The sequence below is a fragment of the Chryseobacterium rhizosphaerae genome (genome assembly GCF_003385455.1).
GTDB lineage: Bacteria > Bacteroidota > Bacteroidia > Flavobacteriales > Weeksellaceae > Chryseobacterium > Chryseobacterium rhizosphaerae.
Genome location: NZ_QNUF01000001.1, coordinates 288357 through 346027 on the forward strand (window position 1 = coordinate 288357; position 57671 = coordinate 346027).

The following is a 57671-nucleotide window of genomic DNA, read 5'->3' on the forward strand; positions in this document are numbered from 1 at the left end:
GGTCGCTTTTATTCTCAGATTCTGAAATCTTTTTTCGTCTTCATCCTTAAGAAAAGCATTGATAAAAGGAACTTTTCCTTCCGGCATGGTCCCAAATCCAATGTTTACTGAAAACCACTGGTTAATGGCTCTTTCATAGGACAGGTTAATATTTCTGAATGCATAGGCGGTTACATTCGTTTTGATAATATTCATTTTTTCTGCTGAGATGTTTTGATCTTCCTGAGCTGTTGCTTCTGAAAACACTAGACCAAGGAGGAGTATAACTGCTTTTTTCATGATCTTATATTTTGTGGTGTAAGGTACTACCAGCAAAAAACGGGCTGAATTTAACATAATAATGTCGATTATTAGAAAAAACATAACAGATTGTAATGATTTAGTTAATTATTGGTTCTGATACAGAATATAAATGTAATAAATGTAATACTTGTGCTGTCTTATCTGTATTATTGCATTTCTGATATGAAAAAAACTATATATACCGTGTTTATACTTTGTGGAACTTTTATGTTTTCGCAGGAGAAGGTGAATGATACTGTTAAGGGAGCGAAGACCGAAGAGATTCAGGAAGTGATTGTAAAGGCACAACGTAAAAAGCAGTTTGCAGATAAAGCAGTCTATACTTTTGACAAAGAAGCCCTGGAAAGAGCGCGTTATGCAAAAGATCTGCTTCGTACACTCCCGGAGCTGCAGCTTGATCCTGTAGCCAATACGATTACCAGTACAAAAGGAGGAAGTATATTATTTCTTATTAACGGAATTGAAGCTACGGATTTACAGATCCGCAGTGTAGCCCCCAGTGAGGTGGTAAAAGTGGAGTATTATGATATTCCACCGGCAAGATGGGCAACAAGAGCAGATACCGTTGTTAATATTCTGACAAGATCTACGGAAACGGGTTATGTTTTTGGAGCTGATGTATCTTCAGCCTTGAATACGGGGTTTGTAAATGGCGCTGCCTATGCCAATTATACCAAAGGGAAAAATAATTTCGGCCTTGAATATTCCCTGAATTTAAGAGATTACGATGACAGAAGAGTAAACAGTATTTATGACTATCAGCTGAATGGAAAGCATTACCGTTCTGATGAAAACAGAACGGATCATTTTGGATATACTTTTCAGAATGTAGCATTACGTTACACCAGACTGGTTCCTGATCAGTATGCTTTCCAGGCGAAGTTGAATATGGATATTTTCAGCAGGTTTTCAAAAGGGGTAGGACAAAGTATTTTTACAGAAGATCATGCAAGTGAAGAACATGCCATGTTTAAAAATAACGGTTCAGATTATGTGATTCCTAAACTGGATTTATATTATTCAAAGAAAATAGGGGAAAAGGATGAGCTGAGTATTAATGTGGTAGGATCTCACTATACTACCAATACATCAGAAACGGCAAAAGAATGGATCGTAGGTTCCGGGCTTTCGGTATATGACAATGATATGACACTGAAAGCCAGGCAAACAAGCATTGTGGGAGAGCTTGCCCATGCTCATGATTTTGCAGCAGGAAAGCTTTCATCAGGATATCGTATTTCAAGATCTTCCATTTCCAATGACCTAAATAATCTTGCCGGCTATTCTCAGTATAGTGTTACCTATCTTGAACAGTATTTTTACACTGAGTTTTCAGGAAAAATTGAAAAGTTTACTTACCGCCTTGGTGCCGGGCTTACCAATATTCACAATAAAAGTGCTGAAAATACCTTTGATGAATGGACTTTTACTCCCAAAGTGATTTTAGGGTATCAGTTGAAAAACAATCAAAACCTCCGTTTTACAGGAAGCTACAGCCCAGTAAGTCCTTGGAGTAATGCATTGAGCAGTAATGTGGTACAGTTGGCTCCGAATATTGTACAAAGGGGAAATCCTTTTTTACAATCTCAGCAGGTTTTTTCGAATACATTAACGTATTCTTTTAATAATAAGCATTTCGATTTTAATGCGGCTTTATTTTACCGGTATACAGATAGGGTGATTAACCAATATTATGTTCACGATACAGTTTTGGGTGGATATGCACTGACTTATGAGAATGGAAAAAACGGACAAAGGTATGGTGTACAGCTGACAGGATCTTATAAACCATTTGGCAATAGTCTGCTTGTCATAAAAGCAGTGATAACGCCCACTTCTGAAACGATAAAAACAAGTGCAGGCGCTTTGATTAAAAATAATTATTTAGGAAACTATTTTGTGCTGTCTTCGGAGTATAAAGCTTTTTCACTTCAATATCAGTTCAATATTCCTGTGTACAGTCTTAGTGGAGCTTTCCTCAATACCAATGAAAACCAGAATAATATTTTTGTAAGCTATAAGCATAAGAACTGGACCTTCTCTACAGGGATGTACTGGATGGGAATGCCTTCAGAATATAAAACGAAAAGCCTTCCGGAAAGTCTTGTAGACTACAGGGTTCATACACAGATTATGAATAATAAATCGATGTTTGTTTTGGGGCTGAGCTATGATTTCTCAACAGGAAAGAAAACTGAGCTTCAAAGAAAACTTAATAATGAAACAGCTCCGGCTGCTACTTTTTAAAATACCATTGACCTATAAAAACAGCCGGCTGATACAATCAGCCGGCTGTTCTGTGCGTTAAATATATTTTATTTTAGTTGCTGATGATCATTTTGCGGTAAGCATAAATATCTTCAATGGTTACGACGGTCATTCCTTTTCTGGAGGCAAAATCCACAATTTCGGGAAGTCTTGCCATAGAACCGTCTTCATTGGTTAATTCACAAAGGACAGCATCGTCCCCAAGGTTAGCCATTTTTACAAGATCTACGCTGCCTTCTGTATGGCCCCGTCTTTCAAATACTCCGCCTTTTTTGGCGATTAAAGGAAATACATGTCCCGGGCTGGCAATATGTTCAGCCTGAGCATTGGCAGCAACAGCTGTCCTGATGGTTGTCACACGGTCTTTGGCTGAAACACCGGATTCGACACCCTCTTTAGCTTCAATGGTAATGGTGAATGCCGTTTGATTTTTTGAATTGTTGTTTTCCACCATGGGACGTAAGTTGAGATGCTTACTTTTTTCTTCAGAAATACATAAACAGACAATACCGCTGCATTCGCGGATCAGAAGTGCCATGTCTTTTTCTGTAATAGTGGAAGCGGGATAGATGATATCGCCTTCATTTTCACGGTTTTCATCGTCTACTAAAAGAATACCTTTTCCCTGCTGTAATGTTTGAAGTGCTTTTTCTACACGTTCTTTGGAGGTAGCTCCGAATTGTTCTAATAATTTTTCCATGTTATTTTACTTTTAAAAGTTAAAATAGTCTTCGGTACATGGAAATGAAATACGACACACTAAGAGTCCATAAGGAATCTTACTGATCATCTCATTTTCTTCTCCCATCCAGACTTTAACTGTCGGTTTTGGAATTTCACCAAATCAGTCCCTTCAAATGAAAGGAGTCGCGGACTATAACCGCCGGTAGGGAATTACACCCTGCCCCGAAGAAAACTTATACTAAGTTTTGCTGTATGTTTTAATTTAAATTTTTATTTCATTGAATCGTATTTAACGCACAGGCCGCTAATTTCGGGAAGTTTTTTGAATTGGAGAAGAAATTTCTGATACTTTTATCAATTTATAAGGAGCATCTGTGACGATGTCCTTATAGATTTCTGAAGCTTCTTTGTCTTAGTTTTCATATTCTTTTAAATAAGAAACCCATTTTTTTTCAACGAGATCAGATAAAGAGTTTGCTATTTTAATGAGCTTGGGAGGTTGATGTTCATGAGCGAGAATGTACATTTTCTGACTTTCCCAATGGTACAACAACTGATCTCCATCTCCATGGATCCAAAATTCTCCCAAGACCAGATAGGTTTTATTTTGAATGATTTCAATATCGAGTTCCTCGAGATCAATGGTTAGCCCCTCAAGTTCCAGTCTGGATATATTTTGATAGAATAAAATCAGATCTTCCGGGAGCTGTATTGAAAGTTCCTTTTCTTTGTTTTGAATACGCTGCGGGTCTGCCCCTTTTTCAATATGATCAGAAGTACTGTAGGATTTTGTGAGTTGTTTAAGGAATCTCGGATAGATGTCTTTTAAATGCCCAAATTGACTTTCTACTGTTTTTTGAAGCTGACGTTCTTTCTCTTTTTCTGCTTTACAAAAATCATTGAATTCTTTTTCCCAGCCTTTTTTATAAAGATCAGACAGGTTGGTATTTATTTTTTGTAATTGGAGCCAGTCAAAAGCAGCCAGTTGTCCAATATATAGATTTCTGATATCACTGAAGCTATCCCTAGGTTTCATACCAAGGAAAGCTCTTCTTCCACATATTTTTTCCACACTTTCTTTATGTTGTGTGAACCAGTGCAGCCATTCCTCAGCACTAAGTTTTCCTTCGGATAAACGGATGAGTCGTTCAGTTATTTCTTCTAATGTCATCAATGTAAAAATTATTGTCTCAATATTTTCTCCATTTTTTTTCCCTTGGCCAATTCATCGATGAGTTTATCCATATACCTGATATTTCTCATCAGTTCATCTTCAATTTCCTCTACCCGATATCCACAAATGACGCCTTTGATCAAAGAAACATTAGGGTGGATCTGAGGGGCCTGTTCAAAAAATGTTTTAAAATCAGTTTTTTGATCGAGGTGGTCCTGAAGTCCCTGTTGGTCATAGCCGGTCAGCCAGCAGATAATCTCATCGACTTCTGATTGGGTACGTCCTTTTTTTTTCGCTTTTTGAATATAGTGAGGATAAACACTGGCAACAGATGTCGTAAATATCCGGGTGTTTTGCATGGCTCTAAAATTTAGATTAATTTCTTAAGTACTTTATCGAGTATGGTATTGAACTCATCGGGTTTTTCCAGCATAGGATAGTGTCCAACTTCTGTGATGGTTACATAATCGTAGTCTTTCAGATACTTACGGTTGTTTTCGGGATGGGTAGGCGAGGCATCCGAGTTAATGGCAACCACCGGTACCTGAATCTGTTCCGCAATTATTTTAAAATCTGTTTTATATAAAGGGTTGAGAAGATTAATGGCTCCTTCCGGTTCGTTTTGAAGAAACTCATAAGACAGTCTTTCTTTTACTGAAGCAGGTGTTTTTTCTGTAAAAAAATATTGAGGAAGAATATTTTCCACGGCATTTTTAAAATCATGACGGTAATGGGTAAACAAAAACTGTTCAGCCTGCTCTTCTGTAAAAGATTCATCTAAATTTTTTAGGGTATCAATTAAAACAAGGGCTTTCACCTGTGGGATTTTCAATGCTGCTTCAAGGACATAAGCTCCGGACATAGAGTGGCCCACAAGAATAATATCTGAGGAATGAATTTCGTCAGCTACAGCTTTAATATCATTAGTGTATTGTTGGCTTGTCCAATCCTGTCTGGAGGCATCAGATTTTCCATGTCCGGCTAAATCAAGTTGTACAATATGGTATTGATCTTTAAAATATTCCTGCTGGCTTTCCCACCATTGGGCATTTCCCAACCATCCATGTATAAAGATGACTGAAGTTTTTCCGCTCCCGGATTCTTTATAATAAATTTTTTGTCCGTCTGCTGATACTGCATATTTTTCCATGTAATAAGTTGTAATGATTTATAGTTTATTGTGAAATAGAAATAAAAGGTTCAGGATCTGAAACTTACCATTTCCAGGCCTGTGGTTCATCTTTCCAGATCAGTAATCTGAATTCTTCATAATGTTTTCCGTTACCTATAATATGAGTGTCTCTTTGACCTTTATTAAGTGTTAGTTTATGTAAAATCCCGGAATGGGCAGCTACCCAAAGTGTTTCCCCATTGTCTGAAACAGTCATTCCGGAAATTGTGGAGCCCAGGAAATATCTCCAAAGCTGATTTCCGTTGTTATCAAATGCTTTGATATAGCCATAGGCATCCCCCAGGATATAATGGTCTTTTGTAGCTACTCCTGCATAGACTCTCATCTCTTCATCAATGAAAGTGAAATCATCACTTTCGGTATACGCCTCGATATCTGCTCCTATATACTGATCTGAATTGATTCCAATGGTAATACCATTATAAAAGTGGCAGGAATTGGTGATTAGCTGGCTGTCATCTTTTGCAAAGAGACAAAAATGAGGATAGGAAGATTGGGGCCCAATGGCTCCTAATGTATTTCCTTCCGCATCTAATATCCTGTGATCATAGCCCTGATCACCCACAGCAATATAAGTATTGTCATGTGATAAGGCTGCGTTTTCCATATCGATTTGCGAAGTCCAGTCTTCATCATTGTCTTCATTGGTTGGGTGAATAAGTTTTTTGTCTTCTTTAGAGATCAGATAAATTCCGTTTGAAGAAACTACAAGAACTTTATTTCCATCATTGAAGGGTGTCATCTCTGTAATTCCGGAATCTTGGGTTTCACTGAGCGTAAACTCATTGATGATTTCGCCGTTCCAACCTTTATAAAGAGATATTTTTCCGGGAGTGGCTAAGGCAAAAATATTTCCCTGTTTAGATTTTCCAATAGCGTGAATAGACTCATCCAGTGTTGTGATGTTATCCTGATCAAGAACATAGGCCTGTCTTTTTTCATAAGAGGTACCGGTAAGGAAAACAATTTTCTGATCACTAATGAAGTGTAGCTGCTCAATACTTTGAGATTTTTCTTTCATTAATGGAATAATTGGACTGTGTGCCGGAGGAAACTGCTCTCTGAATAGCTCTGTTTCACCATTTTGATTGGCCGCTTTAAGTAATTCAAAAACTTCCAAGGCCAAATGGGCTCTTTTATCTTCCGGTTCTTCACCTTTCCAGTTTTCCCAGCCGTTTTTTTTGCCAAACTCAACCATTTCATTAATTTCTTTAGCATAGCGTTCTCCATTCGAGAACCATTCTTTTTGGATCGTAGTATTGTACATTGAAAAGTATATTTTATGATTTTGTTATTCTGACTGATCATCTGTAGAAGATGTAAAGGTGTATCAGAAAATAACAGATGATCTCAGAGTAAGTAAATATAAATATTTTTATTTGAAAGAAGTTCGTTTTTGATGTTCACCCCAGATTTTTATACTGCTTCCTTTTAGCAATGACGGATTAAGTGTACCCTTTTTTTGGGCAATAAATTTAAAGCTCATGGTGCTGAGTTTTTCTTTAGGATTAAATAATAATTTCTCCCATGCTATCTGATATTTCCCATCAGCATTAATTTTTATAGTGTCTGTAGGCCCCTCTATAAAAGAATGAATGTTAGTATTCTGCTTGTTTTCTACTTCAACACTTTTTGAGATGTGGAGTGTGTTGACATCATACAGGTTTGACCACTGTATAGAAAAGTCCTGGTTCAGAGAAGCTTTTTTGTTGTAGATAATATTATTGGGACTACTTGTGGCAAGCACGGGAGCATTTCCGAGAAAGAACTTTTTGCCATTGGCCAATTGTATCTGAAGATCATACTGTCCGTTTTTGGGCTGTACATGTTCAATTCGGTAATAGTAATTTTTGCTATAATATAAGTTTTGCATGATTTGGTAATCTGTTTCCTTTTGATTGACCCAAATGTTGATAGACTCGTTGCCTATCTCTTTATTTTTTTTATCATATAAAATGACAGTAATGATATTATCGTTTTCATCTGTTAAGCTTTGATAAATTTCAATTTCCGCCTTTACCTCAGAAATAGCAGTGATTTTTGAAGCAGGTGCCGGCCCGGAACATGAGTACAATAGAAAATAGCTGCAGAATAGCAATACTGAAAACCTGATCATATGCATCGTTTATTTAATTTTTATTTACCTTCACTATTATATTTTTCAATTCAAAAGGGATTCTCCTGATGGATTGCTCATTTTCTATTATGAGCTCCACATTGGTTTGATCTTTCTCAGAAGAAGACATGTCACGCTTTAATTTAACCAGTTTATAGATGATACCCGTACTTTTATCACGTAAGGTTAAGGTATTGTACCCGGGATCCATATTGTCGTTGATGAAATATACAAGTTTTTGCTTATTGTTATACCTGTACGCATACATAATATCAAAGCTTTCGAAGTCTATTTTTGTATAGTCTTTATCATCATCCAATCTATATTTGAAATCAGGAAAAGTTTTGTTGATGGCTGTGGAATCCAGGATGCTAAAATAAAGGAGTGGATTTTTTTCTGTTATTTTTTTATCAATCAGGTTCGTATTTCGGACAATATTTTTAAGAGGACCTAAATTAAAATATGAATTGTTTGCTGCTGATGGAGTAAAATAATTAAGGATTCCGGTGATGTCTATTGTTTTGAACTTTTTATCAGGAACGTAAAAATGTTTTATTTTATTTGTCCCATTGTTATAGTTATAATTTAAGGGGTATTCTTTACTTTCCTTCAGCATGTTCTTTTTATCATCTGTAACGATCATAGTATCCAGATCTATCAGGTCAAATTTACCGGTTGGTTTATTTATTTCTATACCGATCTCAATAAAGTCCTCATGTTGAGAAGCATGGGATAAAGTTATTTTATCCTGCGATAAACACGGAATATAAAGAAGGATAAAAAGAATAAAGAGATAGTTTTTCATGATTTGCCGGCTTAGGTTTTCTGTAGTAAGGTACAAAACATTTATCCACTTCTCCTGTGATGTCTATAAAAATAGATTCAGGTTATTGATAATCTCAAAACTATGATTGGTCAGATTTGTGGATAACTTATCCACAGTGTGTAAAACGTATCTGTCAATAAACTGTCTCATAGCCTATGTTTTAGGATGTTTTTCAGTAGGCTTATTATGAGGTAATAAAAAAGTTATCCACATTTTATTCACATGGATTGATGGGTTTGGGGAAATGTAATTGTAATGATGTGGAAGACTTTTTCCTGTTCTATTTAAAGTTATCAGTCTTCAATCGCTTCAATTCCTTGCCTTTTAAGTTCTTCAAGATGCTTTTTCATGTGGGCAAGCTGCTCCGGCGAATGCCCTTTCCAGTCGGTAACTTCTCCAATTACCCTGAGCGGATGTTGGGAACGGTAAGATTTTGTAGGATTTCCCGGAAATTTTTTATCCGTCAGGTTAGGATCATCTTCAATACTCCCTGTGGGCTCTACCTTATAAATTCTTTCTTTTCCTTCTCCCTGAGCCAGCTCTGCACCCCATGTGGCAGCCTCCAGAGTTGCTGTAAGATAAATGTATTTTGCCTTCCTCCCCGTACCATAATTGGAGCTGAAACCTACTTCGATGAGGTCTCCGGTGGTAAGATCTGCTTTGGTCCCGTGGTAATAGACGGGAGCTTCTTCGGAAATGTTCATAGGTATTGATATTTTTTATGAGAGCACTTAAAGAAATTATTTTTGATCTTTATAAATATTCCAGAAATTAAAATCTGTCATAGGAGCATCTGTTATTCCTATATTTCTTCCCATTGTTACAATCTGTCCGCGGTGAAAAGTTCCATGTATAATAATGTGTTGAATATATTCATACTTTGTAAAATCACATTGGAACCACTGAGATTCAATCTTTATATTTTTTTCCAGATCTTCTTCAGATAAGTTTTCCACATAATCCACAAGTTTTTGTGAATTGTTTCTTAAGGCGTTAAAAACCTCTTCTCTGCTGTCTGCAGCTGACGTTTGAGCAAAATCAAAGTTATTGTTTTCAGAAATATGGCTCCACCAGTATTCCTGTGTCTGCCAGATATGGTGTAAGGTTTTCAGGATGGTCGGAAAACTGGAAATGGTTTCCTGGTTAAGCTGTTCATCAGATTTTGTGGCTAACCAATCGAGATATTTGTTGAATACCCAATTGTTGTACTGAACACTTTTGGTAACTAATGTTTTTAAGCTCATAATAGTTTATATTTTGGTTGGTTTTTAAATTCAATTTCTCAATAATACTTACAGGCCAAAATGTCGGTCATTCTCTATATTGTCAGGATTAATAAGCGCTTTATTGGTATATGTTGCTGCTTCAAATTCACTAATATTAACGGAGAGAAAAGAAATATCCGGGAGCAGTTTCGTAAGTTGGGATGTAATTTGTTTTGAAAGATGGGCTTTCTGTTCTGTATGACGTCCTTCCATAATAAAGCCGAAGACGTGTAAAAAGTTTGTTTTATTTTTTCCCAGCCGGTAATATTGATAGGGCTGAATCCTTACTTTGATATCATTGGGTGCAAAAAGTCCTGTGGAATCAGCAGCATGGTATACTGTATCCATGATTTCATCAGGGGTGTTCTGCTGAAATATATCCTGTGAACAATCTATGATAAAATGAGGCATAGCAATTCAATTAATTAGTTTTGGTTGGGTTGTATACTTTCGAAATTAATAAAAAAGACAATATGAAAAATACGATTTGTAAAAAAAGGAAAAGGTTTTTTAAGATTGTAGAATAAGGGTGCTGAACATCGCTATGTATTAAATTTCAGCTTTTTATTCTTCGTGTTTTAGTTTTTCAAGCAATAATTTTCCAAATGGTGAGATTTCATAGCCAATAGAGTGACTGATAGTCAACCCCAAATTTTTCAATTTCCGGATATTGGGCTTTACCCATTCTTTTTCGAAGCCTGTCAGCTTTGCAATACCTGCCGCCTGTAGTTGGGGATGATTTTCTATTGCAATTAAAACGGCTTTTGTCCAATCCCCCTGCTTACTGAATTGATCCAACCGTCTAAGCTTTTCTTTGAGTTCAAAGTATTTTTCATCAGTAAGATCAGTCTGTTCCCGTACATCTATTCTTGGGTCTTCAGAGTAATAACTAACAGATATTTTAAAGATAGGTATCCCAATAGCACCAGGAAAGGAATCGAGCAAGTGTTGTTTGTTTTTGAAACCGGCGTTTATGGAATCTTCTTCAGAAATATCCTGCTCCTCTACTATTTCAATGTCGCCAATTTTCACTACCCCCACAGATGTTTTTATTAAGGAACCCTTTTTTACAGCTCCTTTTTTCCATTTCCGAAAAGCTAAACTGATACTTCCGGATTTAATACCCTGTAGATGTATTTCTTTAAACAACATAGTTTAATAGTATAACTTATTCAAAATTAAGTGTTTTTGGCCAGATAATGTGAAGGTTTTTTTTGGCGTATAAAAATGGTCATTGAAGAAAACAACTGTCAAAAAATGATACTGCTAATAATAATTATTTTTTTCATGAATCAGAAGTATAAATAAGCTGTACCACTCCGGATTTAAAAACATTGGTTTTTATTAATTTTAAATTAAGTCGCTCTTTCAAATCTTCAAACAAAGGTTTCCCACTACCTAAAGCAATTGGATGAACAGAAATTCTGTAAACATCGATCAGGTTATTTTGAATAAAAGTCGTAATGAGGCTTGCCCCTCCGTATAGCCAGATATCTTTTCCACCCTGTTTCTTGATTTCAGAAACCCTTTCTATAATATCAGTATTGATAAAGGTTGCATTTTTATCTTCTCTGTGTTGGCTTGAAAACACAAATTTATTTTTTGAATGAACAGCTTCCCAAAGTTTTTGCTCTTCCGGAGTAGCATTTTCTTCCGGTAGATAATTTCCCCAGGCATCATAGCTTATTCTTCCATAAAAAATGGTGTCAATTCCTGAAAGGAAACCGTCAAAATCCATGTCGTCATCCATAATACACCAGTCGGTTTCTCCGTTGGGTCCTTCGATAAACCCGTCTAGAGTGATAGCTAAATCTAATAGTACTTGCTTCATTTTACAGTGGGGAATTTGTTTTTTTAGTTTTTAATTGAAATACATTTCCTTCAGGATCTGTTCCGTCGCACAACCAAAAACCATAGTTGTCAAATGTTTTAACTTCTCTCATCTGAACATTTTTTGAAAGAAGTTCATTTCTGGCTGATTCTATATCAAGATCAATTGTAAAAACTATTTTGGTATTGTTGTCAAATAAATATCCTTCGTCTATCTTTTCGAGATAATGATCTCCGATTTTATGAAATGCCAGGTTTACAGCACCTACATCCAGCAATACCCACATATCATCTTCTTCAATGACTCTTATATTAAAGTGTTCAACATAAAAGTTTTTCATCACTTCAATATTTTTCACGTAAAATAGAATGGTATCCAGTTTTGTATTCATTTTCAGATCGTATTCTTGTATGTTTTTAAAGAAGAACGCTATTAATTTCGGACGAACTAAATTAATAAAAAAGATTTTACAAAGTGGGCAATGAAGATAAATCGAAACTGGAAGTAATTAATTCTTTACTTTAAAGTTCAGGGTACAATATCAATTCACCTTCTCCGTATAACCAGAATTTGCCAAATCTTTCATTGTATTCAAAAGGTCTTTCTTTAGCAGGAAATATTTTCTGTTGAGAAGATAAGGATAAACATTGATCGCTCTCATCAGAAGCTGCAGATGGGTATCAATATAATGATCGTTGTTGAAGTATATTAAATGGTTCTCGATATAGTAGTTCAGATCTTTGACATCCTGTTCTTCCAGATAAAATGAGATAGATGTATTTTCTAAATAAGGTCTGATTTCATTTTTTAATGTATCCTCCAATGGTTTTAGATTCAGGAAATTTCGTTTGATCTGCTCAGGCATAGTTTTCGTGCTCATAAAGGCTGTTGCATGAGCAATATCTGTATAAACCTTTAATTTTTCCTCATAGCTTGCGTCATATGCTGAAAGAAGCTGATAGGCATTTATAAATTCTGTTTTTTTACCGGAATCATCTGTGGAGGAAAGGAAATAATGATAGATATCGGAATCATTCTGCTGAATTTGTTTTTGTATTTCAGAAATAGAATGATTGATTTCAGGAATCAGTTTTTTAGCTTCCTTAGCTGTATATTTCTTTCCGTCGTAATCAAATGTTTTTAAAACCAATTCTTTACTGGCAATAGCTTCTATTGTTTTTTTATCATTTTCAAGGGCGATCAGGGTGTAGACCAATTCCACTTTTTCTTTGCTGAAAAGTTCGTCAAAAAGAAGATCTTTGACAATGTGGTTTTCCTGAATGGTAAAATCAGGATTTTTGTTATCGTAATAACTGTTGAAAATTTTGTCAAAAGAATCCCTGTTGTACTGTTCTTCAAATTCTGTTTTAAAAACATCCAGTTCCAGCTCAGTTTTTCCTTTCTGGTATTTTACCTTTGAAAAGAGCTTTGCGGTAAGTTTTTCCTCAGTTTTTTCGAAGTCCTGGAATAAGTTTTTAGCGTGCTCATTGTCGGTATCCTTTATAATATTAAGTTTTCGAAGTCTTGCGATACGCTCTTCATGAGAAGGGTGTGATGCCCATTGGTTCTCAATCATCAGTTTTGATTTATTAAAAAGACCGGATTCTGAAAGTTTTACATTCGGAAGATCATGTTTCATTTCCAGTTCATTTTGGGTGGCCAGAAAATTCATCACGAAAGACTGTTCTTTGTAAATATTTTTGCTCGCCTGATTTTTTGACACCTTGGCATCGTAAAAACTAATCACATTGTTATAGGAGTTGCTTGCCAGTTCTATCCTGAGAAGAGATTCTTCCAATGAAACGGAACCTGCAATATGGGCAGCCACTTCATCGGCATGAAACTCCATTTCTCTGGAAAGTGCCATATGACGGATATTGACAAAAGAATACATTTTCGAAAGAACCCATTGGATTTTATTGGTGATAAAAAGGGAAATCGCTGCAAAAATGGAAAAATAACCACTCATACTTGCCCAGCTTTCTATAGAGTTCCGGTAGGACTGATCATCATTAACAAGATTAAAAATAATCTGGTTTACATTATACACATAACTTCCTACCTTCATAGAACGTTGGGAAAAATGTCCGAATTCGTGGGAGAGTACAGCCTTTAATTCCTGTTTTGTAGAAGTGTTGATTAATCCCACCCCTATGGTCAGGTTTTTTTTAATAGGAAGAAACATACTCCAAAAACTTGAATCATAAAAAACACTGGCATTGACATCATAGGATAGATATACTTTTTTAGGAAAATCCGTTTCAGCTTCTTTTACGATCTCATCAATCATTTTAAAAAGCTGAGGCTCCTGTGTTCTTGTAATTTCTGTAAGATAACTTCTGTCGTTGATATGTTTCTTGAATAAAAATTTGATGATAAAAAAGAAAACACAGACGCCGGTTCCTGCAGCGCCTATTCCCAACATGAGGGTTAGAAACATTGGTTTGGTTATGATAAGTAAAATTCCTCCACCAATGCAGGCTACAGCCAAAATAATGGTAAAAAGAAACATAAGGATATATACAATGACGAAAATGCTGATCGCCAGAATAGCGGATTTACTCTTCTTTTTGAAATCTTCAGAAACCTGAATGTACATGGTAATAATTTTTTTACAATATTACATTCATAAAGCTAACAAAACAAAAAACCACTCAAAAAAATAGAGTGGTTTCTAAGATTTTTTATATCGTTTATTCTTCTTCAGGTGATGGGTAGATGTACCGAAACTAGCTGTTGATACTGTTTAGATCTTTTTCTGCTGCCCAGCTGTCAAATGCTGTGGCCGCACTTCCTATTTCTATAATCCGGTCTTTATGAATCATAATTCCCAAACCATGTTCGCTGTCCCAAGAACAGGAAAATCCTAACCCGATGTATGGGTAGTGATCCTTAACCACTGAGGTAACATAAAAATAAGTTGGTGACAGAAGATGAGCAAAACCTTGTATATCTTTTAAATCAGGCATAAAATCTGTTTTGTCTTCTTCAGAATAGTTGTAATTTTTTTGTAGGCCGGGGTATTGCTTTAAAAGTTCAGCCAATATTTTTTCTAAGACGACTTCCTGGTTTTCCTGTAGGTAATGTAATCCATTTTCCTGTGCCGGGGTTGGTTCATCCATATAGTCATCTTCCTCATCCAAGAGTTCGTAATAAAATTCAGGATCTTCTTTTTGAAAGAAAGTCTGCCAGTGCTTCAGTTCAATACTAAGTTCAAAATAGTCATCATCACTTTCGTTCTGATCAGGCAAGTTTCTGGGGTGATCGAGATGTTTATTAAAGAACTCATAGCAAAAAGGGGCTCTTGAAAAAATATACTCCTGATTTTCAGCATAACATAAGTTGAAATATTCCAGGGCTTTTTCTTCATTGTCACATTCCAGGCAGCACTCTCCTGCATAATAATTCCGGATATAAGACGCATTTTTCTGAGCCGCGGAGTGACGGTCAGTAATCTCCAGCCATCTCATCATATTTTCGAAATCTTTTTCCCTGATATATTCATTAATCATTCGGCTGCTTATGATATAAGCCTGATATATATCATATTTTTCAGCATCGGCTTCTTCCCATTTACCCTCTATAAAACTGATGAATTCTTCCCCGGTGATTGTAGAAGTTTTAAGCATCGACTTTTCTAAAAATATATCGATTTCGTTAATTATCTTTTCAGCATTTGACATTGGTGTTTTATTTTTTATGTTAGCTTTCCATGGCCATATCATCTAGCTTTCCGTTTTCGTCGGTATTGATTACCACCAAATAATCTGTAATATCCCGGCCAATTGAATAGTCTGAAATGGCAAAGCTGTCTTCACTGTCAGGATAAATTCCAACCCGAACCAGTTCCAGTTTTTTCAAAAGCTGTTGTTCCGGCTGAGTGGTTGAATCATCAAAGTTGATCAGTGCCGAAAGCTCTTCTTTCTCACATTCTTCAAGATGGTGTTCTACATAAAACTTTACGGTTTCACCGTCTTCATCATGATAATCATTCAGAATATATGTTTTATTAAGGCTGTCAAATTTCCCGATATTTTCAAGGTAATTTTTTACTTTATCCAATTGGGAAGGGGCAATGCTGTTGTTTTCGAAATTTAAGTCCAGTTGAATTTCATTGCCATTAAAATCAATCGTCACATCATAATATTCTTCAATATCTTCTGTTGAGAGTTGTCCAAAATAGGGTAGTGTGTATTCTGCCATGGTTATTTTTTTTTTATGCCTTTATCTAAGCTTTCTGCTAATATACCATTTTACTTACTTCATCTTCTGGTGATGATGGAAATTTTCAGGATATTTTCTTATTTCCTGTTTTTAGTTTTAAATGTCTTTTTTGTGTTCATTGAAGTTGTAATCTTATCCAGTTAAGAATAAATAGCACAATGAATATTCCGGCAATATAGAACTGGACTTTGTTCACTTTCTTTGGCCCCCACTTCCAGACACAAATTCTGTCTATGATCATAATAATGATGACAACAGGAATTAATCCGAATAATGCATACATTCCGGCCAAACCATCCTGTGCAGATACACTGTCAAAGGCAATAATGGAAAAAATTATCCCAATAAGAATTGACAGCAACCCTAAAACAAAAAAGAGGGTCAGTGTACCGGTTATAGTATTTGAAGAATTTTTCATGGTTTGTGCTTTTTACTTAGAGTTGACGGGAAACTAGGGGTTTTGTTGTAATCCGAACTGTATAGCTTCCTGAAGTATTTCAATGTGGATATCTTTTAGTTTTTTAAACTTAATGCAATATCCGGTCACGCTTGCCTTACCTATTTTTTCACCATAAGTTTGAGTCAAATAAGTTTTATCCTCAATTCCCAAAATATAAATAGAAATCCCGGTGGTGTTGGCACTCATTCCCACCTGATAAAAATCTCTGGTTTTTCCATCAGTATATTGCATGGTATGAAACCCATATCCGATATTGGGATTGGAAACTGTTTTGCCTTCACTGTTTTTTCCATCCAGAAACCACAACTGAGATTCCGGTATAAGTTCCAAAATGATGCGGTGCAGCTCCTGCATGTCGGTACGTTTTGGTTCATGCTGACTGTTGATATATTCTTGAATTTGTTCCTCGGTGTTCATATACAATTTTAATATTGCAAGTTATTATTAGAAGAATTTTTTATTGAGTTTTAAATAATGTAATGGTATAGTCCAGTAGTTTTCCATTCCCATATTCTCCATGTCCCGGAACCACAATTTTCACATCAGGATATTCTTTTTTTACTTTTTCAACTGTATTGGACCATGCTGCCACATTAGCATCTCCCAGATATCCTTTACCCGCATCAAGCTCTTTTAATAAACAGCCTCCAAACAATATATGTTCACCAGGGAAATACCCTACCACATTATCTTTGGTATGACCTTCACCGAAAAACTTCGTGATCGTTTTTTCATCGCCAACTTTTAAAACCAGCGAATCATTAAAACTGTTTTCAGGAATTACAAACTTGTTTTCTTTGGCTAATTCAATGGTTTTGGAATAGGCATAGGAAGGAATATGATGATTATGAAAAGCCTGCAATCCTCCTGAACTGTCATCATGGAAATGGGTCGGAATAACGGCATTTATTTTTGCATGAAGTCTTCCATTGATCCATTGTATCAGTTCTTCTGAACTTTTGTCATTAATGGGGGTGTCGAAAACAATGGTTTCATTATTATTTTTTACAACAAGTCCGTTGCAGGGAACATTACCAAAATCATTGGTTTGTTTAAAAGAAGTATGGATAAAAGAATGTTCAGAAATCTGGGTAATAACCAGATGGGGAGATGTATACACTTCTTTTGCTTTAAAATGGTCTTTATGTTGAGAGCCACAGCTTATGATGACGAAAGAAAATACTATAGCGACTATATGGGTAAGGGTAGTTTTCATAGGTTTATTGCTTTGATATTTCAACTTTTTTGCTGATCAGATTATAAATCTTTTCAGTGTTTTCCGAAACTGTAGTCCAATCTCCAACAGAATTATATTCGCACATCAAATTCATATTTTCTCTATCAAATCTAAGAATAACGCCTCCTGCGTAATCTGTTGCCAGAACATTAGTGAATTTGGGCTGTGTTACAGATTCATAAATATACTTACTCAAACTGTCTTTTTCTGCTTTGGTAAAAAATATTTTTTCATGCTCCGGTTTTTCAGGACCTGTTTTTTCAGGTGTTGATTCCGGAATAATTTTAAATTCTTTATTACCGACAATAATGTTGTAGTAGTCGGCAGAGTCAGAAAATTTAGAAATTGTTAAGGTTTGAAATCTTGTTTTAATTTCAAGCGTTTCCCACTTTTTATATTGATCAGTTAGAACGGGCTCCTGTTTTTTACTGCATGAGATGAATAGCAACAAGCTTATTATGACTACGTATATTGATTTTAGATCTAGATTATTTTCTTTCATGAGTTTATTTTTTGAGTCTAATTACGTGATGATAATTCTAATCTCGTAACTCTTTCTTTCAGTAATAATTCAATTTCCTGAGCTGTCATATCATCCTGGTTATTGCCCAAATCTACGTATAAATGTTAATGTAAACGGCTCAGTGCATCCAGTTTTATAAAATATTCATCCAGTAGATCGTAAATGGCTTTTTGGTCTTTTCCCGAAACTTTTTGATCCCAATCTGTATTGACGATTAAATATCTGCCCATCTTTTGATCTTTAAAAAACCATATCACGGAATTCATTCCCGGATCGCCACCGGTATGGCCAAAGTTTCCGGTAGAGCCAAAGCCCATTGTGATGCCCATATTGTATTCGTCGCTGTATTCACTGTTGCTTCTGTCCTTGAAGTTTTCGGCTTTCAGCTGAGGCGTAAAATATTCTTTATAACTTTCTGTGGAAAGAATGCTTCCGTTTCCAAAATACCCTTTCATCAGTTCCAGTAGGTATTTGCTCATGTCACTGGAAGTGGTCAGCAATCCTCCGTCAGGATAAGTATTGAGTGAATAATAGGGGTAGGGTGTTTGTTTATTGATAAATGTCTGCGTATACTTTGAAAAATTGATGGCATTAAATTTCCAGCCGGAATGATTCATTTGTAAAGGCTCAAGAATATATTTTGCTGTAAATGTGTCATAAGACATTCCCGTTGCCTTTTCCAGAACCAGTGCTGCCAGGGTTGCCCCAATATTAGAATAATTAAAGAGCTCACCAGGTTTATTTTCGGTGAATACATCTTTAGCATACCATTTTCCTTTTTCGCTGAGCACATGAGTTAAAAACTCTTCAATGGAAATTTTTGCAGAAGGAGGGTTGAAGCGGGTAGGAGAGATATCAATATGCAGATGGTTGGCAAGATTGACAGTATCTTTTAAAACAACAGTATTATTTAAATAAGCAGTATTGTCATTGATAGAAGAGGTGTGGGTGGTCAATTGCCGGATCGTTACCGGGATTTCCGGATGATAAGGATTGGTCACTTTAAATGGAAGGTATTGATTAACGGGATCATCCAGTTTTAGTTTTCCCAATTCCTGAGCTTTAAGGACCGCAATACCAATCAATGTTTTTGAAACTGAGGCTATATTCTGAACAGTGTTTTCATCATATTTTTGAAGTGGCTTTAGCGTGGCAACGCCGAATCCGTTTTGATACAAAATATCATGATCATTCACCAATGCCACTCCAAATCCATTGAAGCTTGTATTCTTACTGATTTTTGTGAGTTTATCCGTTAATTCTTTTTGGACCTTGATCAATTCTGCGGACTGTTTTTTCTGTGCCTGACAGAAAATAATCATTAAAACAAAAAGAAGGCTGTAGTTTAGATTTTTCATACTGGCATTTTATATAAAAACAATTTTATCACCCTAATTATTACATTATCAGAGTTTTATTTTCAAACAACCGGTTCGGAATTAAAATAAAGGCTCTCCATTGAGGTCTGTCGTCAGCACCTCGCTCATATAATCAAAAAAGGGACGCATAGCCAATAAGGTGAGCACTACTTCCTTTTGAAAATTGTTGGATAAAACCTCTTTATCGGTGAATTTTCGCAGGACCAGATATTGTTTTTTTCTGATTAAATCTATGGCCGGATGATTTTTATCAAAACCTCTCGGCGCTGTTTTTACGGAATCACCGTCGAGCTTTCCAAAATATTTTACAAAGGTTTTATCAGAGGTAATCTTTTCAATTTCCGTGGTACTGATTTCAAATTCTTTACGGATACGGAGTAAGTCTTTGGCTTCAGGTCCCCAAAATCCACCTCCTACAAAACTGTCGCCGGGTTCCAGCTGAATATAATATCCACCTCGTAACATCGGTTTCGAACGGGAATATCCCACTCCGAAATTGGTTTTGTATGGAGTCTGATCTTTAGAAAAACGAACGTCTCGGTAAATTCTGAAAATATGAATTCCTTTCAGATTATCATATTCCTGAAGTTCAGTATAGATTTGATTAAAAAAAACTTTGTTGTCTTTCACAATAGAATCAAATTCTGACTTGTGTGTGGTAAACCATTCCCTGTTGTTATTTTCTTTTAAATGGTTGAGGAATTCAAATGTTTTTTTCATGATCTTATTTTTCTTTTTTGTTTTTCAAAATTCCTGTAATAGCATCAGAAATTTCAAATAATTTTCCGTTGTGATTGTTTCCTAGCAGAATAATGGTCAGCTTTTTATTGGGATCAGAAACGAATAAGGCTTCATAGTTTCCGTATCTCCCATCGTGTACATGCTCAATTAGTTTTCTGTTTTTAAATTTTGCCTGTCCTAAAGAAGATTGAGTTTCCGGTAGGTTAAATTGCTGCCCCAGCTCAAATAATGAATCTGCATTGATGACTTTATTGGAATGAAGACAGCCTGACCACTTCAGTAAATCCAGAGTCGTTAAGTAAGTTCCTCCTGTTAAGGGAAGATCCGCTTTGTCCGCCACTGAATCATTATTAAATCCTTTGGCGATGTTGTTTTCATTTTCAAAGGGAGTCATTACAGAAGATGTCATTTTACAAGGCTTAAAAATGAACTTTTCTGCATACAGGTTAAAAGGCATTCCCGTAATCCGCTCCAAAATAAACTGCCTTAGAAAAACATTATTCATGTTGTAATCGTATTGAGTTCCTGGAACAAAATCTAGTTTGTCAATTAATTTTAAATCATCAAAAATGTCCTTATCATTTTTAATTTTTTTCCAATTTACATTGGGTAGTCCACTTGTATACTGTAACAAATCTTTTATGGTAACTTCATTGGCCCATTTGGGTAATTCCGGAATATATTGGGAAACATGATCTTCGATCTTTAATTTCCCCTGTTCCTGCAATTGAAGCAATGCGACACCACTAAATTCTTTCGTAATAGAACCAATATTAAACCTGTAATCAGTTGTTAATTTCTTTGTTCTTATAGCATCAGTGAAGCCGAAAGATGCATGGTAAATAATTCTATTATTTTCTGACACTAAAACATTTCCATTAAAATTACCCATCTGACTTGACCGTTTCATTAATGAGTCGATTTGATGGGCCTTTTTTGTTTGTGCCCATGTATTATTCGTTAGAAGTAACAGAATAATGGAAAGCAAGAAGAGTTGTTTACAAGATTGCATGTTTAGTTTTTTGTTAGTGATTTTGTGAATTTCTTGTGTTGCTCGAGGTCGTAAGACTTTGAGGAGTTGGGGGTCAATAGTTTTTTATTTCCAATTTCTATTATTCACAATTCCTTTCGCAACTTCATCTACTTCTTGAATCATCTCATTTTTTGTTGGAGAAGTAGCAATCCGAATTATTTCATTTTTGATAATAGGACTTTGAGTTATGGGGCCAAAAATAGTAATAATCCAATATTTCCATACTTCATCTTCGTTGCTTCTTAAAATTGAAAGTAAGTCTGTTGTAATTTTATCATTGATGCTTTCCAAGTATTCTGAAACAGGTTTTGCCACTGGCCAGTTAAAATCTTGCAGCCATTCGAGTAAATTCGGAATAATTTCTTTTACATCGTCGTAGGAATAGTTGGTTAGTTTTTCAGCTGTAGATAAATCACCTTTATTTTTTGGAATTAAATCTTTAATATTTTCAATCATTTTTAGCTGTTTTTGTAATTTCATTTCTGCTTGCTCTCCGAAGTCTGCAAACTTTGGATTATCTATTTTACTGGCAAAAGTCGGAAGACTTTGCGTAGCTCATATCACTAAAGTTTAAATTCATTTTAATCATAGTGTTTTTTAGTGTGCAATTGTCAGTTATTGTTTTTTTACTAGTAGGAGAAGGAGTTTTTAAAAAATATCGGGCAACTATACATGTTAGCCGTACATTATTTGAAATCATATTTATATTCTTCAAAAATTCTATTGCCATACTTGTCAACTATTTTTGATGGTCTACGAATTATTCTGTGAACTTTTAATTCTGATACTCTCAATGGATTAAGGTTTATCTGTAAACTTTAACCTGTTGTAAAACCCCCTTTTCATTTTTATAACTAAAAAAGTAAATTCCTCTTCGGACTTTTGATAAATCTATTATTTTATTATAATAGGCAAAACCTTTACTGATTGGCTTCCCATCTTTTGTGAGAATGGTATATTCAAACTGATTGCTGTTATTTTTATTACTGATCCGAAAACCATCTCTGGCTGCGTTGGTATAGACCCTTGTTTCAGTTTCATGATCATCATTGGCTACATTTGCAGAGAGTACATTTTCGTTAATATCTGCCACCTGTATGCTTTTAATGGCTGAGCTGGTGAGAGACGTTGTACTTCCACCGATGATGTATAGTTTATTGTTATATACTTCCGCTGCTGCATGTCTTCTGGGAATCATATTGGATGATAACTGATGGAATGTATTGGTTGTCGTATCAAAATAGGCCAGAAAAGTTTGATTATTAAAACCACCTACAATAAAAATCTTATTATCGGATACTGCTAATGCGTGTCCCGATATACCAGAAGGCATCGTATATTGCTTGATCCAAAGATTAGTGTTGAGGTCGTATACATTGATCAGACGGGATGGGGTACCGTTAAAACCACCAATGACATAAAGCTTATCATTAACAATTTTGCCCTTTGTTTCTCTGGCTGTGGGCATATCCGGTAATGAATTCCAAGTATTTGAAGCGATATCGTACACCTGAAATTTATTAGAAAATACGGTGTTTTTGGCTCCGTTTAATCCGCTGCCACCAAACACATATATTTTACCATTATGGATGGCAGAACCTGCATTTCCGGTATAGGAACGATTAACAGCCCCCTTCGTTATTGTATTGGTGGCAAGGTCTACAATTTCAAGATGACTATTTCCCCAACCATTAAAAATATATATTTTATTATCGTAAGTCTCCGAATTAGCAAATTTCTTGCTAAGTAGAGTAGAATTGAGAACACTCCAGCTGTTATCAGTAATATTATATTTCTCAATATAATTGGCGATACCTCCTTTTTCCTGATATCCATTGCTCACATATATATTGTCATTTACAATTACACTGGTTATGGCACCCCTGCCTGCAGACATATTAGCGAGATTTTTAAAATGAAGTGTTTGTGCATGGGCTGACAATGAGCCCCAAAATAAAAGGAATAATAATTTTGTTTTCAATGGTGTTAAGATTTAGTGTTTGTTTTTTTGATTTCTGTTGAGAATCCGGGATTGTTTTAGCCCCAAATATCAAGAAGAAATAGAGGTTTAAAGATAAGAAAAAGTTTAAGAGAATTTTCCGTTTTGTTTTTTATCCTCGCTACCGCACGAATCCTTTCGTGTGGTTTAAGTATTATAAATTAAACATTCTAATAATATAATCTAAAAGCCAAAACCAAATGATACAATCTTGAGGTAGCAAGGAATATATTCTATGATTACAGGATTATTTATGATTACGGCTTTCTTCTAATAGCTGCTTAATATCGTTATCATACTTTTTTTGTACGTCTACTATAGTTCCGTGATCTGTTTCTGCATCATACTTTTTCTGAAAACTTATGCATTCATCACCAATTAATTTGTTGATCATTTCAAATTTTACATTGAAATCTTTTGAATTTTTGATTTCCTTATTAATGAGATGTTGCAATTTATATGCGAAAATTTGGGCTATATCAAAATGTTTTTGTTCATGATTCAATAAATCATCAGTATAAAAAGCTTCATTTAACCATGATTCTGATGTATTGAATATGGCATAGGTTCTGATTTTCATTCTCCCTGTCCATATTGAATTTGAAAGAATTTCATAACCAATATTATAGGCTGTTCCTGCGTGATTTATTGTGTTGTCAGGTATTTTTCCTTGGAAATCATTTTTGTGTAGCTTAGTATCAGGGCTCCATTCAATGATCTGCGAAGAGGCGAAAATACCAATACACAGCATAAGTGTTGTTAATTTATATTTCATGTTAGGATTATTTTGCAGCAATGTTGATCATGAGATAAAAAAGTAAGAAAATGCAGAGTCGTTCTATTGGCATCTTAATATTTTCTCAACATAATAGGGGCAATAGTTCTTTTAGCCAAAGTATCCTAGCCAACATCTCACAAAATGTTTGATATTTTTTAATTTTGAATAATAACAGCTTTTTTTGGTAAGTAATTATCTATTTTGCTTCTTTCCCTAATTTCAGTTTTAACTTTTTCGAAATCATTTGTCAGCATTGGAATTTTAGCAGTTTCATCATGTTTGTATATTTTTGAATTTAGAATTTTTAGGATGTCCATAAATTCATCATTCATAAATGGCTCAATAAAACAAAGGCTGTTCACTTTTTCTTTAAATGTATAGGAAATAAATTTTGGATTTCCTGCGAAGTATTCATTCTTATTGAGCTTTTTTTGTTTAACAAAGGATTCAATATCTTTGCCCGATAATGAATTTAATTGGTTAATTTCTTCTGAAGTTAATTTGAACCGGAAATAATTTTTCCCATCCCAGCTATCTGAATAGACTGTTAAATTTCCCTTCTTATCTATTGTTGTGTAAGATTTAATTTCAATTTTATTATCTGGCATTAACTCATAATCAACAATTTTTAAATCTTGAATTGTAAGTTTTTGTGAAAATAAATGTATGCCTAAACATATAAAAATAAGTAATGTAAGTTTTTTCATAATTGTTGTCTGTCTTGATACGTCTTTACGTTATAAATGTATTGATCATTTTTTTTTACTACCAAGCTTCCACTTTTTTGTTTTTCCAGCAGATAGCCAAAGCCAATTCCAAAACTGGTATTATAATACCTCGATTCTATGTAGGCAAAATTGTCACTGAAATATACAGGATTGGAGAATTGATATAATTGTACACGGCTATTTATTTCCTCCTTATTGGCTAACCTTATGTTCGGATTTATTTTGGGATCAAGTTTTAGAGAATCAAAAACGTATTGATCTTGTTGTAATAAATGTAAGGAATCCGATGTTCTTTCTCCTGACTGACTATGTTTTAAGTCAAGTAAATGGACAACACTTTTATTGAAAAATGGGGGTGGTCCAGGTTCTTCTCCCAACATTTCTTTTTGGCTGGGAGCATAGATTTTTAATTGCAGAAGTTCAGGATCAATTAAATAGGTAGCATTATGTAAAGCTCCGCGGTTACGTTCATATTTCAAAACAGCATTTACTATGGTATTCAATTCTGTTTTTTCTTGTGTCTTATTTTTAGAGCAGCTTATCATTAAAAGCAATGAAATTACGATCCAATATGTTCTCATCTTTTATTTTCTTTTGACAATTCCCCCTTTGTATTTTCCCAATACTTTATTAGCCGAAGTTCCTTACTTTTTTTCATTCAAATATAAGTAGTCTCCTTTGATCAGTGATTTAGAAAAACCTTCCATTCTCACATGTAGGATTGAGGGCATAGGAATTATATGCGATTTTTTACTTGCTCTCAGTTTGTTGAATGAATCAATAAGCGTTTGTAATTCTTCTTTTGTATAATTGCTGAATGAATTATAAATGGCATCATCCATTTCTTCAAGATGAATGCTTTTAATGATTTCATTCTTTTTGTTTTCATCCCATTTTTCTAGTCTTGAAGCTAGATTTATTCTGTCAATACAATAATTATAAATATATTTTTTAAAATCAACAGTTTTATCTAGCTTATCGATCAAAATTTTATTTTCTTCAGTTGGATAGCCTACCGGAGGTGGTCCGGCCTGAGCAAATGAATTTAAACTTAAAAGGAAAATTAATAGATAAAATAATTTTTTCATGTGTAGTTTTTGTTTCGTTAAGAATTTTGTTAATATGTTTCCGTTAAGTGCAGTATCTTTAATCGCAATAAATAGCTAAACGTATTTGATCGAATCCACTTTTTCCCCTGAACCGAAATAAAAAGGTATTCAAATTTTTACTGTGCCATTCTACATCATCTCTTACTGTTTCTTCTTTGGATTTTTCTAAATCTTCATATACTTCCAGGTATGGTTTCCCAAGATTTTCAGTTATATATTTTTTGATTTCATGGAATTTTTCATTAAACATTTCATGAGAAGTTTCTATTTTTTCATTTTCATTCCATTCATACAACTTGAATTTGGTTTGGTCATCTTTTGTGAAAAAATAATCTACTTTAAGAATGAAGTTGTTCTCATTTCTTTGATAAGATTTAGGAATTTCAAATGTATGTTTTTCAAAAGTTGGATACATATCCTTTCCAATTCCCCAAAAATATCCAAGTGTGATATCTTTTGATTTTTTATCTGTTTCTTCTTTTTTAATTTCAGTGAAGCTTTTAAGGGAAAGATCAATTTCATCCTGGACAGGAACATTGCTATATTTATTTACTGAACAACTATGAAATAATAGTAAGATAAAGACAAAGAAAATTTTTGATTTCATTATAACACTATTTTGGTGTGATAGTACAGCCAGCGGAGAAAGGATGGGTGTTTTATTGAGTATAATCCCCTGCAATAATAGATTTTTCCATGGACTTTATAACCTCAGAAACAGGCACAGTAAATATCCCTGCATTTCCTTTGTCAAACTCTTTTTTCCAGTAAGAATATCCGTCGAGTTCAAGAGAGTCAGGCTTTTTGAGGGTTTCATTTTTCAGGCTGGTGACACTTTTGTCTAACGCTTCTTCTGATATAGGAATATGGCTGATGTATTCTGCAAAACCTTTGGGACTGGCAGGATTTTTCATTTTCAAACCACTGATGGAAATATGAATTACTTTTCCGGTTTTAGGATATTCCTCAATCTTTAAAATTTTAAGAATTGAGCTTTTTTCCGTAGAACGGGTTTTGTACTGCCATTCCTGGCCGACAATGTATTTGTCTTTCTCAGTACAACTGAAGGATAGCAAGAATAGTACTGCTATTAAAGTATAGAGTTTCATGAACGGCCGGTTATTAGTTTTGCATATTTGCTCGTTATAGAAACAAATATAGGTAAAATCTGGGGGATAGGAAATGGGGGAGTAGGGTATTTTAGCGAGGGTTATGATAAAGAATCCGAAGTGGGGAGACTTCGGATTTTTATATTAATTACGCAAGTTAGGAGACTTTATGCAGAGGGGATATGTATTTAATTTTTTTTTTTCAATAGTTGTTATTCAGTCTTCTTTGCTTAGATGCAGTTGAATGAAACCGTCTTTAAGGTTATATTCTTTATGTTTAAATTTTGAGTTCAGTTCACTGCTGTTTCCTAAAACACCGCCAACTCCTGTGATTAATGGATGAATATTAAAATAAATGTCCGTTACCAAATCTTTGTCTATAAAGGCATTAAAAGCACCTGTGCCACCGCCAACTGCCATTTCGTGCAACCCTCTTTCTGACATATATTCAATAGCTTCTTCGGGGCTTTCAACAGTCTTGTAGCCTTTTGATGCGTAGGATTTTTCAGAGAGTATTACGATTTCTATTCCGTTAAAATGTTCTTTGACTTCCTGTGGGAAATTTAAAAAGTTTTCAAAGGTTTTCAAGCCTATGACAAGGTTCCCAACTTTTTTTGCAAATTCTAAATAAAACTCCATTGCTTCTGGTGGCAGCTGATGATGTGGATGATCAGATAATAATACTTTACCATTAGCCGAAATGTTGGCAATTACTGTTACTTTCATTTTTGATTTTTTTTTACAGGATAAAATTATCTGAAAGAAACTTTACCTTTACTATCCATTACCTTTTGGAAAGTAACTATTTTATGAGTATCAAAAAAAATGACATCAATAAAGAAAAAATCTTGGCTCTTAAAGATGCCATTGAACTATTGGGCGGCAAGTGGAAATTCTGCATTCTGCATAATTTATATAATTACGAAACAATGCGGTTCAAAGATTTGCAGGAAATGGCTTTGGGAATAAGTCCGAAAGTTCTGTCCAAAGAGCTGCAGGAACTGGAAGATAATTTACTGATTACCCGAACGGTTAATAACACCAAACCTGTTACAGTTTCGTATGCACTTACCACACATGCCAAAGAAACTGAAGATGTTGTCAATGCCTTAATTAATTTTGGCTTGAAGCATAGAAAGAAAATAAAGGAGAAGTGATTTTTATATAAAAGCTGTTTAAACTTTTTTATTAAACCACAAAAGACACAAAAGATTGAAACACTTAAGGGTGCTTAAGGGGATATCCTGGCGCAGAATACGCCCACATAAGTTTAGAAAAATCTTTGATTTTTTTCTTCAATGTATTTTTATGCTGTATTATTTTAAACTTTCTAAAGTGTACTAAAGTGTTTTAAAAATAAGAACTTTTGTGATTAGTTTAAACAGACTTATAAGTAAGAAGTTGAGCTACATCAAATCATCTTTTTTAATTTTGAAGTTTTATTTTTTCCTCTCCTTTCAACAATAAGATACGCTGCATCCAGCATTTAGTCAGGTGGATATAAGGACTAGTGATATTACTTTCGGGCATATTGCGGTAAGCTCCCAGAGAAAAATAGACCATTCCGAATATAAAATAATCAAATTGCTTGCTCAAAGTCTTGAGGCTTTGTGGACTTGGATAATATTTTCATCTTTTTTTGAATGCAAATTCAATTAATGGCTTATTTGAATTATCTAATTTATTTATAAAATCATCAATTAACAGAAAAAAATCTTTTTTATTCTCGTAAAGAATAAGTATTTCCTGAGCAATTTTTGTTTGCTTTTTTGTTCTTGCTGCTATTAAAAGATTTATATTAATGTTACTAAATTGTTTATTTTTAATAAACTCTTCAAATGGTTTCTTGAAATCATTTGAGTATGTTAATATTAATTTAAAATTCTCAAAGTCTAAGTATACTTTTTCATAATCTCGAAGTATTTTATGGTCTCTTAGATAATAATTTTTATTCTTATAAAATTCTGTAATGTGATGTTTTATATAATATTTTTTAAATTCATAAGAATATAGCTCACTAATTAGTTCGATTAGAAATGTATGTTGACCATTTTTTTCATTTTGTTTTTCTGCCAAAATTTTCAGGAAATTATTTTTGTCAGACTCACTTAAATTTGATAAATGTCTAGCTACAAAATATTCCTGTATTGATCTATGAATAAATGATAGAATATTACCATCTTCTACTAGTATTGAGATAGAAACTTTTAGATCTTCAAGAAAATGAGCAGAATTGAATTTTTTATCAATATTTTTTGAAACTTCTCGTAAAATATTTTCAAATTCAAATTCTGTAAAACTAAATAGATTTTGAAAATAGCTAGCTAGGCAAAATGAACTTAAGATAAATTCAAAATTTTCTCTATCTAATTTTGATAATTTAGGTCTCCTATAACCTCTTTTGGAGAAAGTTTCATGTTTTTCAAATAGAGCATCAAAAACTTGCCAATAAAATTGTGTTTTCTTTGGTGGAATTTTAGGATAGCTTTCAAATGAATTAATGAATAGTATTAAGAATAAAGGATTACTTAATAATTCTATATATTTCAAACTATTTTTGTTTTGTAAGGTCTTAATTATTTCATTTGCAAAATCTGAATTACCAATTAATTGTTTCTGTATAAAAAGTTCAATTTGTTTTAAATTTCCTAGCCCGTTAAGATAAATATTATCAAATCCATCTAGCTGAGTTGCTGCTGTATATGGTCGTGTTGAAATAATAAATTTATTCTTATTAAATCGGCTTACAAAATCCATAAAATCTTTTGTGATTATGGATTTTTTATTAATATCGAGTTCATCGTAACCGTCCAAAAAAAATACAAACTCTCCGCTTTCAAACATTTTTTCAATTGTCTTGTCGTCAAATCCAATTTTGTTAAATATAAGGTGATCTGTGAACGCTATGAAGACATAATTCTCAATAATTTTTTTATCTTTTACAGTTTTCTTTATTTCAAAATTATTAAAATCCCTAAAATTGAATATAATTGGTATTTTATAATTTTCTACTACACATTGTATGTAGAAATGTTTGATAAATGTTGTCTTGCCTGCTCCACCTGTTGCAACAATAGAAACTTTATTTCTAGATTCTATAAAAGAGCTGAAGTCATTAATAATTGTATTTTTAAATGTGAAATCTAAGGGGAAATATATTTCTGAAAGTTCAACACTATCCTTGTGAAGTATTGTTCTTACAGTAGAAAAATTAGTAGCTGTTTCGACAATATACTCTAGAATTTTATTATCTGTAAGTTGCTTAAACTTTGGTTCAATATATTTTGATATTTTTGCTAATAGTAATTTAGAACTTTCAATTATTAATTTTTCATTCATATGTTATTAATTCAATAGACCTGAAAATCATCTATAAACCCATTATATTTTTTACTGTATAAAGATATTCTGAATCAGCTTTAATTTTGATTATCGGAAAATCTAAAAGCTGTTCCATATTTTTAGCTCCATAGACTTTATAATCAGTATTTTTTCTAATTTCATCAAAAATCTTGTCAACATCTATATCAGTAATTAGATTTATTCCTTCCGCCAAGCTTAAAACATGGTTAATTTTTGTTTCAGCTCCCATGTTTAAGAAGTCTATCAAAACATTGATACTTTTGGGAATTGTTTCTTTTTCAGTTTTATTTACAGTTTCTTGTAAATCAGTGGGTAACTTATTGAAATTTAGTTTAATAAAAATTAAATTTTCAGCTGCTGACTGTAAATAGTATAGTATTTTTTCTTTCATATATAGTTGTTATTAGTTTTTTTTATTCAAATCTAAACATTGAATTAATAGTGTGCAATATAATTTTGCTATTGTTTTTTTTGTTTTTGTGAAATAATGTTTCTAAAACTTTCTAGCTAAGTTAAGATTTAAAAACATCAATTCCTTACGGAAAACCACAACACAAACAAAAAAACTCTCTAGAAGAAGTAGAACGGTTAGTATATTAAATTGTCTTAGCGACTCGCTACTACATCATTCCTGGCATTCCACCACCCATTGGCATAGAGATGGTTCTGCGCTCTTAATCTCAGTGATAACACACTCCGTAGTAAGAAGCATTCCAGATATAGAAGCTGCATTTTTAAGGACAACTCTTGTTACTTTAGTTGGGTCAATGATTCCTGCTATTACTTGCTTAAAGTCGGGGGACTTTGCGCAGCGGGAAGTAAAACATGCACACTAGCTTAGAGCAAAAGTTATTACATAATAAAATACTAATTACACTCTACATTAACAGGCTCTAGTTTTTCAATCTCTTCACTTATAATATTTCCAAATAAATCTGCATAAATTATTTTTATTTCACATGAAGCGAGTTTAGTTTTGACTATTTTTAAGCTATCAACCTTTTGTGAATATTCTGCTCCTGGAGTATCTTTATCTATTTGCATATCAATAATGTTTAAAAAATCATCCTTTCGTACAATAGTTCCATTACTTGTACTTTTAGTTATAGAATATTTTGGTCTATAGTATTGTAAAGGTATATTATCAAGTAATTCTTTAAAATCTTTATATTCTTTTTCTTTGTCAAAAACCTTAAATTCTTTTAGTATTAACGGTCCTAAACCCACATTATGTAATTCAATTTTAAAAAAATCATTTGATACGTCAAATGAAAAAAGTCCTAAAGGTTTTACAGAATCTTTTGATGTATTGTTTGTTCTGTCCTCTTCTATTTTTGCAATTTTTATTGTTAGATAAGCTAAGAAAAATAAATTCAAGATTGAAATTGTAGCATTAAGTGTTCCTCCCAAATAATCTCCAAACTGTCCCCATTCCTCAGGACTATTAGATAAATTTCTATCGTAAAAATTTCCAATGTAAAAACCAAGTATAGTTAGTAAAAGTATTGATACAACTCCGACTATAATCCAAATAATTCTGTAATTCATATATATATATTAATTTTATAGAGTTTGGTGTTATTGAAAAATCGCTCTACAAAAGCAGAACGGTTAGTATATTACTTGGTCTTAGCGACACGCTATTATATCATTCCTGGCATTCCATCACCCATTGGCATAGCTGGGACTTTCCGCAGCGGGGGAGACATAACTTTAGATCTATCACCAACATGTTACTAATAGAAAATATAACATTACTCATATTTTTAATTATTTAATTGCAGGGAATCAAAAGAGTTTATTTGTAATTCTAATTCCTCTCCACTGTTTTTTATTTGTAATATTTGGTCGATATCTAAATTAAGAATGACAGTCAATGTAAGATTTACTTCGTCTTCAATTCTGTAATAATGATCGTTCCAATCATCTGCTATTTGTGGATGATCTGGATGGCACCAATAATCTGCTTTAAAAATGAAATAATCGATCAATGCATAACCATGAATTTCAATTGGGATAAATATTTGATTAGCAATTTGCTGTGCTTCTTCATTTTTGAGTCTTACTTTTTCAACAGAAAATCCAATAATAGTTCCTTCATTATTTTCAGACTTTAATTTTGGATCTTCAAATTCAACGTTTGATAGGGAGTTCCCAAAATCTAAAGCTGCATCCTCAATATTTTTATGATTTTCAAGAACAAAATTTATTGCTTCTTCATATTTTTCAGATGTAAGTAAATTGTTATATTTTTTCTGTAATGGTTCAAATTCTTTTGAAGTATAAAACTCTTTTAATGTTTTAAATATTACTATGTTGCTATCATTTTCACAAGTACTTACTATATTGTTGTCATTTGAAATTAGTATGATTTTATTTTTGCTTGATATTTCTTTTATTATCATATAAATAAAAGCATCAGGAATATCGTCTCTATTCTTAAGGCTTTTGAAGGGTTCTGAACCCGTAAAATAGCTTTCAAAAACAGCTATACTATGATTTGGGTTAAAACTGTGTAAGATTGCATTTGATTCATTAATAAACTCTTCCCATAGCTTAATTGTTGAATCCTCAAAGTCAATTTTTAGATTATTTAGTTTGTTAATATTTTTTCTTATTTCATTATACTGACTTGAGTGAATTCCTTTTTTATCTAATCCTAATAGCTTATTTATTGCTTGATTGAAATCAAGTTGTGATTCTTGTATACTACTTGTTATACATTCTTTATATACAATCCATGGGATATTGAGTTCTATAATCCTCTTTTTACCTAGATCTTTTAGTAGCGAAAAATCAGATTTACTCAAGCTTTTATCTTGTTTGTAACTAGTACTATCTATAAGTATTTTCATTATAAAATTTTTACGAAAAAATGCAAATTGTTGAAACTGAAAATTATCAAAACTCCACTTTTTGAGGTCTGCAGACTTAAAAATATATTCTATAAAAAGGATTAATTTACTTTACAAAATTGTGATATTTTGCAAACTGATGTTCATCTTTTTCTTTATAAAAGAGTGTGTCATCACTCTCATCACAATAAGGCATTTTGTTACAATGTTATGGGATACTTTAACTTTTTATTATAGTAATTAAATAATCAATCAGATGAATACTTGTCATTTGCTTCATTTTTTCGGACAAAGAATTTTTTACTGTTTGAAATTCTTTACTTTTTTCTGGATTGGATTTTACAATTAAGGAATCCAAAATTTTATGGATTATTTTTACTCCTTTTTCACTTACTTCTGGAACAAAATAAAAATTGTAAGTACTTTGATGTGCATATCCATCTGGATCTCCATAGGGAGCACAATCAAAAGCATATCTGGCTAGTCCTTCAAATCTCATTGCTGGATCGCTATCATCTTCGTGTGGAATAAAAATTTTAATCATCTTTACGCATGCTTCTAACAAATTCGTATTGTCCTCCAACCCAGCCAAACCCTCCACCAAATTGATAGTCTAATACTTTTAGAAATGAACTTTTTGCTTCTTCTGAGGCTAACATTAAAGTTATATCATTATCGTCACATTGGACAAAATATCTATTATTATTTAGACTACATTTGAAACTCCCCATTTCTATGCATCCTTGAATTGATTCATATAGAGAGTTAATTTCTTCGATATCCTTATCTTCAATTGAATCAATAAATTCTTGAAAATCAGTAATTGTTGGCATATGTTTAATTTTTGTAAATATTAAAGAATAATTTTTATAGTATACTAATATAATTCACTTATGAATAAGTTATTGTATTTTTTTTAAATTTTCTCTAAATTAAAATATTAAAATGATACTTACTTATGGGAACCCGTATTTTACCCCCCTCCGCTACCGCACGAGTCCTTTCGTGCGGTAGCGAGGAGGTTGCAAACTGTAAACATGAATTTACTACAAAATTTGCAATCTTGCCAAACGCCTGTTGTGCGATGTTTTTATTTTTCCAATGTTTCTAGTAGCCAATTCAGGCAAACTTCGGAATCCATAATTGACCAGGAATGTGGATTTTTCGTTCCGTCTAATCGAACTCCTTTTCCTTGACTAACTATTACTCTAGCATTTTCATTTCCCATTATTTTTAATTGGTTTATCATTGAGATGATATCAATTCCATTCCAATCATGTAAGTCACGATGTCTTTGATCAATTAACCAATCTGTATCCAAATCAGTAAACATTAAAAGAGGCATTTTTTTTAAATACTTTGCGTTTCCGCCATCTTTTGCTCCATAAGAATAGATGGAATTTTCCAGATATTTTTCTGGAAATTTATCTGGAGATCCTCCATAAATACTGTCCCAATTATTCTTTATCCATTTTGCTTCCTCTACTGCAGGCTTATAAATATTTCTTTCGATTTCTCTTTCGCAATATTTATAAAATCTTGCCTGGTCTAAAGGTGCATCTAATGCAAAAACTCCTTTTGGTATTAGAAAAAACTTTTCCGGATTTTTAGTTGCCTTTTCAGCGTAAGTTAAAGAAATCATTGCGCCACTTGAAAGGCCCCCGATTATAAATTTATCTTTCGGTACTTTATGCTTTGCGACAATTTCACTGAAAATTTTATCCAGTAATTTGAATTCTGCTTCTCGGTTATCTGTTCCCCAATTTATGGATGGAACAATGACCATAATCCCTTTTTCAACTGCTATTTTTGGCAGAGTTATTTGTTTTAATGTATTTTCAACGAGTTCTCCACCAGAAGGGATAATCACTAAAACACCTTTAATGCTACTTTTTGGTACATATTTATAATAAAATAATTCTGTAGAATCATCATCATTAATGTACAGTTCGGAATCATCTGTTTTTGAAACAGATAATTTTTCAAATTCTTGTGCTTTACAAGATAAAACATTAAAAATTAGAGCAAAAATTAATATGTTTTTCATTTTTCTTTTTTTTCGGTCAAAATATCGTACAACATCCAAATTTACGCATTGCGCTAATGTTGTTTTGGTTTTAGCGATCTATTTATGAATCATTAAATGTAAAATATAAATGTACTATTTCCCATGCTCCCGCACGAATCCTTTCGTGTAGTTTAAATATTATAAATTAAACTTCCAATGATATAATCTAAAAGCCCAAGCCACGCTATACAATCGCACGGTAGCGAAGGGATCTGCTTCAAGCATGTTTATATATGCCTTATTTTGAAGATTTAGATTTTTTAAGATTCAATGCTTTCTGTTGTATCCATTGTACAGCAGTATCTACAGGGGCTGTATCATTGCTGGAGGAAGTATTGTGTCCCAGTTTAGGAAAAGAAGTATATTCGAAAGGCTTGCCTTGCGCTTTAAGGGTGTTCAATTGTTCTATACACAACTTTACCGGAATCTGTATGTCTTTTTCACCAAAAAGCCAAAGCCCGGGAATTGAAAGGGTATTCAGATAAGTTTTTGGGTCAGTCGCTGCAAATTGATATTTGTCTGGATCATTTTTAGTATGCTCAATGGCATCTGCTTCTGTATGATTTTCCCAAAAACTATTGTTTCCATTAGTATAAAACTGAAATCGAAGTTGCTCGAGAGTGGTAATGGTAGGGCCACTAAATAACACCATAAATTCAATTTTCGGATTTTTGCTTGCTGCCATCGGGATGATCCATCCTGCCTGACTGAATCCCACTAATCCAATGGGCGTTTTTTTATCTTTCAAATAGGTTCGAAATGTTGTTACGGCTGCATTGGCATCCTGAGCCAATAAAGTAAGATTAGCAGGGTCTATATTATTGGTGCCAACAGACGGCCCTACATACACACCTCCGGATTCTCCAACTCCACGTTTGTCATAGGTGAATACAGCAATGCCTTCTTTAGCAAGACGTTTTGCAAACTCCAGTTCTCTTTTTACCGGATCGGACCCGTGAACAATTACAACTGCTGCAACTATTTTTTTAGGCTCTAAAATGGAGCCTGCAAGAGTGATACCCTGACTTTCAAACTTTACATCCTGAATGGTAACGTCTGCCGATTGTGAAAATACCATTTCTGGTAAAGCTATTAATAATAGCAAAATATATAAGTTAGAAAAAAAGTTGATTTTCATAGATCATGGTTAGTTATCAAATATAATACAAAAAACCGCTCTATTTTTATAGAGCGGTTTTAATTTATATATGGTAGTTAAGACTACATCATTCCTGGCATTCCACCACCCATTGGCATAGCTGGTTCAGCGCTCTTAATCTCAGTGATTACACACTCCGTAGTAAGAAGCATTCCAGATACAGAAGCTGCATTTTCAAGGGCAACTCTTGTTACTTTATTTAGGTCAATGATTTCTTTGTTAGCAGATGATATTTTTATTTATTAAGCTTAATGACTCCAGCATAAGTCGCAATCCAAATCAAACCATCTTTGTCTTTCGTTATTCTCTCGCAATGAATACTTGGAACGTTTGAATTTTCATTGGTGTAAGTTTCCCATTTTTTTGAGTTTGTGTCATAACTTAAAACACCTACTCCGTTTAATGTTATCCATAACAGTTGGTTTTCTTCATCTAAATAAAAATCATTGATTGTATTTTCACTGAACATTTTACGATTTGGATGGTTTATCCTTGTCCATTTTTGTTGTAAATCTAATACATAAATTCCAGCGTCATCTGATTTGTCGTTGTATAAGTCAAACCATAAATTTCCTTTTTTATCTTCATAGATTTTTGAAATGTATGCTTTTGATAAAGGTGAATTTTTCTCGTTTAACGATTTTGTTACGCCATTTTCAATAATTACGTTTCCTTCAAATGTCCCAATCCAAATTCTATCTTTTTTATCTACATAAACACCAAGAGTTTTATCAGTTGGGAGATTTGAATTGTGTTTGTTAATTACAGACCAATTCTTTCCGTCAAACTTTGCTACACCATTCCAAGACGTAAACCATACATTATTGGAGTGGTCAACAAATATTTTTCTTGCCCAGTTGATAGGAGAATTGATTGAGTCGTATTTTGTCCAGTTTTTATTGTCATATCTATAAACATCCCAATCAGCAACAAACCACTTATTGTTATTTTTGTCAATTTCTAAATCCCGTACTGATACAGTTTCATTTTTATTATAAGGAGGAGAGGAGATTAATGTATTTTTTGAGTTAAAATGTTCCCATTTGCCATTATTTATTTTTACAATTCCGTTATCTGTTCCAATCCAGATATTATTGTCTAAATCATTAGCGACAGCTCTTGTCATATCCCAGGGTAACTCTGAGTTTTGTTGAGTGAATACAGTCCAATCTTTTGAGAGTTTTTCTTTGTCTGTACCTTTTATATCAGGAGCTCCAACAGATTTTGCATTGGATTGATTTTTAAAATCAAAAACTTTACGTTTTGCAGAAAGGTTACCGTTTTCAAATTCAAAAATTAATGAAACAGAGCTATTTGTTTTTTTATTTTGTGAAATCGCTGGTTCCCAATTTGATGTTGAGTTTATTGCATTCTGTAACCCTAATTTTTTTGAAGAGATATTAGTTTGATTGAATGAACTTAGCAGGCAAGGTTTTCCATTTTCGTTAATTAAAATTTGGACTTCAATATTTCCTGTTATTTTGCTCAAACTCTTTTTATCAAATTTATTTAACAATTCATCTATTATTGAGTTTTGAGGCTTAGCTTTAGTTTCTCCACAATCAAGACAAAAGGAAACTAAACTACAATCTTTGTATTTTTCAGGATAAAGATTTTGAGAATAGCTTAATGTAAAACTAAATAGTGTCAATAATAAAAGTATAATTCTTTTCATGGTTCTGTTTTTTCTTAACGTCCAAATTTACGCATTACGTCTATATACTACAATTGTGAATAAAGTTTCAAGCAAAAGCCCATTGGATTTTTTGTAAAAGAAAAAAACCGCCCTATAAAATAGAGCGGTTAGTATATTAAATTGTCTTAGCGACACGCTATTACATCATTCCTGGCATTCCACCACCCATTGGCATAGCTGGTTCAGCGCTCTTAATTTCAGTGATTACACACTCAGTAGTAAGAAGCATTCCAGATACAGAAGCTGCATTTTCAAGGGCAACTCTTGTTACTTTAGTTGGGTCAATGATACCTGCTTCAAGCATGTGAACATACTCGTCAGTTTTCGCGTTGTATCCGAAGTCTCCTGATCCTTCTGCTACTTTAGCAACAATTACAGAACCTTCACCACCTGCGTTAGCAACGATTTGTCTCAATGGCTCCTCGATAGCTCTCTTAACGATTTTGATACCTGTAGTTTCGTCAGCATTGATTCCGGTAAGGTTTTCTAAAGCAGAGATTGCTCTTACTAAAGCAACACCACCACCTGCAACGATACCTTCTTCTACAGCTGCTCTCGTAGCGTGTAATGCATCATCCACTCTGTCTTTTTTCTCTTTCATTTCCACTTCAGAAGCTGCTCCTACATAAAGTACAGCAACACCACCAGCTAACTTAGCTAATCTTTCCTGAAGTTTCTCTCTGTCGTAGTCAGAAGTTGTAGTTTCCATCTGAGCTTTGATCTGAGCTACTCTTCCTTTGATTTTCGCTTCATCACCACCACCGTTTACGATTGTTGTGTTGTCTTTATCGATTGTTACTTTCTCAGCTGTTCCAAGCATATCTAAAGAGATGTTTTCCATAGTGAAACCTTGCTCTTCAGAAATTACCTGTCCACCAGTAAGGATCGCGATATCTTCTAACATTGCTTTTCTTCTGTCTCCAAATCCTGGAGCTTTTACAGCAGCAATTTTAAGAGAACCTCTTAATTTGTTTACCACTAAAGTAGCTAAAGCTTCACCTTCCACTTCTTCAGAGATAATCAATAGAGACTTACCACCTTGTGCAATTGGCTCAAGAACCGGAAGTAATTCTTTCATAGAAGAAATTTTCTTCTCTACTAAAAGGATATATGGGTTTTCTACTTCAGCTACCATTTTCTCAGGGTTAGTCACGAAGTATGGAGACTGGTATCCTCTGTCAAACTGCATACCTTCTACAACATCTACAGTTGTATCGATACCTTTAGCTTCTTCTACAGTGATTACCCCTTCTTTACCTACTTTTCCGAAAGCTTCAGCGATCAGAGATCCGATAGTTTCGTCGTTGTTCGCAGAAACTGAAGCTACCTGCTTCACCATTTCTGTAGAATCTCCAACTGTTTTAGATTGAGATTTAAGGTTTTCAACAACAGCAGTTACTGCTTTGTCGATACCTCTTTTAAGATCCATTGGGTTAGCACCAGCAGCTACATTCTTAAGACCTTCTCTTACGATAGCCTGTGCCAAAACAGTAGCGGTAGTAGTACCGTCTCCTGCGATATCATTAGTTTTGGACGCAACTTCTTTTACCATTTGCGCTCCCATGTTTTCTACTCTGTCTTCAAGTTCGATTTCTTTTGCTACAGAAACACCATCCTTAGTAACGTGAGGAGCACCGAAAGATTTTTCGATTACTACGTTTCTCCCTTTAGGTCCTAAAGTTACTTTTACTGCATTAGCCAATGCATCAACCCCTCTCTTTAAAGCGTCTCTTGATTCAATATCGAATTTTATTTCTTTTGCCATATTGTTTAGCTTTTGGCGACTGGCTGTTAGCTTTTGGCTTTATGCAAGTCGCAATTTGATTTTTAATTTTAGTTTACTTTAGCTTATTCCACAATGTTACAAGCTTCTTTTTGAGTATTGTTAATTCTTCCAAAATATTTTGATAATCATTTTCATGAATGTATCCCAAATCTTTAGCAAGAATTAATTGGTTTTCGGCTTCATTGGATGATCCTAATGCAATATTGATGAAATGGGCGAATTCCTTATCTGAATTTCTGCCGCTTCCCTCTGAAATATTATATCCAATTGACGCAAATGATCTTCTTATTTGAGAAGTAAGTCCAAAAACTTCTTCTTTCGGAAAGCTTTTGGTTGAAGTATATACTTTTAAAGTCAATTGATGACTTAATTGCCAAACTTCAAATTTTTTAAAATCTCTCATGAATTAAATTCTATGTAGAAGGCCATTTGCCAGAAGCCAATAGCTAGAAGCTTAGCCTATAATTCCCAATAAATCAGCTTCTTTTACAATTAAGTAATCTTTTCCTTCCAATTTCAATTCAGAACCTGAATATTTTCCATAAAGAACTTTGTCACCTACCTGAACAGTTGTAGGTTCATCTTTTTTACCAGGACCTACTGCCACTACAGTACCTTCTTGCGGCTTTTCCTTTGCAGTGTCCGGGATAATAATACCTGAAGCTGTTTTAGTTTCTGCAGCAATTGGCTCTACTAGAACTCTGTCTGCTAATGGTTTAAAGTTTACTGACATAATATATTTATTTTTTAAGTATTTCTGTAGTATAATTCTCTAAATGTATGCCATCAGGGGTCAGTGGATGAAATGGCAGACTTTTATGGGAGGATGTGAAAATTTGGCAGAAAAATAAAAACAGAAAGCCGGAAAATCTTCCGGCTTTTATCTAACACTATGAGTTGGTTATACTATGGACAATATTGTCCAGGCCCAATCCATAGGATACATTGTCCTTTGTAGTTGTATTCACAGCAAAAGCGTCCTGCCGCTCCGCCATTGATTGATTTCTGAGCATCTCTGCTTAATAATTTAGCGTTTTTCATAGTTAATAATATTAAAGTGTACGATTCCTGAACATTTAACGTCAATCAGGTTTTTGACATTTGGTGTTTTAGCAGATCAAATATAAATATTTTTCCTCAATGTGTGATATGTTTTTTTATTTTTTTTAAAAATAATGATTTGGTTATCAGGTGTTAAAGGAATGTTTTTGATTTATTTTATTGTTTCCATTGACATTTTTCTTGTTCCCGATTCAATGTCCTGTTTTAGGATTTTCCTTGTTTCAGGATCAATATAATAGGTTACAGCCGTGCTTTTTTCTGTAATGTCATCAGCAGTTTTTACGATCCATACTTTTTTACTTTGATAATCTCCTTTCTCCACACTTTGGATGTAGGCTTTCATCATTCCTTTCTTTACCGCACTGGGATTATAATCAAAAATGGAAATTTCTGCAGTGTAGTGTTCTTTCAAGGGGAGAAACCTGATCAGTGTCGGATAGCTGCTGCTGTCAAAATAATCGGTAGCGGGCATGTCAATATCATCTTTTTTCTGAGTTTTCTTATCAAGATAATATCCGGTTACCTTGTTTTTGTGGTAGGTAAAAGTCATATCGCGGGCCATATTGAAAGAGGAATGGCCTATCGGCTGAAGGCTGGCCGTTTTCACAAGGGTGGAATCTACCCAATGGGTATTGGGAGTCTGCTTCATTTTTACGGTCGTCATGATGAGCAGATCTGTTGCGTTTAATTTTTTAATCTGGGTAGTAATGTTCCCGATTTCTATTTTTTGGCCGGCATTTTCAGCGTACCATACCGCTTCGGATGTTTCGTCCTGTATCAGTTGCGGATCAATACCACTATTGGATGGAGTAAGCAGTCTTTGGGAAAATAAATGAGTACTGCTTATGAGCAAAAGGATGAGAAATGTCTTCATAGCTTTTTTGCTGATAAGTAGTATTGATTTTCAAAAAGTTACACTTTGATTAAGCTTTGATGTCCATGATAGGTTAGTCTGTGGAAATCATGGTAGAATTTTTTTTCTGCTGCTGGTTGAATTTTGAAATAATGGCTCCGGCCACTGCAATGCCAATAAAGTTGGTGACTGATCTGGCTTCATTCATAAAACGATCTACACTGTAAAGAAGGGCCAAATCTGTAAGGGGTATTTTTCCAAATCTGTTCAGGGTAAATATAAGGGCTAAAAATCCGGAACCGGGAACTCCGGAAGCTGTTTTTGAGGTGAAAGAAATAATGATAAACAGCCAGATATAATCATTGATCGTCAGTGATATATTATAAAACTGAACAAGGAAACAGCAGGTTACAGAAATATAGATACAGGCTCCTGCCAGGTTAAAGTTATAGCCTAAAGGAATAATAAATCTTAAAATCTTCCTGCTGTAGCCTTCAGATTCCATTTTTTCAAAAATTAAGGGGAATGCTGTTTTGGAAGTCGAGGTGGTGATGACCAGAATAATTTCTTCTTTTATATTAAGCAGGAATTTCAACAGGTTGAATTTGAACAGGTAGGAGATCAGTCCTAATATTCCGAAAATAAATACAATGTCTGCCAGGTATACCGTAGCCACCACTTTACTAAGCGGCAGCAGGGTATTGATCCCATAGATAGCCACTCCGTAAGCGATATTACAAAAGATGATAATGGGAAGAACAAGGTAGAGATATTTGATGAACGTGTAAAAAATACCTAACCCCTGATCCAGCAGTTTCAAAAATCGATCCCTTCCTTTTGAAAGATTCATGGATATTCCCAGAACTATGGACAGAATAAGAAACAGACCATGCCTGTTCAGATATAAAATAGTGGATAATTTTCCGTCTTTTATTTCAAAAGTTTTGGGAAGGGAAGTATTGATCCTGCTGGTATTAATGCCTGTGTCAGCGCCCGGCTGCATGATGGAGCCAAAGATAAATCCCAGTACAATAGCTATTGAGCTGATGACCAGGAAATATAAAATGGTCTGCCATACGATGCGTGTTGCATTTTTAATATCAGACAGCTGGCATATCCCGTACATAATTGCCATAAAAATAATGGGAAGGATAATCGTCTCCAGAATGATGAAAAAATACCGGCTTACCACGCCCAGCTTTATACTTATTTCCGGAGCATAATGCCCTATCAGTACCCCGCCTATAATGGCTGTGAATACATATAAGGTGAGGTTTTTCAGATACCTGCCGGTAAATGTTTTCTGAGACTGTAAGAGATTCATCTGGAAAAAATAGGCTGTCTTTATACAACAAATATATAAACTTAGGACATTGGTTATAACGTTGGAGTTTAATAATTATAAAAAAATAAGATCAGATAGTCCCCAAAAGGAGAGCGCCCAGCAACATGATCACCGAAGATCCGATAGCCCATTTTAAGGTATATTTCAGATGGTCTGAATATTCTACCCCCGCCAGGGATACTAATAAATACGTAGAAGGAACCAAAGGACTTAGCAAATGGGAAGCCTGCCCCACAAGACTTGCTCTCCCAAGAATATCGGGAGCAATGCCCAACTGATGTCCCGTAGCTTCAACAATGGGTAATATCCCAAAATAGTAGGCGTCATTGGTCAGGAAAAAGGTAAGAGGAACACTGAATACAGCCGTGATAATATTCAAATAACCTCCCCAGCTTTTAGGAACAATTTCTATCATGCTGTTACCCATTGCCTGCATAATACCGGATCCGTTAAGAATTCCGGTGAAAATTCCTGCTCCAAAGATCATTCCTGCTACCGATAAAGCATTTCCTGCATGTTTGGACATGATTTTCTGCTGGTCTTTCAGTTTGGGATAATTGATGACAGAAGCTATACAGAAGGCAATCATAAAGGCTATTCCCAAGGGTACGATATCTAAAATCATAACGGTAAGAAGAACGAGGGTAAGACCAAGATTTACCCAGATCAGTTTGGGGCGTAGGAGTTTAGGATCCGATTCACCGGTAATGTCACTGGCTGCATAACGGGTATATTTTCCATGTTTTGCAATTCTTTTCTTTTCCTTTCTTCCTAGAATATAGGCCACAAATAGTACCCAGGCGATCCCCAGGGCCATAATAGGAATCATCGGAACAAAAATTTCTGTATGTCCCAGTTTCAGAGAGCTCATTACTCTGGCTGTAGGGCCTCCCCATGGAAGAATATTCATAATTCCTCCAGCCAGCATGATAATACAGGTCAGGACGAGTGGATTTATTCCCTGCTTTTTGTACAAGGGTAACATGGCAGCCACCACAATAATATAGGTAGAAGAACCGTCACCGTCCAATGAAACCAATGTCGTAAGAATAGCTGTTCCTATAGTGGTTTTGACAGGATTATCTCCAACAGTTTTTAGAATGAGATTCACCAACGGCTCAAAAAGCCCTGTGTCTATCATTAAGCTGAAATAAAGTATGGCAAAGATCAGCATAACGCCCGTAAGAGCTATTTCCTTGACTCCGTTTTTCATCATTTCACCCAGATGAGGCCCAAAACCAGCAAATAATGCTACTGTGACAGGGATAATCACCAAAGCGGTAAGTGGAGTCATTTTTTTATTCATGATAAGCACCATAAAGATGATGATCATCAGAAACCCAAGGAATGTAAGCATAATAATGAGTGTATTTAGATTATTTGTTTTTGTTTTTTCTCCAGTCGAAGCTGTTTCTATAGCCGATATAGGCGTAGTTGCTGGTAGACCCGGTTTCCAGCTGGTTGATAAATGCAACTTCTATTGCGGAATTCTTTCCGGTTTTTATACCTATTCCTGCTGTCAGACGATTGCTGTCGAATGGATCTTCCTTCACTACATTCATCCTGATTTCATTTTTCAGAATACCATAGAGCTTTTCTTTTTCTCCGGCTCTGTTGAAAGGAATTCTCAGAGAAATAAGATAGCGCAGTCTTACGATAAATTCATCCGGATTGCTTATAAAACGTTCTTCCACACGGAAACGGTGAGAAATAGATGTTCTTCCTATATTCCCTCCCAGTGATACCTGCTGGAAAGGTCTTTTCTCATACCTTTCTTTTTTAGAGTTGTCTGACCGGTAAGAGTCCAGGACCAAAAACATGGCTCCTACAGCTGGGCGTACCTCATTGGCTACTTCATAATCTACATAGGCGGAGACCAGAAAAAGCCTTGTATCATAAGCCATATCAAAAGAACGGTATTGAGAAAGTGCTGTCAAAGTACTTTTATCAGTCAGTTTTGCTGACATCAAATACTGAAACCACATATTGTAGTTATCACGGCTTTGTGCATCGGCAAGCCTGCTGAATCCCAGTAGTATGATGATAGTTAATTGTAATTTAATTTTCATGTAAGATTTGATTAATATCCCGATGTCTCAAATATATTTATAAGAAGAAGCCGGGAATTTATTTTTCAATCAATGACTGTTTTTATCAGTGAACTGCAATCTGGCGTAAAAAAGATGCTATATTTGAAAAATGGGAAAATTCATTTAACCGGATGTTTTTACTGATAAATATCATATTTATATTATTGGTTTTCAGAATCTTATTTAATGCGAAGGTTTTGGAAACACTTATGAAATACCACTGGGGATTTTTGCTGAGGTTTCAGCATGTTTTTTTCTTTTTGGTGTTCCTGGCGATCATTTTTTTTACCGAAAACTACTTTCTAGATGTTCCGGAATTAATCTGGAGTGTAGTATTTGCATTTATTCTGAATATAGGAATCTATTATCTCGTCTATTTTTATCTGGTTCCCCAGTTTTACCTTTCCAATAAATACCCGGAATTTATTCTGTATGCTTTGATATGTTTTCTGGTTTCAAGTCTTTTCAGAATTTTACTGGAACCTGCTGTATTTAATATGAAGTTTAATGAAACCCTCTCCAATACAAAATTTCTGTACAATGTATATACTGCCCAGGGGATTGTGATTCTTGTGGCTTCATTTTTAGGAATAACAAAAGATAAATTTCTTATTGAACAGGATTTTAAAAATCTGGGTGAAGAGAAAGATCAGCTGTATCTTGATCTCCTGAAATCCAAACTGAATCCTCATTTTTTATTGAATACACTTAATAATATTTACTCGAAGAGTATTACCCCATCCGAAAATACCTCAGAATCTATTTTGCATCTGAGCAAATTACTTCAATATGTTATTTATGATACCAATAAAGAATATATTACGATCTCACAGGAATTTTCTTCGATCCAGTCTCTCAAAGGACTTTATCAGCTGAAATATAATAACCTGCTGGATATCAGTTTTGATATTAAAGATGAGGAAACCCTGGATCTGATTGAAATACCACCCTCCATTTGCCTTACCTTATTTGAAAATGCATTAAAACATTCTGCAGTGGGTATAGAAGCGGGGAGCTTTATAAAACTGAGTTATGCAATACAGCATCATGAATTTTTATTCGATATCAGAAATTCCGTAGCCCAAAACAGGACGCTGGTCAGTAATCTTAATGATAGTGGGCTGGGAAATGAAGCGGTGATCAGTATTTTGAAAAAATATTATCCTGAAAGATTTACTTTTATATCCGAACCGATGGAAAACAATATGTATCAGACTATATTAAAAATTAAATTGTAATGGCCAACCTGACGATTGTAAGTGTAGATGATGAATATCCGGCATTGGAACTGATCCGGCATTATTGTGAGCGGATGGAAGATGTCGATCTGCTGGAGGTATTTCAGAATCCTCAGGATGCTCTGGAGTACCTGAAGGAAAATAGAGTAGACCTTGTGATTCTGGATATTAATATGCCCTATATCAATGGAATTGAACTTTTACTTCAGCTTCCCTATAAACCCCTGTGCATATTTCTTACCCTGGAAACCCAGTATGCTGTAAAAGCTTTTGAACTTGATGTAGTTCATTATCTGGTAAAACCGGTAGATTTTGAGACTTTTAGAAAAGCAGTGACCAAAGCAAAAGATTTTCTTCAGTTTAAAAAATCTACGGAAGATCAAAAGAAGGAAGACTTTATTATGTTCAAATCCAATTATATCATGAATAAAGTTTTACTGGAAGATATCAAATGGATTCAGGGATTTGGAGAATATATCATTTTAATTACCCATTTGAAAAAATATATGATTCTTGAGCGGATGTCCAATTTTGAAGAAAAGTTTCAAAATTTAGGCTTTATCAGGATTCACAAATCCTATATCGTATTATCCTCTCATATCAGTTCTTATGATACCGCGAATGTATACCTTAAAGACGGGGAGAAGCTTCCGCTTGGGAGAACATATAAAAATTCTTTAAAAGCTTATCTGAATTGATTTTTCCTGTTTAAAATTTCCTGCAGATTTTGGACTTTAACCGAAATGCTGAAGCTGTTTTTATAAGAAAAAAGGTTGCCTCCTGTTTGAGACAACCTTTTATTTTTTTATGATTTCTTTCCCGAAGCCTGCATCGGATTTACTTTTCCGCTTGCGCCTCCTCTTACGGAGCCTGCTTCCTGTTTTTGTTTAAATAACTGGAATTTTGAGGTTCCGCTATTAGATCCTGTACTACTCCAGAAGTTATTGGAAGTATCGATATCAGCTGTTTCCTTCATAGGGTCAAGTTGTATTGATACTAATTTCTTATCAAAATAATACGTCTTGGAAACTTTCTGTTCATTAAGTCTCCAGATTTGAGCTGATGATTTATCGTAAGATTTTGAACCATCTTCAAAAGTAAACTCAAGGATGATAGGCATGATCAGTCCACCTTTATTAGTGAAATCTATCTGATAAGCCGTAAGGTTTTTGAATTTCTCTTTATCCTTGGCATCCAAAGGAGTGGAGGCTTCAGTTTTGGTAATGTATTCCTTATGGGTATCTATTTTTTCCTGACCTCTGTCATATCTGTAATAGAAGTCCTGAAGATCTTTATCTTTATCTACATAAAAAGTAATATTCTTATCCTCTCTGTTTCTTATTTTGGAAATATCTTCGAAGCTGTTTACCAAAGGACTTTCAACCTGATATTTTTTCTCAGAAGCTGCTTTTGCTGTTTCCAGATCAGGAGTCGCTACCGTCACTTTATCAATTGCGATATCTACAGGGTCTGTTCCATAGAACCAGCCTCTCCAGAACCAGTCAAGATCCTCACCGCTGGCATCTTCCATAGTACGGAAAAGGTCGGCAGGTTCAGGATGTTTGAATGCCCATCTTTTAGCATAGGTTTTGAATGCTTTATCAAAAAGTTCTCTTCCCATGATGGTTTCACGAAGGATGTTCAGCCCAGTCGCTGGTTTTGAATAAGCATTGGGCCCATACTGAACGATGTTTTCAGAATTGCTCATGATGGGTTCCAGCTGATCTTTCGGAAGTTTCATATAATCTACGATCGTCCATGCCGGACCTCTTTTGGAAGGGAATTTATTATCCCATTTTTCTTCCGTAAGATATTCGGTGAAGGTATTGAGGCCTTCATCCATCCAGGCCCATTGTCTCTCATCAGAATTGATGATCATGGGGAAGAAGTTGTGACCTACCTCATGGATGATCACTCCGATCATTCCATTTTTGGTTCCTTCAGAATAGGTTCCGTCTTTTTCAGTTCTTCCGAAATTGAAACAGATCATTGGGTATTCCATACCGTTGGATGCTTCCACAGATTGTGCTACAGGATAAGGGTAGGGAATGGTAAATTCCGAATAGGTTTTAATAGTGTGGGCTACTGCTTTTGTGGAAAACTTTCTGTAAAGTCCATAAGATTCTTTAGGATAAAAACTCATGGCCATTACCTTATTATTGTTTTCAGGAATGGTTACCTGCATTCCGTCCCACACAAACTTTCTTGAAGAAGTCCAGGCGAAATCCCTTACGTTATTCGCTTCAAAAACCCATGTTTTTCTCTGTTTTGAATGGTTTTTCTCTGCTTTTTTAGCTTCATCCAGAGTAACGATTTCTATAGGTTCATTTGCCGATTCAGCTTTTCTATATCTTGATAACTGATCAGAAGTTAAAACCTGATCATAGTTTTTACATTCTCCGGTTCCACCTACAATATGATCTGCCGGAACATTCATTGAAACTTTAAAATCTCCGAAAACCAGCGCAAATTCACCTCTTCCTGTAAACTGGTGATTTTGCCATCCCTGGAAATCGCTGTATACACACATTCTGGGATACCATTGTGTCATGGTAAAAAGGTCGTTGCCGTCTTCAGGGAAATTTTCATAACCGCCACGGCCACCCATTTTTATTCTGTTGGAAATATTATAATTCCAGTCTATTGTAAAGACGAGCTTTTCTCCTTTCTTCAGCACCTTGGGAAGATCTATACGCATCATTGTTTTATTGACGATATATTTCAAAGGATTTCCGGAAGCATCCGTTACTTTTTCAAGGTTTACTCCATATCCGTTGTCTTTTACGGGCAGTTCAGTTGCTTTAAGCTGCTGATCAGTAGTGGAAGAAGGAAGTACGGATGAAGCTCCATAGCCTGCATTTCTGATATTGGAGTGCTCATTTTCGTCCAGCTGAAGCCAGATATAATCCAACTCATCAGGAGAATTATTATAATAGGTAATCGTTTCAGAACCTTTCAGATTTTTCTTGTCTTCATCCAGATAAGCGGTAATATTATAATCTGCTCTGTTCTGCCAGTATCCGTGTCCAGGAGCTCCTGAAGCCGTTCTGTAAATGTTGGGTGTAGGAAGAATAGTCCCGAGCTGCTCGAATTTGTTTCCGTGATTACTGCCAGGATTATTCTGAATATTTTGTGCGGTGAAACCTGTATAAGCAAATACAGAAAGTGAAAGCATAACAACTTTTAACTTCATAACCGAAATAATTTAATAATGATCAAAGATAATAATAAGCTGTTGAAATAATGAAAATATTTCAAGGTTAAAAAGGAATTCTTTCCAATGCCATTTTTAAGGATAGAGCAAATACTCCGGAGGATACAAAGAGCACCCAATCTTTTTTATTGACCTTTAAAATTTTAAGCAAAATAAACAGAATGATTAAAATAATAAAAACAATTACAATTTGCCCTAATTCCAATCCAATATTGAAACCTAGAAGCGGAATGGTGATTCCCTGACTTTTTGCAATCATTACCCTAGCCGTATTGGCGAAGCCCATACCATGAATGAGTCCAAAGATCAAAGCAAGGTAATAATTGGCCCGCATTAAGGTTTGCTTTTGATTTTTCATGATAATATTATCCAGTGATGTTAAAACAATAGTCAATGGAATTAAAAACTCTACCCAGTCGGAAGGAACCCTGAAAACATCCAGAATGCTTAAGGCTAGTGTAATAGAATGTCCAATGGTAAAAGCGGTTACCAGGATCAGAATTTTTTTCCAGTCTGTATAAGAATACACAGCAATCAATGCCAGAACAAAGAGCTGATGGTCTAAAGCATCAAGGGAAATAATATGCTCCCATCCAAGGTTTAAATAAAATAGGAAATCCTGCATTTTACAATAGATTATTAGATTTTGATTATTATGTTAAATTGGTTAATTGATTATTGTTTTTAGTGTAATTTGATTTGTTTGATTATTAATATGATATATTAATGCTTAATGAGATAAAAATTGTATAATTGTATTGTTAAATATAATGAAAATGGATTTTAAAAAATTACTCTTTGCAAAAGTAAACATTTCACGTGGAGGAGCGAAGCTTCTTAGAAATGCTACAGCTGCTTTTTTAGGATTGTATTCCTATGCTTTTTACGGGCAGGTACAAAAACTGGACTCTCGCTTTGATATTTTGTTAAAAAATAAAGAGAGCTTATCAAAAGGAAACCCTATAAAAGAGCTTGAGAATGGTAACATGAAATTGGATCAGCATCTGGTGGTGACCTCTAAAGGTGCTCAGACTATGTATTCATGTATTATTTATACCAAAGATCCGGAAAAATTGAAAGCGGATGGCTTTTTAGTGCAGACCCAGCTTCCAACTTTTTCTACGGCATTGGTAAGTCTTGAGGATATTGATAAACTTACAAAACTTCCCTATGTAACTTCTGTAATGGCGCCTACCTTTGACGAGCTTCACAATGATGTGAGCAGAGCACAATCCGGGGCAAGTCTTTTACAGGATGGGGTTTTCAATAATACAGCTTATAATGGAACGGGTGTTTTAGTCGGAATTTATGATACCGGGATAGACTGGAAGCATCCTGATTTCAGAAAAGCGGACGATCAGACAAAAAGTAGAATTGTTTCTATTTGGGATCAGACTCTGACGGCACAGGGAAGTGAAGTCTCTCCAACAGGATTCGCAACAGGAGTGGAGTATACCAGAGCTCAGATTGAAGATGAGCTGGACGGTACTCCTGCAGGTTTTGTTCGTGAAAATGATATTAATGGACATGGAACTCACGTAGCAGGAACTGCTGCCGGAAACGGTGCCGCTTTCGCAGATAAAAGACATAAAGGGTTCTCATCAGATGCAGATATCGTATTTGTAAAAGGAGGGAACGGATCTTTTCCTACTACGAATACCATTAATGCGTTGACGTATTTTAAGAATGTAGCCACCGCATTAAATAAACCTATCGTTGTAAATATGAGTATCGGAGGACAGGGAAGTGCTCATGACGGAACTTCTTCTCACGAGGTGGCTGTTAATGATTTTACAACATCAGCTCCGGGAAGAGTAGTCGTAATTTCTGCCGGAAACGAATATGGAGGAAATCTTCACAGAAAGGTTGATATAGAAGCAAGTGCTGTACAGTCTTATACTTTTACAGTAGCAAGTAATACTTCTGCTGCCACAGTATTTAGTTTTATCATGTATGCTAATGATAATACAGCAGTCACTGCAAAACTGACAGCACCTGATGGTCAGCAGTATACGCAGAATATAAGTACAAATACTGCGCATAGTATTTTGGGAGGTGGATTTACAGCTACTATGTATAACTATTGGGGATCAGATAACAACAAACGTTATGTTCAGCTAGTGGTGAATAGGGTGACGGGATCTACGGCCAACTGCCAGGGAACGTATACACTGGAAATTACCAATAACGGAACTCAAACCATTAATACCCATGGATGGCTTTACAGCCAGGGAGTAGCTACTACGTTACAAAACGGAGATAATGAATATATTGTTGGTTCTCCGGGAAATGCATCTAATGCAATTACTGTAGCTTCCTATATGGGAAGAGGAAGCTGGTATTCTTCTGTGGGAGGCTATCTTACCACTACACCACAGGAATTAATTTCTGCATTCAGTTCACAGGGGCCAAGAGTGGATGGTGTTCAGAAGCCGGAAATTACGGCATCAGGACAAAATGTGATCTCATCAAGGTCCAGTAATTCGGCTCCGGGAACTACAGATATTATTATTGGAACTGATTATTATGTGAAAAATCAGGGGACCAGTATGTCTTCACCGGGAGTAGCCGGAGCGGTAGGCTTGTTGCTTCAGGCTAATCCAACTTTAACAGCAGCACAGGTGAAATCCCGTCTTACTTCCAATGCAAGAAAAGACGGAGCAACAGGAACTGTTCCAAATGCAAGATGGGGATATGGAAAATTAGATATCTATAAAGCCGTTACTTCCGAATTAGGATGTGTGGCATCTAATTTTGAAATCGTAACATATGATGAACCTTATGTGGTAGTAAATACAGAAAGTAACAGTGCTAACAGTAATTTTGATAATGCTTTATTAGCTGTTCGATATACACCGACACTGACCGGTAAATTGGGAGGATTCTCATTCTCTACAGGATCCGGTACACTTCCTAGTGATCTTGCGGTGGATATTCAGGTGAGAAAAGTAAATGCTAATGGAGATCCGGGGGATATTATTGCCACAAAAACAATTTCATCATGGCTAAACAGTACTCAAAGATTTACCTGGAATTATGTTGATCTTTCTTCTATGAATATTCAGATGGTAACAGGAAAAGATTTTTATATTGTGATCAATGGTCTTGCCGGAAGAATTGCTATAAAAAATGAATCTATCGCAGTAAGTGGGCGAAGCAAAACTTCAACGGACGGGACAAGCTGGACAGCCAGAACTTTCGATCTTAAAATGAGAGCAACCATTTATGAAAATGTAGCAGAAGTGAAAACTCTGGCCACTGCTAACCAGACAAAAGCAAGTGCTGTGGCTGCAGGGTATAATTATTTTACAAATGCCTGCCAGCTGATCTCAAGAGTAGAAAAAGAAACGGCAAGTACCGTAACAGGAAATGTAACTTCAAAAGTATGGGTTGATAATGTACAGCCTAATTATGTTTCAAGAAGATATGAGATTAATCCTGCTACAGATGCTTCAACAGCAACAGGAAAAGTAACATTATATTTTAAACAGGCGGATTTTGATGCCTACAATGCAACAAACGTATTGAAATTGCCAACTTCACCTACAGATGTTGCCAATAAAGCGAATGTAATAGTGGAAAAATATACAGGAACCAGTGCCGGAAACACAGGTACAGTAGCTTCTTTTGGAAGTGCTGCAACAATCATCACTCCTGATGCGGCTGATGTGATATGGAATGATACTTACCAATATTGGGAAGTAAGCTTCCAGTCTGCAGGTTTTGGAGGATATTTTGTAAGAACAAACTCTGCATTGGGAACAGTGGATGTTAAACTGAATTCTACAGTTAATATCACTCCAAACCCGGCTAGAGATGTTGTCAATATTCTCTTAGGAAACTATTCTAAAGCTTTGGTAACCATTCATGATGCATCCGGAAAATTGGTTAAGACGGCAAATGTTACTAGAGATTCAAATAAAATTGATGTTTCAGCATTGGTAAAAGGAGTCTATATGTTTACCATTACACTGAATGACAATACAACACTAACTAAAAAAGTGGTGAAGCAATAAATGTCAGTCAAATGATAATAATAAGTAAGCAGCAGTTTTATAACTGCTGCTTTTTTTATATTTGTCAAAAAATAGAAGTAATGCCGGGTAAATTTTTTTTAATATTTTTTTTATCGCTAACAGTCATTTGTCAGAGTTTCAGAGCTGAAAATGTACATCCTTACCATGTAGGTTCTGTAGAAATAAATTATAACTCAAAATCAAAAACATTTGAGGTAGCCGGAAGATTTTTCTTAGATGACCTGGAAAATGGATTGAGTAAGAAATATGGCGGTTCTTTTCATTTTAATGATGAAAAATACAAAGAAAGGCTGAACGAAGCTTTACAAAAATATTGTCTGGAATATTTCAGATTAAAGACCGATAATCGGTTTTTGAAAATCAGTTATATTGGGTATGAAGAAGATCAGGAATCCGTCAATGTCTTTCTGGAATCAGAACCAGTAGCGAATCCTAAGAAGATAGAAACAGCTGTTAGTTTTCTGTATAATCTGTTTGATGACCAGATTAATATTGTTCATATTATCATAGATGGTCAACGGAAGAGCGAAAAACTGTCCTATCCTAACCGGTATCTGTATAAACAGTTTTAAATTCTGATTATTCTATAAAAGATAAAAATATAACAGTTACAGTAGAATGTAGCTGTTTTTTTAGTTAACCTTCAAGCTGAAGTAAAGTATTGATACCTTTTGCATGAGCATGAAGGTCCGGAAAAAAATCATCATAACATTGCTGAAGCTTATCTTTATTCTTTAAAAAAGCTTCAAAAACAGGAATGTCTTTTTCCAGGTATTTGGCTTTATTAAGAACATTCTGGATACTGAATTTTATCCCCCAATCTTCACGGTAATTATAAAGCCAGTCATCATGCTCCATTTTTACCAGCATTTTTTTGAAATTCTCCGGAAGCCATTCCTGATGCTCATTCAATACCCTGTAGACCTTCAGTGAATGGGCTTTCCATTCCGCTAAAGAGTTTAGGGAAAGATCCGTGGCTACAAAATAATCCATGGAAACATCTACAAAGGCTCCGGCATATAATCTTACCAGGGGAGCAAATACTTTTTTTGCTTCGTGAATGGCCGGGTGGGAGTCTGTAAAGGTATCAATGGCTCTGTGCAAAGTAATCCCATCCTGAATTGTCTTTGGAAATGAAAAACGATCCTTATTCCGGATAAAATCTTCAAGAAATTGTCCTACGATCTGTCCGTCGGTAAAGGATAGAAAAGAATGAGCCAGATAATTCATATTTTAAAGGTAGGAATTAAATGTGAATGGAAAATGTTTCGTAGGTAAATACTTTTAAATTTAAAGCCCTTCCTGCTTTTTTCTAAATTCAGTAGGAGTCATTCCGGTCATTTTTTTAAAAATAGTATTAAAGGCTGTTTTAGAATTAAACCCGGATTCAAATGCAATTCCTAATACGGAAAGTTTTGTAAAAGACTCATTTGTTAATAACTTTTTAGCATGTTCTATTCTGTATTTATTAACAAAATGAAAGAAATTTTCATTAAAGCCATTATTCAGAAGATAAGAAAGCTGATGGGCATTAATCTGGGCCAGGTCAGAAAGTTTCAGGAGGTTAAGATCACCATCCAGATAAGGTTTTTCCGTTTCCATTAGAACATTTAATCTCAGTTTCAGAGTTTCAAATTCATGATCGGAAATTAATTTCTTCCTTTCCGTCAGTTCTTGCTCATTTTCTATTTCTATGGCCAATAACTCATTCCGCTGTTCCTTGTTGGCGGGATAGATTTCCTGTTGGCGAAGCACATAATAAAGTGTACTGTAGACAATGAATAAAAACAACAGGTCCATAACCAGATGCTGATGCATTTTGTACATGAAAGTGTTAAACAATTCGTAACCGACTGTGATGATAATCGTTATGAAAAGCAGAAAACTTAATTTGATAAGCCATTGTAGGTCAATATTCTCCGTGTTGGAAGAAATTGTTTTAATTCTTCTCTGATGTTTCCTTATTTTAAAATAAATGATAGCAATATAAGGCAGGTTATGAGAAACATCTATCAATAATACTATAATGCGGATGATCGGATTGTTATCAGAATAGAATAATAATATCCAGTAGATAACAGGAATGATAAGGCAAACCAGATCTCTCGCTTTAAACCTATAATCAGGATTAATAAAAAAGATAACACTGAAGAATAAAAGTATGGGCGTAAATATTTGTACAGCGTATAGTGAATCAATAAAAAACGGCCCTGCAGGAATTCCGCAAAAACGTAAAATATCCAGGACCCAGTAGCTGGACCACAACAATAAAAACATTCCAAAAAAGAAATTGGCTTTCCTGTTGACCCTCATGGGATTTATCAATACCGTAAATGAGAGCAGGGTTAGCCCACCATAAAGCAATACCAGGACAAACTTCTGAATGTTTTCGAGTTGCATTTTTTATGTTTTACTAAAAAAGTCTTTCATGAAAATCTTCAATTTTACTTACTTCCTCAATCTTTATCCCGAATTTTCTTTTTGGAATTTTATTAAGATTGGAAACAAATATTTTCTCGTAGCCCAGTTTTTCAGCTTCCGTAATTCTCTGCTCAATCTGAGCCACCGGACGGATTTCTCCACTTAAACCGATTTCCCCGGCAAAGCAGAAGTGTTCGGAAATGGCAATATCTTCATTGGATGAAAGAACAGAGGCAATCACAGCCAGGTCAAGAGCCGGATCATCTGTTTTGATACCTCCGGTAATATTAAGGAAAACATCCTTAGCTCCAAGTTGAAAACCTGCTCTTTTTTCTAATACCGCCAATAGCATATTCAGCCTTTTCGAATCAAAGCCTGTTGAACTTCTTTGTGGAGTTCCATATACGGCTGTACTTACCAAAGCCTGGATTTCCAATAACATCGGACGGTTTCCTTCCAGGGTTACAGCAACTGAATTACCGGAAAGCTCTTCAAATTTCTTGGTAATCAGAATTTCAGAAGGATTTTTAATTTCCTTTAATCCCTGAGAGATCATCTCGTAAATTCCGATTTCAGAAGTAGATCCAAAACGGTTTTTATTGGCTCTTAGCAATCTGAAAAGATGATTCCTGTCCCCATCGAAGTTTAAAACTACGTCTACCATGTGTTCCAGTACCTTAGGGCCGGCAATCTGACCGTCTTTGGTGATATGCCCTACCAGAAATACAGGTGTACTGTTTTCTTTGGCATATTTAATAATTTCATTAGAACATTCTCTGATCTGAGAAACGGTTCCCGGGGAACTTTCAATCAATTGAGACTGAAGGGTCTGAATAGAATCAATAATGATAAAATCAGGTTCCAGTTTTTTGGCTTCATGAAGAATCTTTTCCAATGATGTTTCGGTGAAAAGAAAACAGTTTGGATTTTGAACATCCGTAAGCCTGTCTGCCCTCATTTTAATTTGAGAAGCACTTTCCTCACCGGAAACATAGAAGACTTTTTTCTTCATTTTTAAGGCAAGCTGAAGTAGCAGTGTAGATTTTCCAATGCCGGGTTCCCCGCCAATCAGGGTAACTGATCCTAAAACGATTCCGCCTCCCAGTACACGATTCAGTTCTTCGGAAGGGGTTTTTATTCTCGGTTCCTCACTGGTTTCCACTTCAATGATGTTGATCACATGCTGTTTGGTTTTGGAAAACGGAGGAGTCTTATGAGAGGGTTTTTCTACCACCTCTTCCACTAAAGTATTCCATTCTCCACAGTTTTTGCATTGTCCCATCCACTGAGAGTATTGAGAACCACAGTTTTGACAGAAATATGCTGTTTTCAGTTTTGCCATACTGCGAAGTTATAAAAAAATGCATTTTTTTTCCGAAGTTTTACTGGATTTAATAATAAAAACTAACATACATCAATGTCAGAAATATCTTTTATATATTAGCTTTGTCTAATTAAAATAGTAATATAAAATATAATTACAATGAAAAAAGTATTTTTATCCT

The 57671-nt window shown here is 34.7% G+C and carries 63 protein-coding genes, 1 pseudogene and 1 riboswitch (2 of these 65 cut by a window edge); of the genes and pseudogenes, 7 read left to right on the forward strand and 57 right to left on the reverse strand.

The features are described from left to right. Positions 1-279: the 5' portion of a DUF3575 domain-containing protein gene (locus DRF57_RS01285; RefSeq protein WP_228450384.1), read on the reverse strand. Its footprint begins 474 nt before the window's first position; only the first 279 of its 753 coding nucleotides appear in the window; it begins with the start codon at positions 277-279; the stop codon falls past the left edge of the window. A 186-nt stretch (positions 280-465) separates the two neighbouring features. Between DRF57_RS01285 and DRF57_RS01290 the strand changes: the two genes are divergently transcribed. Further along, a complete protein-coding gene (locus tag DRF57_RS01290; protein WP_115916451.1) occupies positions 466-2550 on the forward strand; it encodes a TonB-dependent receptor domain-containing protein in 2085 nt (694 codons plus the stop codon). A 73-nt stretch (positions 2551-2623) separates the two neighbouring features. On the opposite strand, the gene ribB is transcribed toward DRF57_RS01290, so the two are convergent. The 32 genes from ribB to DRF57_RS01450 all read right to left on the reverse strand — a co-directional run bounded on the left by ribB (position 2624) and on the right by DRF57_RS01450 (position 27705). Next, positions 2624-3271: a 3,4-dihydroxy-2-butanone-4-phosphate synthase gene (gene ribB, locus DRF57_RS01295; RefSeq protein WP_047494115.1), complete on the reverse strand. Its 648-nt coding sequence runs from the start codon at positions 3269-3271 to the stop codon at positions 2624-2626. 92 nt (positions 3272-3363) lie between these two features. Further along, positions 3364-3489, reverse strand: a riboswitch (FMN riboswitch). A 178-nt stretch (positions 3490-3667) separates the two neighbouring features. Beyond that, complete coding sequence (locus DRF57_RS01300; protein ID WP_115916453.1) at positions 3668-4426, reverse strand: SMI1/KNR4 family protein; 759 nt, start codon at positions 4424-4426, stop codon at positions 3668-3670. An 11-nt stretch (positions 4427-4437) separates the two neighbouring features. Beyond that, positions 4438-4788, reverse strand: coding sequence for a DUF2200 domain-containing protein (locus DRF57_RS01305; protein ID WP_047494112.1), 351 nt, complete (start codon positions 4786-4788; stop codon positions 4438-4440). An 11-nt stretch (positions 4789-4799) separates the two neighbouring features. Next, on the reverse strand, positions 4800-5579 hold the full coding sequence (locus tag DRF57_RS01310; protein WP_115916455.1) for an alpha/beta fold hydrolase: 780 nt from the start codon (positions 5577-5579) through the stop codon (positions 4800-4802). Between the two features lie 64 nt (positions 5580-5643). Continuing rightward, positions 5644-6888: a hypothetical protein gene (locus tag DRF57_RS01315; RefSeq protein WP_115916457.1), complete on the reverse strand. Its 1245-nt coding sequence runs from the start codon at positions 6886-6888 to the stop codon at positions 5644-5646. Between the two features lie 108 nt (positions 6889-6996). After that, positions 6997-7737 carry a hypothetical protein gene (locus tag DRF57_RS01320; protein ID WP_123863266.1) on the reverse strand — a complete coding sequence of 247 codons (741 nt, stop codon included), beginning with the start codon at positions 7735-7737 and terminating at the stop codon, positions 6997-6999. A 13-nt stretch (positions 7738-7750) separates the two neighbouring features. After that, entirely contained in the window at positions 7751-8542 is a 792-nt protein-coding gene (locus DRF57_RS01325) for a hypothetical protein (RefSeq protein ID WP_115916461.1), read from the reverse strand. A gap of 314 nt (positions 8543-8856) precedes the next feature. Continuing rightward, the gene (gene arr / locus DRF57_RS01330; RefSeq protein ID WP_115916463.1) at positions 8857-9267 is read right to left on the reverse strand and encodes an NAD(+)--rifampin ADP-ribosyltransferase; all 411 of its coding nucleotides are present in this window, start codon (positions 9265-9267) and stop codon (positions 8857-8859) included. Between the two features lie 36 nt (positions 9268-9303). After that, complete coding sequence (locus DRF57_RS01335) at positions 9304-9807, reverse strand: DinB family protein (protein ID WP_115916465.1); 504 nt, start codon at positions 9805-9807, stop codon at positions 9304-9306. A 48-nt stretch (positions 9808-9855) separates the two neighbouring features. Beyond that, positions 9856-10239, reverse strand: a complete 384-nt coding sequence (locus tag DRF57_RS01340) for a 5-carboxymethyl-2-hydroxymuconate Delta-isomerase (RefSeq protein WP_115916467.1) — start codon at positions 10237-10239, stop codon at positions 9856-9858. Positions 10240-10392: 153 nt separating this feature from the next. Then, positions 10393-10980, reverse strand: coding sequence for a hypothetical protein (locus DRF57_RS01345; protein WP_115916469.1), 588 nt, complete (start codon positions 10978-10980; stop codon positions 10393-10395). 133 nt (positions 10981-11113) lie between these two features. After that, positions 11114-11659, reverse strand: a complete 546-nt coding sequence (locus tag DRF57_RS01350; protein WP_115916471.1) for a dihydrofolate reductase family protein — start codon at positions 11657-11659, stop codon at positions 11114-11116. Position 11660: 1 nt separating this feature from the next. Continuing rightward, entirely contained in the window at positions 11661-12050 is a 390-nt protein-coding gene (locus DRF57_RS01355) for a VOC family protein (RefSeq protein ID WP_115916473.1), read from the reverse strand. Positions 12051-12200: 150 nt separating this feature from the next. Then, on the reverse strand, positions 12201-14258 hold the full coding sequence (locus DRF57_RS01360) for a M48 family metalloprotease (RefSeq protein ID WP_115916475.1): 2058 nt from the start codon (positions 14256-14258) through the stop codon (positions 12201-12203). Between the two features lie 130 nt (positions 14259-14388). Further along, a complete protein-coding gene (locus DRF57_RS01365) occupies positions 14389-15342 on the reverse strand; it encodes a DUF6985 domain-containing protein (RefSeq protein WP_123863267.1) in 954 nt (317 codons plus the stop codon). A gap of 19 nt (positions 15343-15361) precedes the next feature. Continuing rightward, positions 15362-15862, reverse strand: a complete 501-nt coding sequence (locus tag DRF57_RS01370) for a DUF2004 domain-containing protein (RefSeq protein WP_115916479.1) — start codon at positions 15860-15862, stop codon at positions 15362-15364. A gap of 136 nt (positions 15863-15998) precedes the next feature. After that, positions 15999-16301 (reverse strand): hypothetical protein, encoded by a 303-nt coding sequence (locus DRF57_RS01375; RefSeq protein ID WP_115916481.1) that lies wholly within the window; start codon positions 16299-16301, stop codon positions 15999-16001. A 33-nt stretch (positions 16302-16334) separates the two neighbouring features. Further along, complete coding sequence (locus DRF57_RS01380) at positions 16335-16760, reverse strand: DUF1801 domain-containing protein (protein WP_115916483.1); 426 nt, start codon at positions 16758-16760, stop codon at positions 16335-16337. A 40-nt stretch (positions 16761-16800) separates the two neighbouring features. Then, a complete protein-coding gene (gene blaCHM, locus DRF57_RS01385; RefSeq protein ID WP_115916575.1) occupies positions 16801-17559 on the reverse strand; it encodes a CHM family subclass B1 metallo-beta-lactamase in 759 nt (252 codons plus the stop codon). A gap of 4 nt (positions 17560-17563) precedes the next feature. Then, entirely contained in the window at positions 17564-18082 is a 519-nt protein-coding gene (locus DRF57_RS01390) for a hypothetical protein (RefSeq protein WP_115916485.1), read from the reverse strand. 125 nt (positions 18083-18207) lie between these two features. Further along, the gene (locus tag DRF57_RS01395) at positions 18208-19461 is read right to left on the reverse strand and encodes a serine hydrolase domain-containing protein (RefSeq protein ID WP_115916487.1); all 1254 of its coding nucleotides are present in this window, start codon (positions 19459-19461) and stop codon (positions 18208-18210) included. A gap of 81 nt (positions 19462-19542) precedes the next feature. Continuing rightward, positions 19543-20202, reverse strand: a complete 660-nt coding sequence (locus tag DRF57_RS01400; RefSeq protein WP_115916489.1) for a DUF2461 domain-containing protein — start codon at positions 20200-20202, stop codon at positions 19543-19545. A gap of 4 nt (positions 20203-20206) precedes the next feature. After that, on the reverse strand, positions 20207-21133 hold the full coding sequence (locus tag DRF57_RS01405) for a serine hydrolase domain-containing protein (RefSeq protein ID WP_228450385.1): 927 nt from the start codon (positions 21131-21133) through the stop codon (positions 20207-20209). Positions 21134-21319: 186 nt separating this feature from the next. Next, entirely contained in the window at positions 21320-21736 is a 417-nt protein-coding gene (locus DRF57_RS01410) for a DUF5071 domain-containing protein (protein WP_115916493.1), read from the reverse strand. Between the two features lie 325 nt (positions 21737-22061). Further along, positions 22062-23237, reverse strand: coding sequence for a Kelch repeat-containing protein (locus DRF57_RS01415; RefSeq protein ID WP_123863268.1), 1176 nt, complete (start codon positions 23235-23237; stop codon positions 22062-22064). Positions 23238-23502: 265 nt separating this feature from the next. Then, positions 23503-24030, reverse strand: a complete 528-nt coding sequence (locus DRF57_RS01420) for a hypothetical protein (RefSeq protein WP_115916497.1) — start codon at positions 24028-24030, stop codon at positions 23503-23505. A 158-nt stretch (positions 24031-24188) separates the two neighbouring features. Next, entirely contained in the window at positions 24189-24740 is a 552-nt protein-coding gene (locus DRF57_RS01425) for a hypothetical protein (protein WP_115916499.1), read from the reverse strand. Further along, a complete protein-coding gene (locus tag DRF57_RS01430) occupies positions 24737-25342 on the reverse strand; it encodes a hypothetical protein (protein WP_115916502.1) in 606 nt (201 codons plus the stop codon). Before DRF57_RS01430 ends, DRF57_RS01425 begins: the two co-directional genes overlap by 4 nt. 63 nt (positions 25343-25405) lie before the next feature. Then, on the reverse strand, positions 25406-25849 hold the full coding sequence (locus DRF57_RS01435; protein WP_047494026.1) for a hypothetical protein: 444 nt from the start codon (positions 25847-25849) through the stop codon (positions 25406-25408). A 58-nt stretch (positions 25850-25907) separates the two neighbouring features. Next, positions 25908-26477 carry a hypothetical protein gene (locus DRF57_RS01440; protein ID WP_115916504.1) on the reverse strand — a complete coding sequence of 190 codons (570 nt, stop codon included), beginning with the start codon at positions 26475-26477 and terminating at the stop codon, positions 25908-25910. Positions 26478-26529: 52 nt separating this feature from the next. Further along, positions 26530-26979, reverse strand: coding sequence for a hypothetical protein (locus DRF57_RS01445; RefSeq protein ID WP_115916506.1), 450 nt, complete (start codon positions 26977-26979; stop codon positions 26530-26532). A 216-nt stretch (positions 26980-27195) separates the two neighbouring features. Beyond that, positions 27196-27705: a dihydrofolate reductase family protein gene (locus DRF57_RS01450; RefSeq protein ID WP_115916508.1), complete on the reverse strand. Its 510-nt coding sequence runs from the start codon at positions 27703-27705 to the stop codon at positions 27196-27198. Positions 27706-27788: 83 nt separating this feature from the next. On the opposite strand from DRF57_RS01450, the gene DRF57_RS01455 reads away from it, so the two are divergent. Beyond that, a complete protein-coding gene (locus tag DRF57_RS01455; RefSeq protein ID WP_115916510.1) occupies positions 27789-28136 on the forward strand; it encodes a winged helix-turn-helix transcriptional regulator in 348 nt (115 codons plus the stop codon). A 268-nt stretch (positions 28137-28404) separates the two neighbouring features. Here the strand turns inward: DRF57_RS01455 and DRF57_RS23560 are convergent, their stop codons facing one another. From DRF57_RS23560 to DRF57_RS01540, 19 genes and pseudogenes are all read right to left on the reverse strand, one after another. Further along, complete coding sequence (locus DRF57_RS23560; protein WP_157969867.1) at positions 28405-28575, reverse strand: hypothetical protein; 171 nt, start codon at positions 28573-28575, stop codon at positions 28405-28407. Positions 28576-28608: 33 nt separating this feature from the next. Further along, positions 28609-30318 (reverse strand): NACHT domain-containing protein, encoded by a 1710-nt coding sequence (locus DRF57_RS01460; RefSeq protein ID WP_115916512.1) that lies wholly within the window; start codon positions 30316-30318, stop codon positions 28609-28611. Between the two features lie 31 nt (positions 30319-30349). Continuing rightward, positions 30350-30733: a hypothetical protein gene (locus tag DRF57_RS01465; RefSeq protein ID WP_115916514.1), complete on the reverse strand. Its 384-nt coding sequence runs from the start codon at positions 30731-30733 to the stop codon at positions 30350-30352. A 229-nt stretch (positions 30734-30962) separates the two neighbouring features. After that, positions 30963-31150, reverse strand: a pseudogene (gene groEL, locus DRF57_RS24055) (chaperonin GroEL); the annotation flags it as partial. Between the two features lie 59 nt (positions 31151-31209). Continuing rightward, entirely contained in the window at positions 31210-31890 is a 681-nt protein-coding gene (locus DRF57_RS01475; RefSeq protein ID WP_115916516.1) for a hypothetical protein, read from the reverse strand. 218 nt (positions 31891-32108) lie between these two features. Next, complete coding sequence (locus DRF57_RS01480; protein WP_115916518.1) at positions 32109-33197, reverse strand: PIN domain-containing protein; 1089 nt, start codon at positions 33195-33197, stop codon at positions 32109-32111. Between the two features lie 220 nt (positions 33198-33417). Next, positions 33418-33741: a hypothetical protein gene (locus tag DRF57_RS01485; protein ID WP_115916521.1), complete on the reverse strand. Its 324-nt coding sequence runs from the start codon at positions 33739-33741 to the stop codon at positions 33418-33420. Further along, positions 33734-34030 (reverse strand): hypothetical protein, encoded by a 297-nt coding sequence (locus DRF57_RS01490; RefSeq protein ID WP_115916523.1) that lies wholly within the window; start codon positions 34028-34030, stop codon positions 33734-33736. Before DRF57_RS01490 ends, DRF57_RS01485 begins: the two co-directional genes overlap by 8 nt. Positions 34031-34287: 257 nt before the next feature. Then, positions 34288-35244 carry a hypothetical protein gene (locus DRF57_RS01495; RefSeq protein WP_115916525.1) on the reverse strand — a complete coding sequence of 319 codons (957 nt, stop codon included), beginning with the start codon at positions 35242-35244 and terminating at the stop codon, positions 34288-34290. 259 nt (positions 35245-35503) lie between these two features. Continuing rightward, the gene (locus DRF57_RS01500; RefSeq protein WP_241508006.1) at positions 35504-36370 is read right to left on the reverse strand and encodes an alpha/beta hydrolase family protein; all 867 of its coding nucleotides are present in this window, start codon (positions 36368-36370) and stop codon (positions 35504-35506) included. A 289-nt stretch (positions 36371-36659) separates the two neighbouring features. Next, positions 36660-38099, reverse strand: a complete 1440-nt coding sequence (locus DRF57_RS01505) for a ligand-binding sensor domain-containing protein (RefSeq protein ID WP_115916529.1) — start codon at positions 38097-38099, stop codon at positions 36660-36662. Between the two features lie 160 nt (positions 38100-38259). Then, complete coding sequence (gene groL, locus DRF57_RS01510; RefSeq protein WP_047493244.1) at positions 38260-39885, reverse strand: chaperonin GroEL; 1626 nt, start codon at positions 39883-39885, stop codon at positions 38260-38262. 73 nt (positions 39886-39958) lie between these two features. After that, positions 39959-40309 (reverse strand): four helix bundle protein, encoded by a 351-nt coding sequence (locus DRF57_RS01515; protein WP_115916531.1) that lies wholly within the window; start codon positions 40307-40309, stop codon positions 39959-39961. A 51-nt stretch (positions 40310-40360) separates the two neighbouring features. After that, complete coding sequence (locus DRF57_RS01520; protein ID WP_045500963.1) at positions 40361-40639, reverse strand: co-chaperone GroES; 279 nt, start codon at positions 40637-40639, stop codon at positions 40361-40363. A gap of 173 nt (positions 40640-40812) precedes the next feature. Next, positions 40813-40947, reverse strand: coding sequence for a hypothetical protein (locus DRF57_RS24160; protein ID WP_262484685.1), 135 nt, complete (start codon positions 40945-40947; stop codon positions 40813-40815). Positions 40948-41119: 172 nt separating this feature from the next. After that, entirely contained in the window at positions 41120-41842 is a 723-nt protein-coding gene (locus DRF57_RS01525; RefSeq protein WP_115916533.1) for a DUF3108 domain-containing protein, read from the reverse strand. Positions 41843-41915: 73 nt separating this feature from the next. Then, positions 41916-43145, reverse strand: coding sequence for a cation:dicarboxylate symporter family transporter (locus tag DRF57_RS01530; RefSeq protein ID WP_084085567.1), 1230 nt, complete (start codon positions 43143-43145; stop codon positions 41916-41918). Between the two features lie 91 nt (positions 43146-43236). Further along, positions 43237-44640: a CitMHS family transporter gene (locus tag DRF57_RS01535; protein WP_373866361.1), complete on the reverse strand. Its 1404-nt coding sequence runs from the start codon at positions 44638-44640 to the stop codon at positions 43237-43239. Beyond that, on the reverse strand, positions 44543-45235 hold the full coding sequence (locus tag DRF57_RS01540; RefSeq protein ID WP_115916539.1) for a DUF2490 domain-containing protein: 693 nt from the start codon (positions 45233-45235) through the stop codon (positions 44543-44545). Before DRF57_RS01540 ends, DRF57_RS01535 begins: the two co-directional genes overlap by 98 nt. A 218-nt stretch (positions 45236-45453) precedes the next feature. Here DRF57_RS01540 and DRF57_RS01545 point away from each other — a divergent pair, with 218 nt between their 5' ends. Together DRF57_RS01545 and DRF57_RS01550 are read left to right on the forward strand one after the other, a co-directional pair. After that, positions 45454-46494 carry a sensor histidine kinase gene (locus DRF57_RS01545; RefSeq protein WP_241508007.1) on the forward strand — a complete coding sequence of 347 codons (1041 nt, stop codon included), beginning with the start codon at positions 45454-45456 and terminating at the stop codon, positions 46492-46494. Further along, complete coding sequence (locus tag DRF57_RS01550; protein WP_047493256.1) at positions 46494-47192, forward strand: LytR/AlgR family response regulator transcription factor; 699 nt, start codon at positions 46494-46496, stop codon at positions 47190-47192. Before DRF57_RS01545 ends, DRF57_RS01550 begins: the two co-directional genes overlap by 1 nt. Before the next feature lie 107 nt (positions 47193-47299). On the opposite strand, the gene DRF57_RS01555 is transcribed toward DRF57_RS01550, so the two are convergent. Together DRF57_RS01555 and DRF57_RS01560 are read right to left on the reverse strand one after the other, a co-directional pair. Beyond that, a complete protein-coding gene (locus DRF57_RS01555) occupies positions 47300-49687 on the reverse strand; it encodes a M1 family metallopeptidase (RefSeq protein WP_115916541.1) in 2388 nt (795 codons plus the stop codon). Between the two features lie 67 nt (positions 49688-49754). Then, the gene (locus DRF57_RS01560) at positions 49755-50333 is read right to left on the reverse strand and encodes a HupE/UreJ family protein (RefSeq protein ID WP_115916543.1); all 579 of its coding nucleotides are present in this window, start codon (positions 50331-50333) and stop codon (positions 49755-49757) included. Positions 50334-50484: 151 nt separating this feature from the next. Between DRF57_RS01560 and DRF57_RS01565 the strand changes: the two genes are divergently transcribed. Both DRF57_RS01565 and DRF57_RS01570 read left to right on the forward strand, forming a co-directional pair. Beyond that, on the forward strand, positions 50485-53724 hold the full coding sequence (locus DRF57_RS01565) for a S8/S53 family peptidase (RefSeq protein WP_167449334.1): 3240 nt from the start codon (positions 50485-50487) through the stop codon (positions 53722-53724). Between the two features lie 80 nt (positions 53725-53804). Further along, a complete protein-coding gene (locus DRF57_RS01570; RefSeq protein ID WP_047493268.1) occupies positions 53805-54317 on the forward strand; it encodes a DUF6702 family protein in 513 nt (170 codons plus the stop codon). A 64-nt stretch (positions 54318-54381) separates the two neighbouring features. Here DRF57_RS01570 and DRF57_RS01575 read toward each other — a convergent pair whose 3' ends face one another. From DRF57_RS01575 to radA, 3 genes are read right to left on the reverse strand one after another with little or no spacing between them, the layout of a single operon-like run. Continuing rightward, positions 54382-54975: an acyl carrier protein phosphodiesterase gene (locus DRF57_RS01575; protein ID WP_084085556.1), complete on the reverse strand. Its 594-nt coding sequence runs from the start codon at positions 54973-54975 to the stop codon at positions 54382-54384. 60 nt (positions 54976-55035) lie between these two features. Continuing rightward, complete coding sequence (locus DRF57_RS01580) at positions 55036-56145, reverse strand: helix-turn-helix domain-containing protein (RefSeq protein ID WP_115916547.1); 1110 nt, start codon at positions 56143-56145, stop codon at positions 55036-55038. A gap of 13 nt (positions 56146-56158) precedes the next feature. Then, the gene (gene radA / locus DRF57_RS01585) at positions 56159-57508 is read right to left on the reverse strand and encodes a DNA repair protein RadA (RefSeq protein ID WP_047493277.1); all 1350 of its coding nucleotides are present in this window, start codon (positions 57506-57508) and stop codon (positions 56159-56161) included. Between the two features lie 141 nt (positions 57509-57649). On the opposite strand from radA, the gene DRF57_RS01590 reads away from it, so the two are divergent. Further along, positions 57650-57671, forward strand: the 5' portion of a protein-coding gene (locus tag DRF57_RS01590) for a YceI family protein (RefSeq protein WP_115916549.1). It continues 548 nt past the right edge of the window; 22 of the gene's 570 nt are visible here — the first part of the coding sequence; its start codon is at positions 57650-57652; the stop codon falls past the right edge of the window.

Coding starts and splice junctions, on each gene's coding strand:
- DRF57_RS01290 (WP_115916451.1), top strand. CDS start 466: ATGAAAAAAACTATATATACCGTGTTTATACTTTGTGGAACTTTTATG.
- ribB (WP_047494115.1), bottom strand. CDS start 3,271: ATGGAAAAATTATTAGAACAATTCGGAGCTACCTCCAAAGAACGTGTA.
- DRF57_RS01300 (WP_115916453.1), bottom strand. CDS start 4,426: ATGACATTAGAAGAAATAACTGAACGACTCATCCGTTTATCCGAAGGA.
- DRF57_RS01305 (WP_047494112.1), bottom strand. CDS start 4,788: ATGCAAAACACCCGGATATTTACGACATCTGTTGCCAGTGTTTATCCT.
- DRF57_RS01310 (WP_115916455.1), bottom strand. CDS start 5,579: ATGGAAAAATATGCAGTATCAGCAGACGGACAAAAAATTTATTATAAA.
- DRF57_RS01315 (WP_115916457.1), bottom strand. CDS start 6,888: ATGTACAATACTACGATCCAAAAAGAATGGTTCTCGAATGGAGAACGC.
- DRF57_RS01320 (WP_123863266.1), bottom strand. CDS start 7,737: ATGATCAGGTTTTCAGTATTGCTATTCTGCAGCTATTTTCTATTGTAC.
- DRF57_RS01325 (WP_115916461.1), bottom strand. CDS start 8,542: ATGAAAAACTATCTCTTTATTCTTTTTATCCTTCTTTATATTCCGTGT.
- arr (WP_115916463.1), bottom strand. CDS start 9,267: ATGAACATTTCCGAAGAAGCTCCCGTCTATTACCACGGGACCAAAGCA.
- DRF57_RS01335 (WP_115916465.1), bottom strand. CDS start 9,807: ATGAGCTTAAAAACATTAGTTACCAAAAGTGTTCAGTACAACAATTGG.
- DRF57_RS01340 (WP_115916467.1), bottom strand. CDS start 10,239: ATGCCTCATTTTATCATAGATTGTTCACAGGATATATTTCAGCAGAAC.
- DRF57_RS01345 (WP_115916469.1), bottom strand. CDS start 10,980: ATGTTGTTTAAAGAAATACATCTACAGGGTATTAAATCCGGAAGTATC.
- DRF57_RS01350 (WP_115916471.1), bottom strand. CDS start 11,659: ATGAAGCAAGTACTATTAGATTTAGCTATCACTCTAGACGGGTTTATC.
- DRF57_RS01355 (WP_115916473.1), bottom strand. CDS start 12,050: ATGAATACAAAACTGGATACCATTCTATTTTACGTGAAAAATATTGAA.
- DRF57_RS01360 (WP_115916475.1), bottom strand. CDS start 14,258: ATGTACATTCAGGTTTCTGAAGATTTCAAAAAGAAGAGTAAATCCGCT.
- DRF57_RS01365 (WP_123863267.1), bottom strand. CDS start 15,342: ATGTCAAATGCTGAAAAGATAATTAACGAAATCGATATATTTTTAGAA.
- DRF57_RS01370 (WP_115916479.1), bottom strand. CDS start 15,862: ATGGCAGAATACACACTACCCTATTTTGGACAACTCTCAACAGAAGAT.
- DRF57_RS01375 (WP_115916481.1), bottom strand. CDS start 16,301: ATGAAAAATTCTTCAAATACTATAACCGGTACACTGACCCTCTTTTTT.
- DRF57_RS01380 (WP_115916483.1), bottom strand. CDS start 16,760: ATGAACACCGAGGAACAAATTCAAGAATATATCAACAGTCAGCATGAA.
- blaCHM (WP_115916575.1), bottom strand. CDS start 17,559: ATGAAAACTACCCTTACCCATATAGTCGCTATAGTATTTTCTTTCGTC.
- DRF57_RS01390 (WP_115916485.1), bottom strand. CDS start 18,082: ATGAAAGAAAATAATCTAGATCTAAAATCAATATACGTAGTCATAATA.
- DRF57_RS01395 (WP_115916487.1), bottom strand. CDS start 19,461: ATGAAAAATCTAAACTACAGCCTTCTTTTTGTTTTAATGATTATTTTC.
- DRF57_RS01400 (WP_115916489.1), bottom strand. CDS start 20,202: ATGAAAAAAACATTTGAATTCCTCAACCATTTAAAAGAAAATAACAAC.
- DRF57_RS01405 (WP_228450385.1), bottom strand. CDS start 21,133: ATGAAACGGTCAAGTCAGATGGGTAATTTTAATGGAAATGTTTTAGTG.
- DRF57_RS01410 (WP_115916493.1), bottom strand. CDS start 21,736: ATGAAATTACAAAAACAGCTAAAAATGATTGAAAATATTAAAGATTTA.
- DRF57_RS01420 (WP_115916497.1), bottom strand. CDS start 24,030: ATGAAATATAAATTAACAACACTTATGCTGTGTATTGGTATTTTCGCC.
- DRF57_RS01425 (WP_115916499.1), bottom strand. CDS start 24,740: ATGAAAAAACTTACATTACTTATTTTTATATGTTTAGGCATACATTTA.
- DRF57_RS01430 (WP_115916502.1), bottom strand. CDS start 25,342: ATGAGAACATATTGGATCGTAATTTCATTGCTTTTAATGATAAGCTGC.
- DRF57_RS01435 (WP_047494026.1), bottom strand. CDS start 25,849: ATGAAAAAATTATTTTATCTATTAATTTTCCTTTTAAGTTTAAATTCA.
- DRF57_RS01440 (WP_115916504.1), bottom strand. CDS start 26,477: ATGAAATCAAAAATTTTCTTTGTCTTTATCTTACTATTATTTCATAGT.
- DRF57_RS01445 (WP_115916506.1), bottom strand. CDS start 26,979: ATGAAACTCTATACTTTAATAGCAGTACTATTCTTGCTATCCTTCAGT.
- DRF57_RS01450 (WP_115916508.1), bottom strand. CDS start 27,705: ATGAAAGTAACAGTAATTGCCAACATTTCGGCTAATGGTAAAGTATTA.
- DRF57_RS01455 (WP_115916510.1), top strand. CDS start 27,789: ATGAGTATCAAAAAAAATGACATCAATAAAGAAAAAATCTTGGCTCTT.
- DRF57_RS01460 (WP_115916512.1), bottom strand. CDS start 30,318: ATGAATGAAAAATTAATAATTGAAAGTTCTAAATTACTATTAGCAAAA.
- DRF57_RS01465 (WP_115916514.1), bottom strand. CDS start 30,733: ATGAAAGAAAAAATACTATACTATTTACAGTCAGCAGCTGAAAATTTA.
- DRF57_RS01475 (WP_115916516.1), bottom strand. CDS start 31,890: ATGAATTACAGAATTATTTGGATTATAGTCGGAGTTGTATCAATACTT.
- DRF57_RS01480 (WP_115916518.1), bottom strand. CDS start 33,197: ATGAAAATACTTATAGATAGTACTAGTTACAAACAAGATAAAAGCTTG.
- DRF57_RS01485 (WP_115916521.1), bottom strand. CDS start 33,741: ATGATTAAAATTTTTATTCCACACGAAGATGATAGCGATCCAGCAATG.
- DRF57_RS01490 (WP_115916523.1), bottom strand. CDS start 34,030: ATGCCAACAATTACTGATTTTCAAGAATTTATTGATTCAATTGAAGAT.
- DRF57_RS01495 (WP_115916525.1), bottom strand. CDS start 35,244: ATGAAAAACATATTAATTTTTGCTCTAATTTTTAATGTTTTATCTTGT.
- DRF57_RS01505 (WP_115916529.1), bottom strand. CDS start 38,099: ATGAAAAGAATTATACTTTTATTATTGACACTATTTAGTTTTACATTA.
- groL (WP_047493244.1), bottom strand. CDS start 39,885: ATGGCAAAAGAAATAAAATTCGATATTGAATCAAGAGACGCTTTAAAG.
- DRF57_RS01515 (WP_115916531.1), bottom strand. CDS start 40,309: ATGAGAGATTTTAAAAAATTTGAAGTTTGGCAATTAAGTCATCAATTG.
- DRF57_RS01520 (WP_045500963.1), bottom strand. CDS start 40,639: ATGTCAGTAAACTTTAAACCATTAGCAGACAGAGTTCTAGTAGAGCCA.
- DRF57_RS24160 (WP_262484685.1), bottom strand. CDS start 40,947: ATGAAAAACGCTAAATTATTAAGCAGAGATGCTCAGAAATCAATCAAT.
- DRF57_RS01525 (WP_115916533.1), bottom strand. CDS start 41,842: ATGAAGACATTTCTCATCCTTTTGCTCATAAGCAGTACTCATTTATTT.
- DRF57_RS01530 (WP_084085567.1), bottom strand. CDS start 43,145: ATGAATCTCTTACAGTCTCAGAAAACATTTACCGGCAGGTATCTGAAA.
- DRF57_RS01540 (WP_115916539.1), bottom strand. CDS start 45,235: ATGAAAATTAAATTACAATTAACTATCATCATACTACTGGGATTCAGC.
- DRF57_RS01550 (WP_047493256.1), top strand. CDS start 46,494: ATGGCCAACCTGACGATTGTAAGTGTAGATGATGAATATCCGGCATTG.
- DRF57_RS01555 (WP_115916541.1), bottom strand. CDS start 49,687: ATGAAGTTAAAAGTTGTTATGCTTTCACTTTCTGTATTTGCTTATACA.
- DRF57_RS01560 (WP_115916543.1), bottom strand. CDS start 50,333: ATGCAGGATTTCCTATTTTATTTAAACCTTGGATGGGAGCATATTATT.
- DRF57_RS01565 (WP_167449334.1), top strand. CDS start 50,485: ATGGATTTTAAAAAATTACTCTTTGCAAAAGTAAACATTTCACGTGGA.
- DRF57_RS01570 (WP_047493268.1), top strand. CDS start 53,805: ATGCCGGGTAAATTTTTTTTAATATTTTTTTTATCGCTAACAGTCATT.
- DRF57_RS01575 (WP_084085556.1), bottom strand. CDS start 54,975: ATGAATTATCTGGCTCATTCTTTTCTATCCTTTACCGACGGACAGATC.
- DRF57_RS01580 (WP_115916547.1), bottom strand. CDS start 56,145: ATGCAACTCGAAAACATTCAGAAGTTTGTCCTGGTATTGCTTTATGGT.
- radA (WP_047493277.1), bottom strand. CDS start 57,508: ATGGCAAAACTGAAAACAGCATATTTCTGTCAAAACTGTGGTTCTCAA.